The sequence below is a fragment of the Nitrospirillum goiasense genome (genome assembly GCF_034427435.1).
Classification (GTDB): domain Bacteria; phylum Pseudomonadota; class Alphaproteobacteria; order Azospirillales; family Azospirillaceae; genus Nitrospirillum.
The window spans coordinates 115343-170271 of sequence record NZ_JAXQNP010000004.1 but is presented as its reverse complement, the minus strand read 5'-3'; the positions used below and the strand labels follow the sequence as shown (position 1 = coordinate 170271).

Below are 54929 nucleotides of genomic sequence, written 5' to 3'. Positions count from 1 at the left end.
GGGGTGGCGCACATCGAGGTAGGGCACGGTGTGGGCGCCGCAGCGCTTGCCGATCAGCAGGCTGTCGCATTGGGTGTAGTTGCGGGCGCCATCGGCGCCGGACAGCACCTTGACCTGGCCCCGGTAGGTGTTCTGACCCCGCCCGGCGGAGATGCCCTTGGAAATGACGGTCGAGCTGGTGTTGCGACCGATATGGATCATCTTGGTGCCGGTGTCGGCCTGCTGGCGGTTGTTGGTGATGGCCACGGAGTAGAAGGCGCCGGTCGCCCCCTCGCCCTCCAGCAGGCAGCTGGGGTACTTCCAGGTGATGGCGGAGCCTGTCTCCACCTGGGCCCAACTGATCTTGGATCGGGCACCCCGGCAGGCGCCGCGCTTGGTGACGAAGTTGTAGATGCCGCCCTTGCCGTTCTCATCCCCGGGATACCAGTTCTGGACGGTGGCGTATTTGATCTCCGCATTCTCCATGGCGACCAGTTCCACCACGGCGGCGTGCAGTTGATTCTCATCGCGCTGCGGCGCGGTGCAGCCCTCCAGATAGCTGACATAGGCGCCCTTGTCGGCGATCAGCAAAGTGCGCTCGAACTGCCCGGTCTTGGCGGCGTTGATGCGGAAGTAGGTGGACAGCTCCATGGGGCAGCGCACGCCCGGGGGCACGTAGACGAAGGACCCGTCGCTGAACACGGCGGAGTTCAGGGCGGCGAAGAAATTGTCGCCCTGCGGCACGACGGACCCCAGGTAGCGCCGCACCAGGTCCGGGTGCTCCCGCACCGCCTCGCCGAAGGAACAGAAGATGATGCCGAGGTCGGCCAGCTTGTCCTTGAAAGTGGTGGCGACGGAGACGCTGTCGAACACGGCATCCACCGCCACCCCGGCCAGGGCCGCGCGCTCCCCCAGGGGGATGCCCAGCTTCTCGTACGTCTTCAACAGCTCGGGATCGACCTCGTCCAGGCTTTTCGGGCCGGCTGCGGCCTTGGGCGCGGAATAGTAGCTGGCGGCCTGGTAGTCGATGGGGGCGATGTCCAGCTTGGCCCAATCCGGCGGCGCCATGGTTTGCCAACGGCGGAAGGCTTTCAAGCGCCACTCCAGCAGCCACGCGGGCTCCCCCTTCTTGGCGGAGATGAAGCGGACGGTGTCCTCATTCAGGCCGGGCGGCGCGTCGTCGGTCTCGACCTCGGTCACGAAGCCGTACTTGTATCCGTCCCCTTGGACGATGCCGTCCAGGACGTCGGGCGCCGGGGCGCTGCTGGCGGGGCGGTTGGCGGTCGTGATGTCCGACATGGTGGCCGATCCGGTCGTGGCTGGGCTTGCCCGATATGTTCAGCAACCGGCGTGCCAGCGGCGATGTCCCGCTTTTCCGCGCCTTTCCAAGGGATTGGCGCGTCCGTAACCCGACGTTTGTCATAATCCCGACAGGGGGATTCACCACCAAGGGCCGCCGTCGGCGCCGATACGGCCGACAAGCGCCGGGTTCGGCCGTCCCCGCGCGGCGGCACGATTTCTGCAGCCTCCCAAGCGGGAACTGGCACAGGAGTGAGAAGACCCATGGCAACCGAGGCGACCGTCCAGACGACGATCTATGAGGCCATCGGCGGCCAAGCCGCCATCAGCCGCCTGGTGGCGGCGTTCTATCATGAAATGGACACGGCGCCGGAAGCCCGGGAGCTACGCGCCTTGCACGCGGCCGACCTGGCGGAGACGAAGCGCGTCCTGATCCTGTATCTGGCGCAATGGATGGGCGGCCCGAACGCCTATTCGGCGGAACGGGGGCACCCGCGCCTGCGGGCGCGGCATATGGGCTTCAGGATCGGCACGGCGGAGCGCGACGCCTGGATGCTGTGCATGGTCCGGGCACTGACGGCCACCGTTCCGGATGAAGCGGTCCGCCAGGCCATCCTGGCGGCGCTGGCCCCCCTGGCCGACTGGATGCGCAACCAGCCGGAAATGGAAGCGGGCGCCGCGCCCGGCTGACCCGGCCACGGCGCCCCTCAGAAAGGCGGCGGCCTATTGGGCGGCGGCCGCCCCCTTCAAGCCCTCGATCTCTGGGCGACCCAGGCGGAAAACACCCCGCCCGCCGGCAAAGGTCTGGTACTGGTCGGCCGCCTTCAGGCTCAGCAGGTTGAACCAGGCTTGCGGGGCGAGCGCCGGCGGCCTCTCCCCGATCTCTGTCACCGTGCCGTCCGGCGCGAAGCGGACGTGGATCATCACCGTTTCGACGTGCATTCGCTCCTCCTCCACTTATAGGCCGGACCCGAAGCCCAGCAGTTCCACCTTGATGGGTTCGGTTCCCAGCACCTTGGCCTGGCAGGCCAGGCGCGACTTCGACCCCACACCCACCATGGCGTCCAGCCGCTCGTTCTCCTCCCGCGCGATGCGGGACAGGCCCTTGCGGCCCTCCTGGACGAACACATGGCAGGTGCCGCAGGAGGCGTTGCCGTTGCACTTGTGGGTCAAGGTTTCGTCCGCGGCCAGGATGGCGGCCAGCAGGGTCATGCCCTCGGCGGCGTCCACGGTCTTGCCGGACGGCAGGATGGTGAGCAGTGACATGGAAAACGCTCCGAAAAAGTGTGAGGCTAAAGTCGTGAGGCTGGAATCGTCAGGAATGGATCAGTAGATCGCGGCCCCGGCGCCGACGTTGACGGAGGCGTCCTTCATGGTTTCCACCACGTAGGCGACCTGGTCTTCGCTGAGGTGCGTATGGAACGGCAGGGCCACCGCGCGATCCGCCACCTTCTCGGTCACGAAGTAATCGCCACGGCGGTAGCCCAGGTCGAAATAGTGCCGCTGCAGATGCAGGGGCTGGCAGTAGGCGGCGGCCTCGATCTCGGCCAGGCGCAGGTCCTCGACGATGGCGTCGCGGCTGGACCGGGAAAAGCGGGTGCCCAGTTGCACCAGGTACAGGAACCAGTTCACCTCGGTCACATCGGGCCCGATGTAGGGGTCCTTGATGCCCTCGAAGGACTGGACGTACTTGAAATAGAGGTGCTGCACGCCCCGGCGCTTCTCCAGGATTTCATCCAGCCGCCGCAACTGGGCCAGCCCCAGGGCCGCCGCCAGATCGCTCAAGCCCGCCTGGTAGGGCGGCGTGCCCCCCACCACCACGGAGGTGCGCTCCGCCAGACTGTGGCGGCACTGCCGGCGCAGGGCCATGGCGATGTCGGTATCGTCCGTCACCACCATGCCGCCCTCGCCACAGCACAGCGCGCCGGGCTGGGAGAAGTCGAACACGGCCGTGTCCCCGAAGGTGCCGACCAGGGCGCCCCGGTAGCGGGACCCGATGGCCTCGGTCGAATCCTCGATCAGGACCAGGCCATGCGCCGTCGCCATGTCCCGCAAGGCCGACCAGGCCGCGGGATGGCCGTTGGTGTTGCCGGCCACGATGGCGCGCGTGGCGGGGGTGAGGCGGGCCGCCACCTTTTCCGGCGCCAGCGTCCCCGCCCAATAATCGATGTCGGCGAAGACCGGCCGGGCGCCACACAGGCTGACGGCGTGCTGCGTCTCACGGAAACCGTAGGGGGAGACGATGACCTCATCCCCCGGCCCGACGCCCTGCGCGCGCAAGGCCATCAGCAGGCCCAGCGTGCCGCTGGCCACCGCCACGGCATGGCGCCGCCCCAGGTAGGCGGCGAACGCCGTCTCGAACGCCGCCGTCACCGACCCAGTCCCCAGGGTCGGGGAGCGCATCACCCGCTCCACCGCCGCCAGGTCGGCGGGCGTGATGTCCGGATCGCTGAGGCGGATCAGGTCGCCCGCCTCCGGAACCTCGGCCAGGGCTGTCATGGCGCCCCCCGCCGGGCCAGCAGGACGCCGGTGGCCTGGGCGGGCTCATCCGTTAGGCGGACGCAATGCCCGCTGCCGTCCAGCAGATGCACGTCGAAGCCGCCGTAGCGGCGGAAGGGATCCTCGGCCACATCCGCCGCGTCACACCGCGTCCAGGCCAGATGGGGCAACCGGTGGCGCAGCGTGGCGAAGACATCCTCCGCCGCTGCGCCCAGGACGGCGTCCATCGTCCTCAAATCATCCCCGCTCACCGCCATGTCGTCCCCCGTCATTGCCAGAACTGCCGGTCGGCATCGACGTTCAGCAGGTCCAGCAGCTCACCCAGCCGGCCGAAAGCGCCGTGCAATTCCCAGACGCCCTGGACGTGGTCCTTGCGATACAGCCGCCAGGTCCCCTGGCTGAACTGGATCAGCGCCACGTCGACCACTCCGCCCTCGCGGTCCACATTGCGGGAGCAGCAGGGGCTTTCGATGCGGTAGCCGCCCGCCGCCGGCACGACGGTGGGACGGACGTAGAGATAGCGCTGGCGCGACTGCAGGGCGCGCTCGATGCGCTTGCGGTCCACATCGTTGGGATGCCCCGCGATGGGGAGACTTCGCGATGCCGCCATCATGCACACTGCCCCTCCCCTGGCTCTCCAACCCAGTTGCGCCACTCGGGAACCGGCCGACACCAAACCGCGGCACGGTTCGGTTTCAGGCCGGAACGATCTCTTCCTCCAGGCAGCCGATCACCCGCCGGTCGGCGAATTCGACCAGGTAGATGGGCGTGCCGCTGTCCACATGGGTGCCGACCTGGACGATCTCCCCCACCGTGCCCGCCGGTTCCAGCAGGGCATCGGCCGGCACGTCCGGGTAACCGCCATCGTTGACCAGGTCAGCGACCACGCGCATGCGCTGTCCCCATTGGTACAGGGGTTGCCGGGGCTCGATCATGGCCGGCCCCCCAGGACTTGGCCCGGCACCGGCAGGGCGGTGGGCAGGGGCGTATCGTCGTCCTCGGCCGGCGCGAAGACGGCCTCCAGCTCCTTGCGCTTCATGCCCACGCGGTTGCCGCTGCCCAGGAATTCGACGCCGTAGATATAGAATTGCTGCAGGAAGGTGCCGATGCTGACGACGTAGCCTTCCTCCCCCTTCTTGGCCAGGATGTCGCCGATCTCCTTCCCGGCATAGCTGCCGTCGTTGCGGACGGTGCGGCGGGACCGCACCTTCTCCCCATAAGTGAAGGCGGGCGGGTCGACGATCTCGACCACGTCGCTGTCGCGGACGATATTGCTCATGGCACAACCTCCAGCATGGGGGGCTCCAGCATCGAGGGCTCCAGCATCGGGGACGGCGACAGGCGCGCGGCCACCATTTCCCGCACCAGGATGTCCTCATCCCGGGCCAGGTCGGCGAGCTGGGCCACAGGCAGGCGGGTGGCGACCTCGAACCGCACCCGCCAGTCGGGGTCGCGCTTCAGGCGGGCCAGCAGGTCGCCCGGCAAGCGTTTGGACACCTCATGCCGCACGCTGGCGTCGGCATCCGCCACCATGCGGATCAGCCACTCCACCGGCGCGCGGGCGGCGACCAGGCGGCGCACCTCCGGCTCCTTGTCATCGATCATGCGGGCCAGCAGGCCGGGCCCGACGCGGCGCGCCACCATCAGGCGCACGTAGTAATCGGGGTCGCGCACCATGGGGATCAGGTCCGCCTCGTCCAGCAGGGCGGCGACGCGGATGCGCACCTCGCGGTGCGGATCGTCGCGCAGGCGCAGGGCATAGCGCCGGGGCAGGCGCCGGGCGGCGTTCCAGCGCACCGCCTCCTCCGGATCCTCCAGCATGGGGGGTAACAGGAAGATGTCGGCGTGCTTGGCGGCGATGGCCCGCACCTCGAAATGCGGATGCCGCACGTGGGCGTTGGCCAGTTCGGGGTTCCAGGTGAAGAACCGGTCGATGCGGCGGGCGTAGCGGTCGTTGACGCAGGCGTGTTTCAGCCGGCAGCGGCCGGCGGCCTGAAGCGCCGCGTGGGCGCACGTCCCGCAGGAAATCACCTGGCCCCGCCAGTCAACGGCCTCATCGATGTCAGTCATGATCATCCTGCCCCATGCGATGGATGACATTCAGCAGCACCTGGGCCCCGACCTTGTCGGTGGGGTCCAGTTCCAGCAGCTTCAGGACGGCGGCCAAGCCCTCATCCAGGCCGCCGGTACGCATGTGCAGGTAGGCGTAGCCCTTGAGGGTGAACAGGAAGAAGCGGGGCAGCGGCGCGTCGAAGCGGCTGAACTCCGCATCCGTGGCCACGACCTGGCGCCAGTCGGCGGACAGGTGGTTGTCCTGCGCCGCCTTGGCCAGGCAAAGACGGGCGATGTCCAGCGCCTCCTTCAGCCGGCCCTTGTAGAAGTAAAAGCGGTACAGGGCGATCAGCACGGCGGGATGCCCGGGGGCCACCCGTCGCGCCAGGCGCAGATGCCGCTCCGCCACCTCATCCAGGTGATAGGCCTCGGCGGCGGCGGACAGGTGGTGCTGCACCTCCGGCGGCAGGCCACCCCCCAGGACAGCAAGGGATAGGGCGTCATCATCCGGGATGGGGGACTGCCCATTCCCGTCCGGGGACATCATCACGCTCCTGTCCGCCGCCCGCATGGCCCCATCCCCCGGTTATTGCAGCCGCACGATGGGCGTGGCCGCCGTGGCGCAGGTCGTGGCCTTGGGGTCGCGGAACACCAGGCCGCTCTGCGCCGCGCCATCCGCGAAATCGATGGTGACGCCGGTCAGGAGCAGCCGGCTTTCCGCCGGCAGGAACAGGCGCACGCCATCGCGCTCCACCACCGCGTCGCCCGGTTCGGGCGCGGCGCGGACGCTCATGTCAGCCGACAGGCCGGAACAGCCGCCGGGGCTCAGGACCAGGCGAAAGCCGGCCTGGGGGCCGCCATCGGCCCGCAGCATGAAGCGGATGAAGCGTTCGGCCGCCGGGGTGATCGTGAAGGTCATCGCCATCCCCCTCAACCGGCCGCCTGATAGCGGGGATAGGCGGTGTCGATGACGCAGGTGTTGTCCACCGGGCAGACGGCGACGCACTGCGGCACGTCGAAATACCCGATGCATTCCGTGCATTTTTTCGGATTGATGACGAAGGTGCCGCCCTTTTCCGAAATCGCCACGTTCGGGCACTCCGCCTCGCAAGCGGAGCAGCTGGTGCATTGTGAGGCGACGATCTTGTAGGCCATGGCTTTGTGTTCTCCCTTGGTAAATGGCGCCGGGGCCGGATGCGGCCGGCCCGGTCCAAACGGAACGGCATCAGGCGGCGACGATCAGGGCGCCCTGGCGGATGGCGGCGTCACCGCGCGGGGTATGGACCAGCTCTCCGGCGGCCACCTTTTCCAGGTAGCCCTTGAACCAGGCGATGGCCGACTTCTCGATGAATTCATGGGCGTACTGGTCCACCGGCTCGATACCGGCCTGCACCAGGTCCGCCTTGGGGCAGCCGCCGATCTTGGCGACGAAGACGGCGTGGCAATCGTTGATGGCGCGGATGACCGTCTGCAGGCTGTCCTCATCGCCAAACCCGCCTTGGCAATAAAGGTCGACGCGCCGGTGGCCCACGAACTTGGCGCCGGCGGTGGACAGCTCGTACACCTGGAATTCCTTGGCGTGGCCGAAATGCTCGTTGATGAGGCCGGAGCCCTTGGTCGCCACCGCCACCAGCAGCCGAACGTCGCTCTCGGCACCGGCCAGGCCGGCCAGTTCCTCTTGCTTGGCGGCGACCTTGGCCACGCGCTCCTCCTCCACCCGCGCCTGATAGGCCTTGCGGCCCTCCAGGTCGTAATCCACCTCCATCTCCATGATCTTCTCGGTGGTGAATTCGGCGCTGCGGTCCTCGCCCAGCAGGCCGACGGCATCGGCCCGGCACTGGCGGCAGTGCCGCATCATGTTCATCTCCCCCTCGCAGGCGTCCTGCAGGGCCTTCAGCTCCTGGGCCGTGGGGCCGCGCTGCCCCGTCAGGCCGAAGACGGTGCCGTGTTCGGGCGCGGAGATCAGGGGCATGATGTTGTGCAGGAAGGCGCCGCGGGACTTCACCGCCCGGTTCACCTCCACCAGGTGATGGTCGTTGACGCCCGGGATCATGACGGAGTTGACCTTGCACAGGATCCCGCGCTCGGTCAGCATCTCCAGGCCGCGCAGTTGGCGCTCGGTCAGCAGACGCGCCGCCTCCACCCCGGTGTAGCGCTGGTGGTTCCAAAAGACCCAGGGATAAATCTTCGCCCCCACCTCCGGGTCCACCATGTTGATGGTGATGGTGACGTGGTCGATGTTGTAGCGGGCGATGGTGTCGACATGGTCCGGCAGCGCCAGGCCGTTGGTCGACAGGCACAGCTTGATGTCCGGCGCCGTCTGGGAGATCAGCTCGAAGGTCTTGAAGGTCTTGGCCGGGTTGGCCAGGGGGTCGCCCGGCCCGGCGATGCCCAGCACGGTCATCTGCGGGATGGTGGACGCGACCGCCAGCACCTTCCGGGCCGCCTGCTCCGGCGTCAGCCGCTCGCTGACCACGCCGGGGCGGGATTCATTGGCGCAGTCGTACTTGCGATTGCAGTAGTTGCACTGGATGTTGCAGGCGGGCGCCACGGCCACATGCATGCGGGCATAGTGGTGGTGGGCCTCCTCGCTGTAACAGGGGTGGTTCTTCACCTTCTCCCAAATCTCCGGCGGCAGGTCGCCCTGCCCGGCGGCGGAACCGCAGCTGGCCTTGCCGCTGCCGCCCTGGGTGCCGCATCCCTTATGCTCGGCCACCTGCTGCATCACGGCGTCGATGGTGACCAGAGAGCCGGAACCGCCCTGCGATGTGGATGCGTGCATGTCCGTTCCTCTTGTTGGGGCCGGCGGACGCGCCGGCGCTCTCGATTGGAAAGTCTGCTTTACGTCTCAGGCGACACGGGCAGGCGGTCCCCGACTTATTCAGCAAAGGCCATGCCACTCACCGGATGGGCCAAAGCGGCCCGAACCCTAGCGCTCTCGGCCCTGAGCCCTGTGCGGTTGCCGACAAACCCAGCGCAAGCCGGACAACGCGTCGGCAAGCCGACAGGATCAGCCGCACAAAATCGAAACCGCGCGCGCCAGGGGCACGGCGACCGGCATCAGGCCATAGGCCGCGAAGAACTTCACCTCGTTGCGGGTCAGGTCCCCGGGGTTCACCACGACGTAATGGCGGTCGCCCGAACGCTTGGACACCTGGCGGGCGTAGGTCCGCAACAACTGGTCATGGAAGCGGCACCCGATGAAGAGAAAGCCGCGCCCCCGCCGCCGTTCCTTGACGATGTCGGGAATGGGCGTCTGGATGTCGATCTCGGTCAGGACCTCGACATAGTCGGCATCCGAAATAAGGAAATTGCGGACCGGGTCCACGCCACCGTGCGGCTTGTAGAGAACCGTATCCCAGGCCTCCGCCGCCTCCCGCCCGGTTTCTTGTCCTTGGGCGTCATAGAAGCGATACCAGCGATCCTCACCGATGCCGGCACGGGTGATCCCCTGCACCTCCCCCCAGGCCGTGGAGGTCGCCGCCAGGGCCGCGCGCATGGCGCCGTCGTACCAGGTGTCGACGATCAGGGGCAGGCCCCAGGCCGCCAAGTGATGATGCAGGGCCGTGGGCGCCATCGGCACCCGGAACGCCTCCGCCATGAGGGCCGAGACCGTGGAGCGGTGGCGGGTGCTTTCGATGTGCTGGGCGGCCGCCCAGGCGTTGCCCTTGGCCCGGCGCGGCAACGCCACCTTGGCCGCGAAGAACTCGGCCAGCGCCTCGTGCGTCACCGGCGCCTCCGGCACGGCCGGCGACACTTGCGCCAGGGCCGGCCCCAGGTAGGGGACCAGCGCGCCGGCCCGCAGTTGGGCCCCCAAGTCGGCCAACAGATGCTCCGCCTCAAGCCCATCCGCCAGGCTTAGGGCCACCGCCGGGGGGCCTTCCGGGGCTGCGGTCGCTGAAACCGTCATCTCAGTCCTCCTCCCCCCGCTTGCGGGCGTTCACGGTCACGGGCAGGCGCGTATCGGCCGCCATTTGCGGCAGGTCCAGGACCCAGCCGTTGGCGATGCGGATCCAGCCGCCCCACAGGCCCTCGTGTTCGGCCTCGACCACCGGCTCCTCCAAATCCTTCTTCGGCACATAGATGGAAAGGCCGCTTTCAGGCGAACGGCGGATCATCACTTTCATCGGGACCGGTCCTTGCGCTGATGCGGCCTTGGGGGTGCGGCCTTGGGCTGGCTTGCACGCCCGTCTCTTTCAGCAAGGGCCGTGCCATCCAGGAAAGCGGCGGAATGCCGCCCTTTTTATCCCCGACATCCGCGCATCGCCGCGTCAGGAACCCGACAACGCCTGTCGCATCCCTTACCGCCGCGGATCGTTCCGCCGCTGAAATCGGCACATCCCCCGTGCCTTCCATGGAATGGCATGCGGGGTGCACAGCCTTATGAGGTGCAATAGCCCGAGGGGGGACCAAGTGTCCCCTTGACCCCCGGCACCCACGCCGGGGACACTTCCGCCGACAGGAGGTCCCAATGCCCGACAGCGTCGCCTTCACCGAAAACCTGCTGAACCTGGCCGCCGTCGTCTATCAGCCGGAAGAGGATGTGGACAGCCTGCTGGCGGATTTCGCCCTGGGCTTGCGGGACCAGGGACGCCGGGTGGGCGGCATCGTCCAGCGCAACCGCCGGAACGCGTGCGGGCCCGTCAAGCTGATGGAGGTGGTGGATCTGCGCAGCGGCCGCGTCATCCCCATCTGCCAGAACCTGGGCCCCGGTTCGGTGGCCTGTCGCCTGGATACGGGCGGACTGGCCGACGCCGCCCTGGCCGTGGCCGACGCGGTCGCGCACCGGGTGGAACTGGTGATGGTCAACAAGTTCGGAAAGACGGAGGCGGAGGGGCGCGGCCTGCGCGGTGAGATCGCGTCCGCCATCGACGCGGGCCTGCCGGTCCTGACGGCCGTGCCCTGGCGCTTCTACGACGCCTGGGCGGCCTTCACCGGCGGGTACGGCACCACCCTGGCCTGTGACGCGGCGGTGGTGGCCGACTGGTGGACGGAGTGGGCCCGCCGGGCGGAACGGCGGCAGGCTGGGCCGGCCGCCGTCTTGCATTAAACTGGAGAATGGGGCGGGACAGCCCTTATTCTTTGCCGATCAGCACGTCGGACGACTTGATGATGGCGGAGACGTCGTCGCCGACCTTCAGGTCCAGGTCGTCCACCGCCTCGTTGGTGATGGACGAGGTGATGAGGCGACCGCTGGCGATCTCGATCTTCACATGGGCCGTGGTCACCCCCTTGGTGACCGCAACGACCTTACCGGCGATGACGTTGCGCGCGCTCAGCTTCATTTGCTGTTCAGTCCTCAAGTCAACGGCCCCCTAGGGGCCCAGGCACCCGCTCTCGATCCCGGCGGGAATTCAGAATTTCTTGACCTCGATGTTATGCTTGATCAAGGCATAGCCCACCTGCCGCGGCGTCAGGTTCAACAGCCGCGCGGCCTTGGCCTGTACCCATCCCGCCGTCTCCATCGCCTGAAGCAGGCGTTCCCGTTCCGACAGGCCGTCACCCTGCGCCACCGTGCAGGTGCCGGCTTGCGGGCAGCGGCCCTCCCCCTCCTCCGGCGCCGGCGCGGAAGCCGGCGATGCCGGCTGGCGGGGCAGTGGCACTGGTGCTGCCGGGCGCGACATGATCTTGAACGCGCTGCCCGGGCCGATGGCGCCTTTCCACAGGGTGGCCGACAGGCATTCGTCATGCCGGCAGGCAAAGTCGTCCGCGATGATGCCCGCGTCCTTCGACAGGGTGGCCGTCCGGCGCACGCAATTCTCCAGCTCACGGACATTGCCGGGGAAGTAGCAGCTTTCCAGGACGGCGTAGGCTGAGGGGGTCAGGCTCTTGCGCGTGCCATGTTCCTCGTTGAAGCGCTTCAGGAACTCGCACGCCAGCAGGTTGATGTCCTCGCGGCGGTCGCGCACCGCCGGCAGGAAGATGGAAACGACGTTGATGCGGTAATAGAGGTCGGCCCGGAACTCACCGCGCGCCACCGCGTCCTCCAGGTTCTTGTTGGTGGCGGCCACCAGCCGGACGTCGACCTTCAGGGTTCGGGAGCCGCCCACGCGCTCAAACTCGCCCTCCTGCAACACACGCAACAGCTTGGCCTGGAAAGAGGCGGAGATCTCCCCGATCTCATCCAGGAACAGGGTGCCGCCGTGCGCCAGTTCGAAGCGGCCCTTGCGTTGCGTCAAGGCGCCGGTGAAGGCCCCTTTCTCATGCCCGAACAACTCCGATTCCAGCATGCTTTCGGGAAGGGCGGCGCAATTCAGCTTCACGAACGGGCCGGCGCGGCGCGGTGACAGGTCGTGCGTCGCGCGGGCGAACAGCTCCTTGCCGGTGCCGGATTCCCCGCGCAGCAGCACGGTGGAATGGCTGCGCGCCACGATCTTGATCTTGTCGATGACCGAGCGGATGGCCGGGCTGTTGCCGACGATGCCCTGGGGCCGGATGTCACGCTCCGTCCGCGCGGTTTCGGATAGTTCCTTTTCCAGGCGCCGCTGCGTGCTCATCAACCGTTCGCGGTCCCGGCCGATCAGGTCGTGCAACCGCACGGTCTGGCCCACCAGGTTGGCGATCATGACCAGGAAGCGCACGTCCTCATCCAGGCGGAAGGTGGTCCTGCCCTCCCAGGTGCGGTCCAGCGTCAGGGTGCCGATGACCCGGTCCCTTTCCTTGATGGGGACGCCGATGAAGGAGATGCGCGGGCCGGCACCCCATTCCGTGGCGGACCAATCGTCGAACAGGGGATTGTCGGCCACATTCTCGACCACGACCGGCATTTGGGTCGTGACGATCTGGCCGATGGCCCGTTCGGGCAGCCGGTCGAAATGGCTCTTGGCGTTCTTTTCCGTCCATCCCATCCCCACCACCACCTGGGGCGAGCCGTCATCACCCAGCAGGGCGATAATGCCATGGTGCATTTCCAGGAAGCTGGACAGCAGCGCCAGGACGTTGGAAAGGGTGGTTTCCAGGCGGGCGGGCACCGCCAGGATCTTGGAAATCTCATACACGCCGTGCAGCGCGATTTCCGCACGGGAGGAGAAGCCACCGGCACGCGCCCGATCAGCCACCGAAAGGGGTGGAGTGGATGTCGCGGACGCATGAGAGGCGGAACCAGTCATAGGCATCGCACGAATCCTTTCGTGTCTCGAGGCCCGCCAATGCGGCGGCGCGGCCTCTGCCAACTGCCAGTCCAGTCAAGTACCTAGACATGAGCTTCGCAGGCGCAGCACGAGATCGCAAGTAAAATTCACAACCCAGAACACGCAAATTATAATGTTCAGCAACCAAACCGTTATCCGCAATCTCATTGATTTATAAGGCAACCATGGTCACCTGAACATCGCGCGGCCGGGCGAAGAAGGGGGCGGAGGTGACCAGGCTGTCGGCCCCCGCCTTCGCATACGCACCTGCGTTCCGGGCGGTGACGCCGCCGGCCGCGGCGATGACCGGCCGCCCATCGGCCCGCCGGGGCAGCCGGTCCACCAGCCGGCGCACCGCCTCGGGCGAAAACTTCTCCAGTTGGATGACATCGGCATGGGCGGCGGCGGCCAGGGCATCCTCCTCCCTGGTCACCTCCACCATGATCGCGCGCTCCGGCGCCGCCTGTTTCAGCCGGGCGACGGCCGCGCCCAGATCGTTGGGCGGATCCAGAAAGACCCGGTGTTCCGGGAACAGCAGGATGGTGTCGGATAGGCCCAACCGGTGGATATCCCCGCCGCCGGCCACCACCGCCTTGCACGCGAGCTGCCGGGTGTAGGGCACGGATTTCCGGGTGCACAGCACGGCGATGGCGGGATTGGCCGCCCGTGCCGCGTCGACGATGGCGCGCGTTTCACTGGCCACGCCAGACGCCCATTCCATGAGCGTCTGCGCCACCTTCCAGCCGGCATGCAGGGCGGCGGCCGGCCCGGACACCTGCAACAGCCGGTCGCCGGGGCCATGGCGCCCGCCCGCCGGCGCCCGATGTTCAATCGTCGCCCCCGTGCGGACCAGCAGGCGCGCGGCCTCGTCAACGCCGGACAGCACCATGTCCGCCCGGGCCATGAAGCACATGCGCCCCGGCCGGCCACCAATGCCCAGGGCACGGGTGGTCAGGTCGCCGTAGCGCATATCCTCTTCCAGCAAGCGCTCGATGGCCGACTCTGGCAGGGGCCAGGCATCGCCCCAGGAGGAATTGCCCTCCAGGTCCGCAGACAAATCCGCCGCCATCAGCCGAACTTGAACAGAACGCCGAACCCGCCGCGGGGATAGTTCCACTCCACCTCCCCGGTCTTGGCCGTCAGCACCCGGCAGGTGCCGCATTCCACGCAGCCATCCACCACCGCCTCCACCTGCCCCTTGTCGTTCAGGCTGTAGCAGCCGGCGGGGCACAGATGGGTCAGCGCCATCAGCGCCTTGGACGGTTCCGCATGGGGCTTGATCTTGATATGCGGCCGCCCCGCATCCACCAGGTAGCGGTTTTGGAACAGCCGTTCCTCCACCTTCACCGGGGGCGCCTTCGGGGCCGCCCCAACCTCCGTCGTGTTCATCATCGCCAGGACCTCGCCAGTTTGAGGGCGTCCCCGATCAGGCCGGGCAGCGTCCGGCCCTCGCGGAACGATTGGAAAATCTGTTTTTCCTTGGCGCGCTTGTCGACGCCATCCACCCGGAACCAGGTCTGGGCGGCGGCGCTGAGCAGCTTGGGATAGACGCCGAAGAACTGCTTGTTGCGGTGCAGGAAATCCGGGATGCGCCGGTACTTCTTCAAATCCTTCATGACGAAGGTGGCTTCCAGGCGGCGCTGGTATTCGGCCAGGTTGGCCTTGCTCGCCACCTCGCGCCGCCGCTTCAGCCACACCACCGTCTCTCCGGCGACGCGGCCCGTGGTCATGGCCAGGTTGGAGCCCTCACGGTGGACGGCGTTCACGAACTGCCCGGCGTCGCCCACCACGATCCACCCGTCGCCGAACAACTCAGGCATGGCGTTGTAGCCGCCCTCGGGGATCAGATGGGCCGCGTACTCCTTGCACTCCGATCCTTCCAGCAGGGGGCGGACGCTGGGGTGGCGCTTGAACGCCTCCAGCAAGCCATAGGGCGTGCGACCGCTTTCCGCGAAATCCGAGACGATGCAGCCGATGCCGATCGAGATCAATTCCTGGTTGGTGTAGATGAAGCCGGTGCCCGTCATGCCATCGGTGATGGTGCCCATGGCCTCGATCACCGCACCCTCGTTGCCTTTCAGGTTGAAGCGGCTTTCGATGACCTCGCGCGGCAGGAAATGCATCTCCTTGACCGCCAGCGCCACCGTTTCCGGCTTCAGCTCCGGCCGCAGGCCGGAACGCTGCCCCACCAGGCCATTCACCCCTTCGCCCAGGATGACCACATCGGCAAAGGCGGTGCCGCCGTCCCGGTCGGTGCGGACGCCGATGACCCGGCCCTGGGTGTCGCGCAGCAGCTCCGTCACCGTCGTTTCGCACAACAGGACGACGCCGGCCTCCCGCACCTTGCCGCTGAACCACTTGTCGAACTGGGCGCGGATGATGGTGTAGCGGTTGGGCCGCTCCTCGTTGAAGTCGTCAGAGCGGTAGTGCATGCCGACATAGGAGGTGTCGTCCATGGTCCACAGCCGCTGCTCGATGACATGGCGTTCCAGGGGCGCATCCTCGCGGAAATCCGGGATGATCTTTTCCAGCGCGTCGGCGTAAAGGATGGCGCCCTGCACGTTCTTGGACCCGGGATATTCCCCCCGCTCCAACTGCAGGACCTTCAGGCCTTCCTTGGCCATGGTGTAGGCGGCGGCGTTGCCGGAGGGACCGGCCCCCACCACGATGGCGTCGAATTTTTCCTCAATCATCGCGGGCCTCCTTCAGCCGGCCAAGCGGTTGACGGACAGATGCGCCTGGAACGCCCGGGTCAGGGCCGGCAGCAGTTCGATGGCGTCCGCGACCACGCCCAGGTGGGCGAAGTCGAAGATGGGGGCGTTGGGGTCGCTGTTGATCGCGACGATGGTGTCCGCCCCCTCCACCCCCACGCGATGCTGGATGGCGCCGGAGATACCGGCGGCGATGTACAGCTTGGGACGGATGGTCTTGCCCGTCTGGCCGATCTGGCGGTCGGCGGTGATCCACCCCTTCTGCACCAGCGGGCGCGAGCCGCCGTAATCGCCGCCCAGCACCTCCGCCAGCGCCCGGACCAGCTGGAAATTTTCCGCCGAGCGCAGGCCCAGCCCGCCGGCCACCACGATGTCGGCGTAGGCCAGTTGCGCCTTGTCGCTCTCACGGTCCGCGATGAAGCGCAGCACCTTGGTGACCACATCCTCTTCCGCGAGGTCCAGCGGGTGTTCGACGATGCGACCCCAGCGCCCTGGTTCCCGCGCCGGCATGGCCATGACGCGCGGGCGCACGGTCGCCATCTGCGGCCGGTAGTTCAGGGTCAGGATGGTACAGAGCAAAGACCCGCCAAAGGTCGGCCGGGTCGCGGCCAGCGACCCCTCGTCATCGATGGCCAGTTCGGTGCAGTCGGCCGTCAGGCCGGTTCGCAGCGTGGTCGCCACCGAACCCGCCAGGTCGCGCCCCAGGTTGGTGGCGCCCAGCAGCAGGATCTCCGGCTGGTGGGTGTTGACCAGATCGGTCATGGCCCGGGTGTAGGTCTCATTGCGGTAATGCGCCAGGACGGGGGCGGTGACGGTGTAGACCAGATCGGCGCCATGCTCGAACGCGGCGGCGGCCGTCTGGGCGGCGGTGATGCTGTCGCCCGACAGCACCACACCCGCCAGTTCGACGCCGCGCTTGTCCGCCAGCTTGCGTCCCTCCCCCAGCAGCTCCAGCGACACCGGGTGGACGGCACCATGCTCGCATTCCACCACCACCCAGACATGCTTGTAGGCCTTGAACCGCTCCGGCAGCTCGCGCTTGGTGCCCGCCCGTCCGCCGGCGGCGGGCTTGGGGGGCTGGGCGTTGGGTGCGTCGCTCATCGTCTTCTACTCCCTTGGGGACGGGCCGAGGCTCATCGGGGGCTCACTGCCCGGCGGCGAACCGCAACAGGTCTTCCTCCAGCGCCGGCTGGGTCTGGAAAATCGCGGCCATGACATCGGCCGCCAGCTCATCGGCCGACCGGTCGATGGTAGGCACCTGGCGCACCGGCTCCGCCCGCCCCTGGGGGGCGAACACCTTCTTGACGATGGTGGGGGAGCCCTTGAGGCCGCAGGAGGCCAGGTCGGTGATGCCGGCGTCGGCCGCGCTCCACCGCACCACCTGGGCGCGGGCGGCGCGATAGGCGTCGTCCAGGCTGCCCCGGCGGATCTCGTTCACGCCTTCCAGCATGGTGATCAGCACCGGCAGGCGGGTTTGCAGGACCTGCAGCCCCCCTTCCGCCCGCCGTTCCACCGTGATGGTGCCCGCGGCGGGATCCAGATCCGCGATGCGGGCGACGTAGGTCAGCTGGTTCAGGCCCAAGCGCTTGGCGATACCGGGGCCCACCTGGGCCGTGTCACCATCGATGGTCTGCTTGCCGGTGAACACGATGGGCGGCACCCCGAACTCCCGCCCCACCTTGTCCAGCGCGGCGGCCAGGGCGAAGCTGGTGGCCAGAGTGTCCGACCCCGCGAACGCCCGGTCGGTCAGCAGGACGGCACGGTCGGCGCCGTAGGTCAGCGCCTTGCGCAACGAGTCTTCCGCCATGGGCGGCCCCATGGTCAGCACCGTCACCTCCCCCCCAGGCGGTCGCGCAGGCGCAAGGCCTCTTCCAGCGCGAACAGGTCGTAGGGATTGATGATGGTGGGCACGCCCTGGCGCATGATGGTGTTGGTCACGGGATGGACCCGGATCTGCGCGCTGTCGGGAACTTGCTTCATGCAGACGACGATGTGCATTTCCTGGTCCTTCCTTCGATCCCTTGGCCTTACCGATCCCTTGGATCACGGGGGGTATCAGGCAAGGGGCGTGCCAACCGGCGGCGGTGCCTAAAGCCTTGATTCTTCATCACCCAAGTTAGCCCCGCGATCTTGTGATCTTCACTTTGTCGGATAGCCGACAGGCCCTGTCGTGTCCCGTGCGCGCACCGTCAGGGGGCCTTGGCCCCCTCCAGCGCCGTCAGCGGCACGAAGGGCCGGGCCGCCGGCGGCTTGGGCGCCACCGCGTCGCGGTGCACCTTGAACAGCCGCTCGGCGATGGGGGTGGAGGCGACGAAATCCTGGTAGGCCTGTTCCAGGTGCCCCCGGCACAGGGCGCGGATTTCCGCGTCGTCCAGGCCGGTGAACGCGTCCTCGACCTCGCTGCCCCGCAGGTACTGGCCCATGCGGCGCAGGATGTGCAGGCGCGCGACCCGCACCACCGCCGCGTCGAACGGCACCTCCAGGAACGTGAAGAAATCCTCGGCCGACGATAGCCGCGACAACTCATCCAAGACGCCCATGGTCCCTGCCCTCCGCTTCGGGTTCGTACAACAGCGCCGCCAGCCGGCCCTGGGTATGGGCCAGGCGCGCTTCAAGAAAGGCGATACGGTCCAGCATCAGGGTCAGCGCCTCGCCCACCGGATCGGGGATCAAATGGTGGTCCAGGTCGATCCGCCCCGCGGTGCCGCGCCGGACACGCGGGTCGCGCACCACCCGGCCGGGAATGCCCACGACGGTCATTTCCGGCGGCACATCCTCGACCACCACGGAATTGGCGCCGATGCGGGCCCCGGTCCCCACCTCAATAGGCCCCAGCACCTTGGCACCGGCCCCGATCAGCACCCCCGACCCGATGGTGGGATGGCGCTTGCCGGGGGACCAGCTGGTTCCGCCCAGGGTGACCCCGTGATAGAGGGTCACGTCGTCCCCCACCTCGGCCGTTTCCCCAATCACCACGCCGGCGCCATGGTCGATGAAAAAGCGCCGGCCGATGCGCGCGCCCGGATGGATGTCCACGTTGGTCACCAGCCGCGCGAACCAGGACAACACGCGGGCGGGAAAACGCAGGCCCCGGCGCCATAGCCGATGGGCCACCCGGTGATGGATGACGGCATGAAGCCCGGGATAGGTCAGCAGGATTTCCACCACATGGCGGGCGGCCGGGTCGCGCGCCTTCACGCAGGCGATGTCCTCACCCACCACGCCCCATAATCCCGGTTCTCCCGCCATCGCGGCCTCCCGTCATCGGTCAATCGCCAGCCGCCTCGTAGAACTTCAGCAATTCACCCTCATTGATGGGGCGCTTCCAGGCCACGGCGCAGTTGCGCACCTCATCCAGGACGCGGCGGGCGCGGCCTTCATCGGGGGAAAGGCCCAGCGACTTCAGGGCGTTGTTGATGGCCGCCATGCCGGAATGCTTGCCCAGCACGATGGACCGCACCCGGCCGAACCAGGCGGGGTCCAGCGCCTCATAGGTTTCCGGGTCGCGCAGCAGGCCGGAGACATGGATACCGAACTCATGGGCGAAGACGGCGGAGCCGACGATGGACTTGGCCACCGGGATGGGCCGGCCGGCGGCGGCGGCCACCAGTTCGGCCAAGCCCGTCAGTTGGGTCAGGTCCACGCCCGTCTGGCGGCCGGCGATGGGCCCCAAGGCCGCAACCACCTCCTCCAAGGCCGCGTTGCCCGCCCGCTCCCCCAGGCCCAGGACACAGACGCTGGCGTGGGTGGCGCCGCCGCGCACGGCGGCCAAGGTGTTGGCGGTGGCCAAGCCCAGGTCGTCATGGCCGTGGAATTCCAGCTCCAGATCCGTCTCCGCGCACAGCTGGCGGAAAATCTCGTGGGTGCGGAAGGGATCCAGGATGCCGACCGTGTCGGCGAAGCGGAAGCGATGGGCGCCCGCCTCCTCCGCCGCGGCGACGACGCGCAACAGGAAGTCCATGTCGGCACGGCTGGAATCCTCGCCCCCCAAGGCCACGGCCAAACCCCGGTCGCGGGCATAGGACACCACCCGGCGGATGCGGGGAATGATGTCCTGGCGGCTGATCTGCAGCTTCACCCGGATCTGGCGGTCGGACACCGGGATGGACAGGTTCACCCGCGACAGCCCGGTGCGCAGGGCGGCGTCGACGTCCGCCTCCGTCAGGCGGCACCAAGCGATGGCCGCCGACCGTTCCAGGGACGTGCCCACGGCGGCCATGGCCTCGATCTCCGCTGGCCCCATGGCGGGGATGCCGGCCTCGATCTCATCCACGCCGGCCGCCTCCAGCTTGCGGGCGATGGCCACCTTTTCCGCCACGGTGAAGGCGACGCCGGGCGCCTGTTCGCCGTCGCGCAACGTGCTGTCGTTGATGACGATGGGCGGTGCTTTCAGCATGCTGCGTCTCCTTGAAGGACGATCCCATTGGGGACCAGTCAGGGTCAGGGCTGGTCAGGCGAAGGTGGGCACCCGATCCCGCCACAGGGGCGATTGGGTGCGCAGGCGGCCGACGATGTCGGGCAGGACATCCAGCACCCGGTCGATGTCGGCACCGCCCGTGTCACGGGACAGCGAGAAGCGGATGGCGCCCCGGATGGCGCCGACGGGCACGCGCATGGCGCGCAGCACATGCGAGGGCTCCATGGTGCCCGACGCGCAAGCGGAGCCGGAGGACGCGGCGATCCCGGCCCGGTCCAGCATCAGCAGCAGGGCGTCGGCATCGACGTAATCGAAGGCGATGCAGGCGGTGTTGGCCAGGCGATGGTCCAGGTCGCCCAGGACATGGCAATGGCCGATGCGGGACAGCACGCCCTGTTCCAGCCGGTCGCGCAGATCCCCGATCCAGCCCCGCTCCGTCTCCAGATAGCGCGCCGCCAGTTCGGCGGCTGCCCCCAGGCCGACGATGCCGGGCACGTTCTCCGTGCCGCCGCGCCGTCCGCGCTCCTGCCGGCCGCCGCGCATCAGGGGGCGGAAAGGCACGCCCTTGCGCACATACAGCGCGCCGATGCCCTTGGGGCCATGCAGCTTGTGTCCCGAGAGCGACAGCATGTCGATCTCGGTGTCCCGCAGCCGCATGGGCACGCGGCCGACGGCCTGCACGGCATCGGTGTGGAACAGGGCGCCGGCGGCGTGGGCCTGGCGGGCCAGGGCCGCCACCGGGAACAGCGTGCCCGTCTCGTTATTCGCCCACATGATGGAAACCAGGGCCGTGCGCGGCCCCAGCGCCCGCTCGAAGTCGTCCAGGTCCAGGCGACCCTCGCCATCCACGCCCACGGTGTGCACCGTGACACCACGGGTCTTTTCCAGGTGGGCCGCCAGCGCCAGGACGGCCGGGTGTTCCACCGCCGTCGTCACGATCTCGGTTCGGCCCGGCTGGCTGTCCAGGGCGGAGAGGATGGCGGTGGTGTTGGACTCCGTCCCGCCAGAGGTGAAGACGACCTCATGGTCATGGGCCGCCCCCAGCAGGGATTGCACCTGCCGCCGCGCCAGCCGCACGCCCTCCGCCGCCGTCGCCCCGAAAGCGTGGGAGGAGGAGGCGTTGCCATACCGCTCCGTGAACCAGGGCAGCATGGCCGCCACCACCTCCGCGTCCGTGGCGGTCGTCGCGTTGTTGTCGAGGTAGACGGGGCTCATGGGATGGTTCCCCCTGTCCGGATCAGTGTGCGCCGGGGGCCCGGCCCAGGACGGGCACCAGGCGGACGAATGTCCCCAGGCGCTCCACCACCCGCGCCTGGATGCCCTCCAGCGTCGCGCTGCTGAGGCGGCACATGACACAGGCCCCGGTCAGCCGGACGCGCACGACGTCGCCATCGACCTCCAGCAGTTCACAATCCCCGCCATCCCGTTGCAGGCCGGGGCGGATTTCGGCGATGGCGGCGCGGATGACCTGGACACGGTGGTCTTCCACACCGTCCGGGATGGCGCGGTCGACCGTCGGTTGTTCCTCAAGCGTGGGGATCAGCATGGCCAGCCCCCCTCAACCGAACGACTTGCCGCAGCCGCAGGCGGACTTGGCATTGGGGTTGTCGAAGGTGAAGCCCGAGCCTTCCAGCGCCACCACGAAGTCGATGGTGGTGCCGTCCAACAGCTCATGACTCTTGGTGTCGACGAAGACTTTCACGCCGTCGTGATCGATGACGGTGTCTTCCGGTTCCGCGGCGCCGGTCAGGCCCATGCTGTATTTGTAGCCGGCGCATCCGCCGGCATCGACGCTGATGCGCAATCCGCCCGCCGGGTTCGCGGCGCCGGCGATGGCGCTGCGGACGGCGTTCAAGGCACTGGGGGTCAAGTTGATCATGGGGCACCTGCCAGGATGGGTGGATGGGTGACCCCCTTCCCTTGGCAAGGTCCGTGCCATGGACCAATTCGTTGGAAAAGCTGGCGCTTTCCCTCAAGCGCTGTTGCGTTCACATCCCGAATGTCGGGTTTGCTACAGGGGCGTTTGCTGCAAAGGGCGGGGCGGCCATCCCGGAAAGCCCCACAAAAACAGGCAACCGGCACCGGTAAGGCCGACCGGCAAAGCGTTTGCAAAGGGGATTGGCGAGGTCCCGACCGGGGCCGTCCCCTTCATGCATTCCCCGCAGGAGCCTGCCCGATGACGACGCTTGAGAATACCGCCCTGGCCCGCCTGGCCCAGGAAGACCGCCTGATGAACGCCGTGCTGAAGGCGCCGACGACCAAGCCCGGCCGCTTCGGCTTTCGCGGCGATATCGCGCTGAAGTTCCAGCCCCACATCGCCGATGAGAAGCGCCCGCCCGACTACAAGCTGGAACAGGTCCTGACCTATGCCCAGGAAGGGGAGGCCACCTTGCCGGTCCTGGCCGGCTATGTGCATTCCTTCGCCTATCTCAAGGACGTGTCGGAAGTCTTGGCCGGCCTGCTGCGGCCCAGCGGCAAGTACTTCATCTTCTGCAACAACATCGACCTGCTGGCCGGCTACTCGGTGACCTTGGACGGCATCACCTTCATCGTCCTGCCCTGTGATGAATCCACCGTGTGGAAGGAGATGATGGACCTGATGGGCATCGACAAGAACGACCTCAAGAAACTGGACACCGCCGGCAAGCTGGACGTCCTGCTGGACATCGCCCTGCGCTTCGATGGGCGATATCCGGCCTTGAGCTATGAGGACGGGGTGGCGCGCATGCTGCCGGTCAAGAACCGCAACGAGAACCGGCCGGTTTGACGACACCCTTTGGCCCTGCACCCACGGGCCGGCCACCGGGGCCGCGTCGCCCAAAGCGAGTTGCCCCGAAAGCCCCATCGGCAAGGTATTTCAATTATAGATTGCCATCTTGGCCCTTTCATTTCTTCGCCGCCATGCTAATGATTTACAACTTATAAGCTGTATAGCCCACACGGAGGCAGCCGGTGGCGACCAGGCGGTATATTGGGGGCCTTGGTACTCAGCGGCTGGCATCAAATTCTGGGGAATATTGCCATGGCCGCATTCAAAATTACGCTTTTGCTCGCCGCTGTAATGACCATCTCCGTCGGGCACCCGGCTGCGGGGCAGGCCGCAGATGAACCTGTCAAACCCGCCCACTGCACCGTCGATACCGAGCAGATGATGCAACTGGAACCCAAGGCGTTCGATCAGGACATGAATGGGGGCTGGCGACCGCTGGCATCCCAAGACGGCTGCGAGAAAGCGGCCGCCGACCTGATCAAGACCTATATCGACCGTAATTGGCGCAAGTTGGAGCCAAGCAGCCTGCATCCCCTGTATTGGCATGAAGGTCAAATGGAAGCCGCGGTGGGTGATTACCGCGCCGCCAAGGCTTTGATGATGGCTGGCGTCAATCCCGACAAGAGGGGAATGGAACTGGGTTTCTATGAATACGCCTTGGGAACCATCGCCTTCCTGAACAGGGATTTGGCGGGGCTGAAGGCCTCACGGCGACGTCTGGCCGCCTTGCCGGAACCAAGCTGGTTCAAGGTGGAGTTCGAGGGCACGGGCTTGCAATGGCCCGCCAACCTGTCGGTGCTGGACAGCCTGATCCGGTGTTTCAACGCCCCCTACGCTATCGCCTATATGGATAAGTGCCCCGCTGAGACGAAAGCCCCGCAACGCTGAGGCGCGGCTGAGAGGCCGGTTTCACCGCTGATCCTAAACCCCTTCATGCTCACAGGGCGGCAGGTCGCCGTCCAATTCCTCATCCTCCACCAGCGTGACGCCGGTGACGCAGATGTCCCCATCCTCGACGGACAGCGTCACCGGCTGAAGTGCCGCACCCCGGCAGGGGCCATCGACACACAGTCCGGAGCCCAGGTCGAACAGGGCGCCATGCTTGCCGCACATCAGCCGCGTGCCGTCCGGGTCCAGGAACTGGTTGCGTTCCCAATCCAGGTGCACGCCGTTGTGCGGACAGCGGTTGACGTAGCCCACCACCTGCCGGCCCCAGCGGATGACGATGATGCCCCAGGGCCGGTGCCCCCCCTCGTCATCGACGCGCAACAGCTGAAAGCCCCGGGCCTTGCGGCTGGGGATGTCGTCCAGGCGGCAGAGGACGTAGGTGGCGGACATGGGCATGCGCCTCGCGCGACGGTCAGGGGATGGGCGGCGGCCGGCTGGAGCGGAGGTGGGCCATCATGGCCTCGCCATCCTCCGCCCCAAAGCAATGGTCGAAGTCATCACACTCGGTACAGACAGGGGCCGTGCACAGGGTGAAGCCCTCTGACCGGCAGATCATGCGGAACAGGAACTTCTTCCATTTCATGTCCTGGCTGTTGCGGCGGGCAAGGCCGCCGAAGTGGCGGCGCATCAGCGACGACAGCTCCCCCCGGTCACGCAGGCCCAGGTCCTGCCACAGGTGGTTGGGGCGGCTGCACCGGCGGGCGATCATGGCCGCCAGGTCGCGCTGCAGCGGGGTGCCGCCGTCGGCATACATCCACAGCAGGTCACGCACCGCCTGCTCGTCGTCCTCCAGCGCGGCGGGACCGTCGGCCAGCGCGGCCATGCCCGCCCAGGCGCCCGGGAACAGACGCAGGGCCAAGCCTTCAAGGGCGGCGCCATCCAGGCCGGCGCAGAGCGGCAAGGTCCCCCGCCCGGCCGCCGCCTCGGCCCAGGCCAGCGACAGGATGGCGGCGGCGACGTGCCGGTCGAAGGGATCGGCCTCCCCGGCCCGGTCCATCAGCCAGCGATAACAAGCGTCGGCGGTGCGCATCGGCTTCCCCCTCCTCAGGCGGCATCCGCGGCCAGGGGCGCGTGGGTCTGGCAGTTCGCGGGACAGACCCGGGCGCAGGCGCGACAGCCGACACAGGCCCCGGCATCGTCCATGACCATAACCTTCTTTTCGATCTCGTCATCCTCATCGTCATTGTCGAGATCGACCAGCTCCCCCTCCTCGGTCAGGCCCTTCAGGGCCATCACCCCACGGCCACAAACCTTGAAGCAACGGCCGCATCCGATACAGCGCTTGGCATCGATGGCGATCAGGAAGTCCGGCTGCCAGGGCCGGCCATCGCGGGTGAGCGAGGACATGGGGGCGCTCTCCTTCTAGGGGCCCTCTAGGGGGCGACGGAAAACTGGGCGCCGGCGGCGGCGCCGGCTTCCAGCGTCTTCAGGTCGGCGCGCTTGCGCTCCAGCTCGGCGAAGGCGTCGTGGGCGCGCTGCGCCACCGCCAGGATGGATGTCCAGTTGACGGGCAGCTCCTCCGACAGGTCATGCAGGTCCATCTTGGCCTGCATGGCGCGGGCCGACTGCTTCTTGATCTCGCCCTTCAGGGCCTCGACATCGCTCATGGCCTCACTCTCCCGCGCTCAATACCGGGCGACATCGGGAAAGCGCCCGATCATGTCCACGCCCGCCTGGACGTACTTCGCCCCCTCCTCCGCCAGCTTTGCCAGGCTGTCGAAGCCGAAGCGGTGGACGTCGCGCAATTGCTTGTTCACCACCACCAGCCGGCCGCCGATCAGCACCAGGCGGCCGAAGCCCTCATGGCTCATCTTCAGCATGGGGGACACCATGACGCCGGTCGCCTGCTCAATGCTGAGCGCCACGGCGTTGAAGAACAGCTCCAGCCGCCAGATGGTCTCAGGGTCCGGATCGCCCAGAATGGGCAGTTGCCGGCGCTTCTCCCGGTCCACGACATAGGGCTCCAGCAGGGCCAGGTCGGTCTTGCCTTCCCAAGTGCCGTGGGTGTCCTGGGCGCGCCAGATCATGACCAATTGGCGGATGAAGGGGCTTTGCGCCGCGGCCGCGTCAGGCGGCAGGTCCAACACGTCAGACATGATGCTCAATCCTCAAAGTCCAGGATGCGGGGCGCCCCCTTGGCCATGGCCTTGCGCAGCCAGGGCGGCGGCGTGCCGTTCAGCACGGCGCGCAACCGTTCCAGCAGATCCTCGATCGGTTCCGGCTGGGTCACCTTCATGGGGTGGATGTTGTTGGCGACGACGCGGGCGGCACCGGACCCGCCGATGGCGGCGACATAGAGGATGGCGCAGTCCTTGATCGCCTCGATCTTGGGCGCCAGCTTGTCCTCGTTGCCGTCCTCGCGCAGGTCGCCGTCGAATTCCACCGCCTCCAGCAGGCGATGACCGTCAGGGTCCAGCTCATAGATGGCGATGTGGCGGGCCCAGCCGAAATGGGCGTCGACCCGCTTCATGTCCTGCGTGGCGAAAGCGACCTTCATGCGGCTTCCCCTTCTGATTTAAGGCTGTCCCCGTCCACCACCCGCCATGTGTCGGGGGTGGCCTCGTGATGCAATTCGGCGTCGGCCATCACCAGGTTGCTGAGCGCGAAGATCAAATCCCGCGTCCCGCGATAGCCCACCGAAACCAGGTGCCCGGCCCCCAGCCGGTCGAACAGGGGCAGGCCGATGCGGAAGAAGGGGATGCCCAGGCGGGTGGCCGCCTGGCGCCCATGCGAATGGGTGATCAGCAGGTCGCACCCGCGCTCCCGCGCCCGGCGCTCCAGATCCTCCAGGTCGCCGATCAGCACCTCATCCGTCTCGACCCCGGCCAGCACAGGGGAATGGGTGGTGGTGACGGCGGCCGTGATATGGGCGCCCATGCCGTGCAGCATGCCGCCCACATCGGCCAGCAAATCCGGTTCGGCCCCGATGGCGACCTTGCGGCCACCGATGTGGAAATGGCCGTCCAGCATGGCATCGACCAGTTGACCGCGCTGCCGCCGGTACTTCACCGGCACCGGCCGTCCGCTGATCTCCGCCAGGAACATCATGAGGGCGTCGCCGGCCTCCAGCCCGCACAGGCGGGGGAACAGCCGGAAGGGCACGCCCGTGCGCTCCCGCAACGCCTCCGCCGCCGGGCGCATCTGTTCGCCGATGGCGAGGGCCCAGGACGACGCGCCCAGGCCCGCCACTTCATCCACGCCGATGCCGCCGATGGTGGTGGGCGTGAAGTCCTCCGGAATATGGCCATCCAGCGATCCCGCCAGGTCAGGCAGGAAGCTGGGCCGGAGGCCGAAATCCTCCAGGATGGTGCGCAGTTCATCCAGGTCACCGGGCGTCATGTGGCAGCCGGGCAAGACGGTGACCCGGCCAGGGTCCCGCGCCATGCCGGCCGGCAGTGGGGACACCAGGTCCCGCACCATGCGCGTCACGGCCTTGGCCCAGCCGTCCTGGAACGCATCCTTGAAATCGGGGGTGGAGACATAGACCAGCGGCAGGTCCGCCACCTCCGGATGCCGCTCCCGCACCAGCCGGATATAGCCCTCGACATCGTCGCCCTTGGTCTCGGTGACCCCGGTGGAACAGATGCCGATGATCTCCGGCTTGGTGCGCTTGTGGATGTTCAGGATGGCCTGCTCGACGTTGTCGTAGCCGCCCAGCACGGTGGCGACCTCGCTCATGGCCGTCGTCTGCAGGGGGATGGCCTCCTTGAAGTGCCGGACGAACAGCACCAGCCCGAAGGACGTGCAGCCCTGCGACCCGTGCAGCAGGGGCATGGCGCCGCGCAGTCCCATGAAAGCCAGGGCGGCGCCGATGGGCTGGCTCATCTTCAGCGGGTTGACCGTGCAGGCCTTCTTGACGTGGGTGACCGTCGCCATGGCGCCTACTCCGCCGCCAGGGCCGGCAGGGACGCCAGCACGTCCGCCACCCGGCTGGCGCAGGCGCCGCAGCCGGTGGCGGCGGTGGTGTGCCGCCGCACCTCATCCAGGCTGGACAGGCCATGCGCGCGGACCGCGTCCTCGATGGTGCCCAGGTCCACGCCCTTGCAGGCACAGACGCCCGCCGCCCGCCGCGCCTGTTCCGCCCTTTCCGGGTCGGCGACCTCGGCCGCCAAGGCGGCGTCGGCGCGGGCCTGCCAGGTGTCGGCCGGATCATCCCAGGGGGCCGGGCGGCGCACCTGCGCCCACACCGGGTTGAACAGGGTGCGGGCGATCTCCTCCACTAGCTTCACCATGCCGACATAGCCCATGTAGGCGTGGTGGCGTTCCTGGTTGATGTCAAGCCAGGGCATGGCCGCCTTCAGCGCCACGAACTGCGAGCGGCCGCCCGACAGCATGATGTCCGCCTTGGCGTCCTTCAGCAGGCGATACATCTCGCGCGGGGTCATGTCCTCGATCATGTGGGCGTCCTGGCCCAGCAATTCCTTGATGCGCTCCTTGTCCTCCTTGGTGGACTTCTTGACGCTGGTGCCGACCAGCTCCAGGCCGGCCTCCTGCAAGGCGGCCACCACGGACCAGGACTTCACGCCGCCGGTGATCAGCAGCACCTTCTTGCCCTGGAAGCGCGGCTTGAACGGCGCGATGGCGGCCCAGGCCCGCGCCTCCTCCCGCGCGATCAGCGCCTCCGTCCGGTCCAGCAGGTCGGAGGGGGCGCCCCTGTCGACCAGCAGCCGGGCGATCTGGCGCAGGCTGTCGCTGGTATCGCCGATGCCGTAGAAGGACCCCTCGAAGAAGGGGATGCCGTAGCGTTCCTCCATCTTGCGGGCCACGTTGATCATGGCCTTGGAACACACCATCATCGCCGCCCGCGCCCGGTGGGAATAGGCCACCTCGCGGTAGCGACCATCGCCGGAAATGCAGGACAGGATGCGGATGCCCAGCTCGTCCAGCAGCGGCTTCACCTGCCACAGCTCGCCCGACAGGTTGTATTCGCCGATGATGTTGATGTCGTAGGGCGTCGTCTCATCCGGCTCCTCCGTCCCGATGACGTGGTCCAGAAGCGCCTCGCCCGCCAGCTTGTTGCCCAGGTTCTTGGGCCCGACGAAGCCGGGCGAATTGATGGGGATGACCGGCTTGCCGAATTTCTCCCGCGCCGCCTTGCACACGGCGTTGATGTCGTCGCCGGTCATGGCCGGGATACAGGTCTGATAGACGAAAACCGCCGGCGGGTCATACTTCTCGATGATTTCGCGGATGGCCTTGTACAGCCGCTTCTCCCCGCCGAAGACGATATCCGTCTCGTTCATGTCGGTGGTGAAGCCGGTGCGCCACAGCGTGGGGCCGGACGATTTGGCGCCGCGGTTGTCCCAGGAATTGCCCTCGCAGGCGATGGGCCCGTGGACCAGGTGGGCCACGTCGGTCAGGGGCTGCAACGCGATCTTGGCGCCGTCGAAGGCGCAGCCCCCCGCCGCCCCGCCCGGCTGCAACTGCTTGGTGCAGCCCTTCTTGCGGTCGGCCGCCGACTTGGTGGCGTTCTTGGCGCAACCGGGCTCGTTGAACACGTCCTGGATGGTGGCCGACAGCGAACTCATTTCCGGGTTCCTCGCCTGAACGGGTCAAGAAGCGCCGCGCCGCCGGGCCCCTTCGGTTTCCCATCGGGGCTGGCGGCGCGGCCAGGACGCGAGCGCCTTGGGGAGACGCCACGGAGAGGCCAAGTCCGCCGTTAGCGGATGATGTCAAAGCTGTAGTCTGTCTTCGACGGGACGTTGGTGTTGCGGTCGATCTCGTCGAAAATCTTGTCCAGGATGGTCACCAGCACGTTCAGCCCGCCCTGATAGCCCCACACCGGGAAACGATGGTGGTGGTGCCGGTCGAAGATGGGGAAGCCGAGGCGGATCAGCGGCGTGCCCGTGTCGCGCTCCAGGTACTTGCCGTAGGTGTTGCCGATCAGGAAGTCCACCGGCTCCGTGAACAGCAGGGAGCGCAGGTGCCACAGGTCGCGGCCGGGATAGACATGGCAATTCTTCCCGAAGGGGGAACTGTTGAACAGCGCCTGCACCTTCTCCGCCCAGGCCTTGTTGCCGTTGGTGGCCAGCACGTGGGTCGGCTCCGCCCCCAGTTCCAGCAGGAAGGCGGCCAGGCCCAGGCACAGGTCAGGGTCGCCGTAGATGGCGAACTTCTTGCCATGGATGTGGGCGCTGGAGTCCGCGATGGCGTCCACCAGGCGTCCGCGTTCCCGCTCCAGCTCCGCCGGGATCTCGGCGCCGGTCAGGCGCGCCAGCGCCATCAGGAACTGGTCGGTGCCGGCCACGCCCACCGGGTGGTTGAACGACACCACCTCCTGCCCATGCCCCGCGATGAAGGGCAGCGTCTTTTCGGTGCAGTACTCCTGCATGGAGACGGTGGCCTTGGCATGGACGGCGTCCGCCGCCTCGGCCAGGGTGGTGCCGCCGTCATACATGCGGAACTCGCCATCGGTGGGCGTGTCCCAGACGTCGCTGGTGTCGCCCAGGATGGTGTAGCCGATACCCATCAGGCCGAAGATGCGCTTGATCTCCCGCAGGTTGCCGACGGTGTAGCCGTCGAAGCCGCCGATGAAGTTGATCTTGCCGTTGGGCTCGCGTTCCAGCTTGGGCTCGGTGCCGGCCTTGCCGTCCCAGAAATGCTCCAGGATGCCCTTCAGGGCGTTGTCATAGCCGGTGACATGGCTGCCGACGAAGGCCGGGGTATGGGCGAAGGGCACGTCGAACTCGGCCGGAACCGAGCCCTTTTCCTTGGCGGTCTTGATGAAGGCGTTCAGGTCGTCGCCGATCACCTCCGCCATGCAGGTGGTGGAGACGGCGATCATCTTGGGCTTGTACATGGAATAGGTGTTGGCCAGCCCGTCGATCATGTTGTTCAGGCCGCCGAACACCGCCGCGTCCTCCGTCATGGAGGAGGAGACGCAGGACGTCGGCTCCTTGAAATGACGGGAGAAATGGCTGCGATAATAGGCGACGCAGCCTTGCGAGCCGTGAACGAAGGGCAAGGTGCCCTCGAACCCCACCGCCGCGAAGACGGCGCCCAGCGGCTGGCAGGCCTTGGCCGGGTTGATGGTCAGCGCCTCGCGGGCGAAGTTCTTTTCCTGGTACTCGGGCGTCTTGGCCCATTCCCGCACCCGTTCCACCTCCGCCGGGTCGCGGCGGTTCTCGAACTGCTGGCGCTTGTTGACCAGCATCTCCTGGTATTCGGGGCCACGGAACAGCTCGAAATGGTCGAGCACGTGTTCGGCACTCTGCGTCATGATGGGAACCTCTCCGAAAACATCGCCCGGGGATGGATGCCGCCCCGGCAGGGAATCCCGGGGGCGCCACCCATGGGGGCGCCCCGGGGCGTCATCCGCCTTACTCGGCGGCCAGCAGCTTCGGCTGCGCGGCGCCCTTCCAGGGCGCCTTGGCCATCTTCCAGACGGGGGCGTTGATGGCCATGTCCATGTCGCGCGCGAAAATGGCGAAACCGTCATAGCCGTGATAGGGGCCGGAATAGTCCCAGGAATGCATCTGGCGGAAGGGCACGCCCATCTTCTGGAAGACGTACTTTTCCTTGATGCCGGACCCGACCAGGTCAGGCTGGATGCGTTCCACGAACTTCTCGAACTCGTAGCCCGTCACGTCGTCATAGATCAGCGTGCCGTCCTTGACGTAGTGCTGGGCCGTGCGCTGATAGTCGTCGTTGTGGCCGAACTCATAGCCCGTGCCCACGACCTCCATGCCCAAATCCTCATAGGCGCCGATGACGTGGCGGGGGCGCAGGCCGCCCACGAACAGCATCACCGTCTTGCCTTCCAGGCGGGGGCGGTACTTGGCGATGACCGCGTCCATCAGCGCCTGGTACTTGGCGATGACCCGCTCCGCCCCTTCCTTTATCTTGTCGTCGAAATAGCTGGCGATGCGGCGCAGGGATTCCGCGATCTTGCTGGGGCCGAAGAAATTGTATTCGCACCAGGGAATACCGTACTTCTCTTCCATGTGGCGCGAGATGTAGTTCATCGAGCGGTAGCAATGCAGGACGTTCAGCTTGGCCTTGGGCGTCGCCTCCAGCTCCGCCAGGGTGCCGTCGCCCGACCATTGGGCGATGACCCTCAGCCCCATCTCCTCCAGCAGGATGCGGGAGGACCAGGCGTCGCCGCCGATGTTGTAATCGCCGATGATGGCGACGTCGTAGGGGCCGGGCACGAAGCCCGCCGGCGCGTCCTTGCCCTCCGCCTTGTCGAACACCCAGTCGCGGATGGCGTCATTGGCGATGTGGTGGCCCAGGGATTGGGACACGCCGCGGAACCCTTCGCAGCGCACGGGGACGATGGTCTTGCCCTCGTATTCCTTGGACTTGTTCTTCGACACCGCCTCGATATCGTCGCCGATCAGGCCGATGGGGCATTCCGACTGGATGCTGATGCCGTTGTTCAGCGGGAACAGCTCCTGGATTTCATCGATGATCTTAGACAGCTTCTTGTCGCCGCCGAACACGATGTCCTTTTCCTGGAAATCGGACGTGAACTGCATGGTCACGAAGGTGTCGATCCCCGTCGTGCCGATGTAGTAGTTACGGCGCGCGGCCCAGGAATATTGGCCGCAGCCCACCGGGCCGTGGCTGATGTGGATCATGTCCTTGATCGGGCCCCAGACCACGCCCTTGGATCCGGCGTAGGCGCAGCCACGGATGGTCATGACGCCTGGAATGGACTTCAGGTTGGACTTCACGCCGCAATCGGACTTGCCGGCCTCATGCACGTTCAAGTGCTTGGCGCGGCGCTTGGCGGTCTTCTCCGGGTAAACCTGCAAGACCTCGGCGATCAGTTCCTTGTTGCGTTCCTTGATCTCGGCAACGCTTTCCGTCTCCGACATACTCATTTCGCTGTCCTCATGTTTCCCGGGGATGATGGCCTGTCCGGGATCCCGCCCGGCCCCCATGCGGGGGGGGGCCGGGCGGTACCGGCGGCCGTTGCCGATCAGGCCAGTTCCAGCTGGGCGGCGCTCTTGCCGACCATGCTCTCGTCCACGGCCTTCATGATCCCGTGCTCCATCAGCATGTCCTCAAGCTCGTCCATGGTGATGGGGGTGGGGATGACGCCCTTGCCGGCGTTGTTGTGGATGCGGGTGGCCAGGTTGCGGTAGTGGGCGGCCTGGGCGCTTTCCGGGGCGTATTCCAGCACCGTCATGCGGCGCAGTTCCGCGTGCTGCACGATGTTGTCGCGGGGCACGAAGTAGATGAGCTGGGTGCCCAGCTTCTTGGCCAGGTTCTCCGCCAGCTCCAGCTCCTTGTCGGTCTGGCGCTCGTTGCAGATCAGGCCGCCCAGGCGCACGCCGCCGGACATGGCGTATTTCAGAATGCCCTTGGAGATGTTGTTGGCCGCGTACATGGCCATCATCTCGCCGGACATGACGATGTAGATTTCCTGGGCCTTGTTCTCGCGGATGGGCATGGCGAAACCGCCGCACACCACGTCGCCCAGCACGTCATAGGAAACGTAGTCGATATCCTCATAGGCGCCGTTCTCCTCCAGGAAGTTGATGGAGGTGATGACGCCCCGGCCGGCGCAGCCGACGCCCGGCTCCGGCCCGCCGGATTCCACGCAACGGATGTCATGGAAGCCGACCTTCATGACATCCTCGATCTCCAGGTCCTCCACGCTGCCGGCCGCGGCCGCCAGGCTGAGGATGGTGTCCTGCGCCTTGGCGTGCAGGATCAGGCGGGTTGAGTCCGCCTTGGGATCGCAACCGACGATCAGGATGCGGTGGCCCATTTCAGCCAGGGCCGCCAGGGTATTCTGGGAGGTGGTGGACTTGCCGATACCACCCTTGCCGTAAAACGCGATTTGTCGCAGAGCCGACATTCAAGGTCTCCTTGAACCGATTGTTGAGCCGATTGCCAATGCCCCAATGACGCCGGGGCGATCCTCGTTCGCAGAAGTTGGCTCGCGGATTTCGGGAAGGAGCACATCGCTCGACAGCGCGTAGGCGTGCACTCAGCCCTCACTAGCCGACCGGTATTTCAGCAACCGGCGTGCCAAACGGGCGTTTCACGCTAATATACTGATATTAAACGCCTTATCACCACCACCCCGCATCCGACAATGATGTGCCGAACCCGACAGCCATTGTCAGGCTGTCGCAAACGAAACAAGCCACCGCCCCTGTCCCCGTCCTCTTCCGCCGCCGTTTCCCGGCGGAAAGGCAGGCTGGCCCCCGATTTCCCGGATATGGCCCCACCGGAACGGAAATTGCTTTGGGTGCCGTGATGCCCGCCGACGGGCAGCCCAGCATCGGAAGGGACGCGCCATGCAGATCGGTGTCGAAACCGCCAAAGCCGTGGACCAACGGCGGGTCTTCGTCGTGGACCAGGATGAGATCACGCGCGCGGCGTTGCAGTTCATGCTGCACGATGAGATCGAGACACATGAACTGGCGACGCCGGAGGAGGCCTACGCCAAGGGGGTGGATTGGCTACGGCCGGACGTCGTGCTGCTCGGCGCCTCTTTCCTGGCGGAGCGGGGCGCGGGGCTGGTGGGCGAGATGCTGGGCGCCTTTCCCGGGGTGCGGCTGTTGATCGTCTGCGCCAAGGCGGAAGAGGCGCTGGCGCTTGAGGGGCTGAAGGCAGGCGCCCACGCCGCACTGGTCAAGCCGCTGACGCTGGCCGACGTGCGCCGCAAGGTGGACACGCTGCTGGGCCGCGACGGCGCCGCCCCGCTGGTGCGACTGGCATGAGCACGGTCGTCTTCTATGAGAAACCGGGCTGCAAAACCAACGCCCGCCAGCGCCAGGCGCTGGAGGCGGCGGGGCATACCGTTGTGGTGCGCGACCTGCTGACCGAACCGTGGACGGCGGAGCGCCTGCGCGCGTTCTTCGGCCCATCGCCGGTCCAGTCCTGGTTCAACCCGGCCGCCCCGGCCATCAAGGCCGGCGCCATCGTCCCGGCCGACCTGGACGGCGACGCGGCCCTGCGCCGCATGCTGGCCGACCCGCTGCTGATCCGCCGGCCATTGGCGGAGGTGGAGGGCCAGCGCCTCGCCGGGTTCGAGGCGCTGCGGGACCGGCTGGGCCTGCCGGCGGACCGGGACAGCGCGCCCACCGGCTGTTCCCACCCTCACAGTCCCTGCCCCACCCCCGGCAGCGCCAACCCCGGCAGTACCAACCCTTAAAGCGCCACCCCTGGAAGCACTGGAACGCCGTCATGACCGATCGCCCGCCCTACGCCATCATCCTGGGCACCAACGAGATCGCCTCCGCCGTGGCGATCCGGCTGCATCACCAGGGCTACGGCGTCGTTATGTCGCACGACCCCCTTCCCCCGTCATCCGCCGCAAGATGGCGTTCCACGACGCGCTGTTCGATGACCCGGTGACCCTGGCCGGCATCGCCGCCGAACGGGCGGATAGCGGCATGGCGGCGGCGGCGGCGCTGGCGCGCCGCCAAGGGTTGGTCATCACCGACCTGGGCCTGCTGGACCTGATCGTCATCCGCGCGCTGGACCTGCTGATCGACGCCCGGCTGCAAAAATACAGCGTCACGCCCGACCTGCGCCGCCTGGCCCGAACCACCATCGGCCTGGGCCCCGGCTTCACCGCCGGGGAGAATTGCGACTTCGCCATTGAAACCAAGCCCGGCCTGCAAGGCGCCCTGGTTCGCGAGGGCACGACGGAAGCCGCCGACGGCATCGCCCGGCCCCTGGGCAACCGGGGGGCGGAACGCTTCGTCTATTCCGCCTTCGCCGGACGCTGGCACACGGCGATGGAGATTGGTTCACGCGTCTTCAAGGACTATGTCATCGGCCATCTGGGCGACCACGCGGTCCAGGCGCCTTTCGACGGCGTGCTGCGCGGGGTGGTGAGGGACGGGACGGAGGTGCCCGCTGGCGTCAAATTGCTGGAGGTGGACCCCCGTGTCCGGGGGGCCGTGTGGGCCGGCATTGACGACCGGGCCCAAACCATCGCCCGGGCGGTGGGCGCGGCATTGGCCCCACGGCATGCCCGCCAGCCCGTCCACCTGACACCCGTCCGCTGAAAAAGCCCCGCTGTCCGCGACCCTGGCGTGAGTCCTGGGGAGGCCCCCTGGAGGCGGAAGATTGCCAGGGTATACCCCCTCTGTACATGCCGGTGGTGGCCTTATTCTTCTTTTGATAGTCATTACATTAATAATAACGCAATCATCAGGGACGGTACTGGATCCGCTGTTGGCAGGAGCCCGGCAAACTCCGGGGAAATCTGAGGGAATGCCTACAGTCCTTTGATAATCATTGATATTTCCGAAATCTGCCTAATGGGGCCGGCGATAGGGCCTCCTGGTACATCTGCATTATATAATTAAATTACATCAATCGGACTGATTAACGCCGTCAACACTTCTCACTTGTTGCGGCTATGAAATTTTCTGAATAATCCGGGTAATCCGAACCGCCCCCACCAAGCCGGTCGGTCACATAAAACAATCACACATCACCAATAATAAGAACGGTAAGGCCGCTATCGATTTCGCGGATACCGTCTGGTGCGCAATCAAAGGGAATAAATCAGCGCTGTCTTTCAGCGCTCGCCTCATCTTTTCCTTTTTTCGGGGTTGGACATGAATACAAACATCTCTTCCAACGCTCAAAGCACGTCACCGGACGGCATCATCCATAGCAGAGACAATAATTCGAAAATTTTAAAAGAAATCTATGACAGTTTAAAAATAGATCAGCCGACCTATATTCCCATTGACGTCACCCCCGTTGGCGTCACCGTCGAGCCCATGGCGTTCGCCATGGCCCCAGACGGGGTTGTGGCCCCCGGCGATATCAGCAAGGCTGAAGCAACGGCCCCCGGCGAAGGGGTCAAGATACCGCTGACCACCGCCCAGCGCGGCCTGTGGTTCGGTGAGAAAATGGGCCGCGCCGGCACGGTGTTCAACTTGGGCGAGGCCATTGAAATCCATGGCCCGATCGATCCCACGCTGTTCCTGAAGGCCCTGCGCCAACTGACCACCGAGGCTGAAACGATCCGCGTCAAGATCGTGGAGGACCAGGACGGCCCGGCCCAGGTCATCCGTCCCACCTTTGACGACGTCTTCCCCTACATCGACGTCAGCGACCAGCCCGACCCGCGCCAGGCGGCGGAACGCTGGATGATGGAGGAGCTGAACCGCCCCGTCGATTTCGACCGCGACCCGCTCTGGGTCTGCGCGCTTTTCAAGGCCGCCGACGACCGCTTCTTCTGGTACCATCGTGCCCACCATATCATGCTGGACGGGTTCACCGGCGGCATGGTCGCGCGCCGTGTGGCCGAACTCTACAGCGCCTACGTGGAAGGTCGCGAGCCGGAACCCCACGGCTTCCTGCCCCTGGCCGGGCTGGTGGACCATGAGGCGGCCTATCGCGCCTCTGACCGCCTGGAAAAGGATCGCGCCTTCTGGACGGAACGGCTGGCCAACCTGCCCGACGCCGTTTCATTGGCCAAGCGCCGGGTGCAGGGCCCCAACGGGCTGTTCCGCCAGACGGCGCACCTGTCCCCGTTGACCAGCACGCGCCTGCACGAGATCGCCAAGGGCGCGTCGGCCAGCCTTCCCCAAATCCTGATCTCCCTGGCCGCCGCGTTCTATTACCGCTCCACCGGGGCGGCGGACCTTGTGTTCGGGCTGCCGGTGACCGCCCGGCCCAACGGGCAGTTGCGGCGCACGCCGGGCATGGTCGCCAATGCCGTGACCATCCGCCTGGCCATGTCCCCGGACCTGACGCTGGAAGAATTGGTGCAGCAGGTATCCGGCGTGATGCGCCAGACCCTGCGGCATCAGCAGTACCGATATGAGGATCTGCGGCGGGACATGGGGCTGGTGGGCCATAACCAGCAGATCGCGTGGATGAGCGTGAACATCGAGCCGTTCGACTACGATCTGCGCTTCGGCGGCCATCCCGCGACCACGCACAACCTGTCCAATGGGTCGGTCGAGGACCTGACCATCTTCATCTATGACCGCGACGATGGCCGCGGCCTGCGCGTGGATTTCGACGCCAACCCCGCCTTGTACACCCGGGATGACTTGGTACGGCATCAGGCCCGCTTCCTGCGCCTGGTGGATGCCATCATGGAGGATCCCACCCTGCGCATCGGCCGCATCGACCTGCTGTCGGCGGACGAGCGGCGGCAGGTTCTGGTCGATTGGAACGCGACGGCCCAGCCCGCCCCGGCCCCCCTGCTGGCGCAATGGTTCGAGGCCCAGGCCGCCGCGACGCCTGAGGCGCCGGCCATCGGCTTCGCGAACGAGGTCGTTTCCTACCGCGTTCTGAACGCCGCCGCCAACGCCTGGGCGCGGGCCTTGCTGCAGCTTGGCATCGGCCCCGGCCAACTGGTGGCGGTGGCGACCCAGCGCAGCCCCCTGTTGCCGGTGGCCCTGCTGGCCGTGCTGAAAACGGGCGCCGCGTATGTGCCGATCGATCCGGACATGCCGGCCGCCCGCCTGGCCCTGGTGTTCGAAGATGCCCGGCCCGCCGCCCTGCTGACCACGCCGGACGTCGCCGCCGGCCTGCCGGACAGCGCCATTCCCCGCCTTATGGTGGACCTGCCGCCCGATGGCGTGGATCTGGACTGGCTCACGTCCCTGAACCCGACGGACCAGGAACGGCGGCGGCCGTCGCGGGCCTATGACCCCGCCTACGTCATCTTCACGTCCGGCTCCACCGGCCGTCCCAAGGGCGTCGCGGTGTCCCAGCGGAATATCGTGAACTTCCTGGGCGCCATGAAGGCGATGTTCCCCTTGACTCCGCGGGATCGCCTGATGGCGGTCACCACGGTGTCCTTCGACATCGCCGCCCTTGAACTGTTCCTGCCGCTGCTGGTCGGCGGGCGCATCGACATCGCCCCCCGCGCGGTGGTGCGGGACGCCCCCGCCCTGGCCCAGGCCATGCGCGTGGCCGGCACCACCATCATGCAGGCCACGCCGTCCCTGTGGCAGAGCCTGGTGGAACAGGCGTCGGACATCTTCCCCGGGCTGCGCGTGCTGGTGGGCGGGGAGGCCCTGCCCCCTTCCCTGGCGCAGGCCATGATGGATCGCGGGGCCGTCGTCACCAACCTGTACGGCCCCACCGAAACCACGGTGTGGTCCACCGCGCGAACGCTAAACCGGGCGGACCTGGATGCGCCCCCCATCGGCGGCCCGATCTGGAACACCCAGATGTATGTCCTGGATCCGGCCCTGCAACCGGTGCCCGTCGGGGTGGCGGGTGACCTTTACATCGCCGGCGACGGTGTCGCCATCGGCTATCTGAACCGGCCCGGCCTGACGGCCGACCGCTTCGTCGCCAACCCATTCGGCCCGCCGGGAAGCTGCTTCTACCGCACGGGCGACCTGGCCCGTTGGCGTGATGACGGCATGCTGGAGTACCTGGGCCGGACCGACCACCAGATCAAGATACGCGGCTTCCGCATCGAACTGGGGGAGGTCGAGGCCGCCCTGACCGCCTGCCCCGGCGTGGCGCGGGCCGTGGTCACGGCCTGGGACGACCCCGCGTCGGGCGCGAAGCGGCTGGTGGGGTACGTCGTCCCGGCGGCGGAGGTTGCCCTGGATACCGCCGTCCTGCGGCGCGATCTGGCCGGCCGCCTGCCCGATTACATGATCCCGGCGGTCTTCGTGACGCTGGACGACCTGCCCCTGACGGCGAACGGCAAGGTGGACCGCCGCGCGCTGCCGGCCCCCGAGCGCACGGCCGTTTCCAGCTATGCCGAGCCCCGAACGCCCACCGAACAGGCCCTGACCATTCTTTGGGCCAAGGAACTGGGCGTGCAGCGGGTGGGCATCCACGACAATTTCTTCGACCTGGGCGGGGACTCCCTGATGGCCACCCGCCTGCTGACCCGCATACAGAACATCTTCCCCGGCAAGATATCGCTGGGCACCCTGTTCGAGGGGGCGACCATCGCCGAACTGGCGGCCCAGCTGGAACACAGCTCCAGCAGCGATCCGCTGGGCGTCCTGCTGCCCTTGCGCACACAGGGCCAGGGCGCGCCGCTGTTCTGCATCCACCCCGTGGTCGGCCTGGGCTGGGCCTACGGCGGATTGCTGCGCCACATAGGCCCCGAGCATCCCGTCTACGCCCTGCAAGCCCGGGGATTGGCGGACGATACCGCCTTGCCCCGGTCGGTGGAGGAGATGGCGGACGAATACCTGACGCATATTAGGCGGGTGCAGCCGCAGGGCCCCTATCATCTGCTGGGCTGGTCCTTCGGCGGCCTGGTGGCGGTAGCGATCGCCCACAAGCTGCAACGGGAAGGGGAGAAGGTCGACCTGCTGTCGCTGCTCGACGCCTATCCCTTCGTGCAGAACCAGGCCGGCCAGGAGCCGTCCGAAGCGGAACTGGCCGCCGCGGCGCTGGGCTTCCTGGGATACAACCCCACGGACGTGGCCGGTGCGGGCGGTGAGCGCCCCCTGGACATGGCCGCCGTCGCTGATTTCCTTTGTCGTGAATACGACGTGCTGTCCATGCCGCTGGTCCAGCAGATGCAGCAGGAAAACAGGGACATCGTCTCGTCCGTCCTGAGGGTCATCCAGAACAACCTGACGATCGCGCGGAAGTTCAAGCCCCAGCCGTTGAACACCGGCCTGCTGTTCTTCCGCGCCACTCACCTGACCGGCCCGTCGCTGAAGGGCCTGCTGATGCATGAGACCGAGGCGTGGGCCCCCCACGTGCGCGGCCCCATCCACGAGCACCGCCTGGCCTGCCACCACCAGGCCATGATGGACCCGGTGCCGCTGGAGGAAATCGGCCGCATCGTGGCCCGTGAGTTGGCCGGCGGCCGGAAAGGCCCCTCAACCCCCGGCCCGTCCGCTTCCCGCACGGCGCAGCAGGAATTAGAGGCCGTCCCGTGCGAGTGACCATCTTCACCGTCGGCACCCAGGGCGACATCCGTCCCTTCATCGCCCTGGGTCGCGGCCTGGCGGCGGCGGGCCATGCCGTCCGCATCGCCACCGGCCAGTCGTTCCAGCCCATGATCACCGGGGCGGGGCTGGACTTCGCCCCCCTGGCCGCTGATTTCCGCCACCTGATGAGCAGCGAACCGGACACGATGAACCGGGCGCTGAACCCCCTGGTGGTGGCGCGGACCGCCCGCCGCCGGTTCAGGGAGGCGGCGGAGCCCTGGGTGGAGGCTGGGTTGGCCGCCGCCCAGGACAGCGACCTGATCATCGCCAGCGGCATCGTCACACGCCTGGCCACCGCTGTGGCGGAGGCGACGGGCATCGCGTGCGTGCAGGCGCAGTTGTTGCCCATGACACCGGCGCCCGACCTGCCGCCCATGATGCTGACGCCCCCCGCCGGCCCCTGCCCGGCATCATCAACCTGGCGCTTTATCATGTGCTGCGCTTCGCGACATGGCAGGTGATGGCGCCGGCCATCAACGACGTCATCCGCAAGCGCCTCGGGCTGCGCGCCCTTCCCTGGTATGGGCCTTACTTCGACGACGCCGCCAACAACCGCATCCTGTACGGCTTCAGCGCCCATGTGGTGCCCAAGCCCAAGTCCTGGAGCGAGGGCGAGGTGGTGACCGGCTATTGGCACCATGACGAGGCCGACACCTGGACCCCGCCCCAGGACCTGGAGCGCTTCCTGGCGGACGGCCCCCGGCCGATCTATATCGGCTTCGGCAGCATGTTGAGCCATGACGCGGAAACCTTCACGCGCACCGTCATGCGCGCCCTGGCGCTCAGCGGTCAGCGGGCCGTCGTGGCCCGGGGCTGGGGTGGCCTGGCGCCGCCGCCCGAGCTTGACGACCGCGTCATGGTCATCGACCACGCGCCGCACGATTGGCTTTTCCCGCGCGTGGCCCTGGCCGTGCACCACGGCGGCGCCGGCACCACGGCAGCGGCCCTGCGCGCCGGCATTCCCTCGGTCGTCGTTCCCTTTTTTGGTGACCAACCCTTCTGGGGATGGCGCCTGAACCAGCTGGGGGTGGCGCCACCGGCCCTGCCCCGCGGCCGCCTGACCGCTGAAGCCTTGAGCGCCGCCATCGCCGCCGCCGGGGGCGACACCATGCGGCAGCGGGCCGAGGCCCTGGGCCGGCAATTGCGCGCCGAGGACGGCGTGGGACGGGCGATCGAAACCCTGAACCGCTGGGGATTGTTGTCGGACCGCTGGCCGGGCAGCCAGAAGGGCGACATACAGAAAGGGGGCAGGCCGCTGCCGCCGCGCCGGCTCGTCGACGCCGCGGGGACCGCGGCCCTGGTGTTGACGCTGTCGCTGCCCGGGATCGCCCTGCCGCCCTCATCCGCCGCAGCGCAGGCGGCGGAGGCCCCCGCTGAGCCCGCCGTCCCCGTCGTCGTCGCCCCCGTCCGCGCCGAGGACGTGCCCCTGTATCTGGGCGGCATCGGGTCGGTGCAGGCCTACAACACCGTCGCCATCCGCAGCCGTATCGACGGACAGCTTATGGAACTGCGCTTCCGGGAGGGCCAGGAGGTGGCGAAGGGCGCGGTGCTGGCGATCCTGGATCGCCGCCCATTGGAAGCCAACCTGAAGCAGGCCGTGGCCACCCTGGCCAAGGACCAGTCGCAACTGCAGAACGCGCAGGCGGATTTGGTGCGGTACCAGGGCATGAAGGAATACGCCAGCCGCAAGACCCTCGACACCCAGCAGGCGGAGGTGGCGCAGTACCAGGCGCAGGTGACCGCCGACGAGGCGCAGGTCGACTATGCCCGGGCGCAGCTGGACTACGCCACCATCACATCGCCCATCGCCGGGCGCACCGGCATACGCCAGATCGACGCCGGGAACATCGTCCATGCCGGAGATGCGGCCCCCATCGTCACGATCACGCAGCTTCACCCCATCTCGGTCATCTTCACCGTGAACGCCGATGATCTGCCGGCGTTCAATCTTGGCGCCGCTGGGCCGGCAACCGCCCTGCCGGTCCAGGCCTATGCCAAGGACAACAAGACCTTGTTGGCGGACGGCAAGCTGGAGCTGGTGGACAACCAGATCGACCAAAGCACCGGCACCGTGAAGCTGAAGGCCAGCTTCCCCAATGAAGACAACAGGTTGTGGCCTGGGCAGTTCGTCAACGCCCACGTCCGCGTTTCGGTCCGGCGCGGCGGCCTGACGGTGCCGGTCACCGCCATCCAGCAGGGGCCCGCCGGCGCCTATGTCTGGGTGGTGTCGGCCGAGGGCCGGGCCGCCATGGCGCCGGTCACCGTGGCGCGAACGGACGAGGGGCGCGTCCTGATCGACAAGGGCTTGAGCGCCGGCCAGATGGTTGTCACCGACGGGCAGTACAACCTGAAACCCGGAACCCGGGTGGCACCGCAGCCGCCCCGGTCGGCCGACGGCCGGGCTGGAGCGGGGGCCGGGCCTGCATGAACGTCTCGGGCCCCTTCATCCGGCGACCGGTCGCGACCACCCTGCTGGTGGTGGGGGTTCTGCTGCTGGGGTGCCTGGGCTATCGCCTGCTGCCGGTGGCGGCGCTGCCGTCGGTGGACCTGCCCACCATCCAGGTTTCGGCCCAGTTGCCCGGGGCGGGTCCGGACGTCATGGCCTCATCGGTGACGACACCGCTGGAGCGCCCGCTGGGTGCCATTTCCGGCCTCACGGGCATGAATTCGATCAGCGCCTATGGCACCAGCCTGATCACCCTGCAGTTCAATCCCGGCCGCGACATCGACGCCGCCGCCCAGGACGTGCAGGCCGCGCTCAACGGCGCCGCGGGCCTGCTGCCCCTCTCGTTGATGCCCAGCCGCCCCAGCTACAGCAAGGTCAACCCGGCCGACACGCCAATTCTGATCCTGGCGCTGACCTCCGACACCCTGCCCCTGAACACGGTGGGCGACTATGCCGACACGGTGCTGTCGCAGAAGCTGTCGCAGATCAAGGGCGTGGGCCTGGTGACCCTGGAAGGGGGCCAGAAACGGGCGGTGCGGCTGCAGGTGAACCCGACGGCGCTGAGCGGCCTGGGCCTGTCGCTGGCGGATGTCCGAACCGCCATCGCGGCGACGACCGCCGACCTGCCTAAGGGCAGTTTGGACGGCGCCCGCCAATCGTACCAGATCGACGCCGACGACCAGTTGTTCGACGCCGCCGCCTATCAGGACACCATCATCGCCTACAGCGACGGGGCGCCCGTTCGCCTGCGCGATGTGGCACGGGCCGTCGACGGGGTGGAAAACGACACGCTGGCCGGCTGGTACAACGGCAAGCCGGCCATCATCCTGGACATCCGCCGCCAGCCGGGCGCCAACATCATCGAGACGGTGGCGGCCATCCGCAAACAGATGCCCCAGTTGCAAGCCGCCCTGCCGCCATCCATCGGCATCGCCGTCGTGGCCGACCGCACGGAAACGATCCGCGCCTCGATCGCGGAGGTGCAGACGACCCTGGTGATCACCATCGCCCTGGTGGTGATGGTGATCTTCATCTTCCTGCGCAAATTCTGGGCGACGGTCATCCCCAGCGTCACCCTGCCCGTCTCGCTGATCGCCACCTTCGGCGTCATGGCCATCGCGGGTTTCAGCATCGACAACCTGTCCCTGATGGCCCTGACCATCGCGTCCGGCTTCGTCGTGGACGACGCCATCGTCATGATCGAGAACATCGTGCGGCATATGGAGGCGGGGCATCCGCCACTGCACGCGGCGCTCAAGGGTGCCCGCCAGATCGGCTTCACCATCGTTTCCCTGACCGTGTCGCTGGTGGCCGTGTTCATTCCCCTGCTGTTGATGGGTGGCATCATCGGCCGGCTGTTCCGCGAGTTCGCGGTGACGCTGAGCGCCGCCATCATCATCTCGGCCCTGGTGTCGCTGACCCTGACACCCATGATGTGCGCCCGGCTGCTGAAACAGGCGCCGTCCGACGGCCGCCCTGCCGAACCCTCTGCTGCCGAGACCCCTGCGACAGAGACCCGTCCCAACGCCCTGTTCCGATGGAGCGAAAGCGTCTTCACCCGCGCGGTCGGGGGCTATGAACGGGGGCTGCTGTGGGTGTTCCGGCACCGGCGGCTGACCCTGGCGGCGACCTTGGCGATGCTGGCCGGGGCCGGCCTGCTTTACGGCGTGGTGCCCAAGGGTTTCCTGCCGCAACAGGACACGGGCCTGATCATCGGCGTGCTGGACGCGGCACCCGGCATGTCCTTTTCCGCCCTGTCCGACCGGCAGCGGCAGATCGCGGACATCCTGGGGCGCGACCCGGCGGTGGCGACCGTGGCCGCCGTGACGGGCGGTGGCTCGCTGAACACCAGCGGCAATGCCGGCCGCCTGTTCATCGGCCTGAAGCCACGGGGCGAGCGGCCGGCGGCGGATGCGGTGGCCCGGCGCCTGGCGGCGGCGACGGCTGGCGTCAGCAATGTGCGGCTGCATCTGCAACCGGCCCAGGATATCCAGGTGGACACCCGTGCGGCGCGGGCGGGCCACGTCCTGACCCTGCACGCCGCCGACCGGTCGGATCTGGCGACCTGGGCGCCCCGGCTATTCCAGGCCATGGAACGCCGGCCGGAACTGGCGGACGTGGCCGGCGAACCCCTGGGCGGCGCCCCGCAGGCCCGGCTGCGCATCAACCGCGACGCCGCCGCCCGCGCCGGCGTCAGCCTGCAGGCCATTGACGACGCGCTGTACGACGCCTTCGGCCAGCGGCAGGTCGCCACCGTCTATGGTCAGCAAAACCAATATCATGTGATCCTGGAGGTTGATCCCCGCTTCCGCGACGGGCCCGCCACCTTCCAGCTTCTGCGCCTCCGGTCGGCGTCGGGGGACATGGTGCCGCTGTCGGCCCTGGCCACGGTGGAGATGGGGGACGCCCCGCCGGCCTTGATCCACGAGGGCCTGTTTCCGGCGACCACCATCGCCTTCAACATCGGTGACGGATACGCCCTGGATCAGGCGCTGAAAGCGTTGGACCAGGCGATCGGCGCCGTTGGGCTGCCCCCCGGCATCACCACCAGCCTGTCCGGCGTGGCTGGGGAGTTCCGCGGCTCGCTGGGCAGCCAGGCCGGCCTGGTCCTGGCGGCGCTGGTCACCGTCTACATCGTGCTGGGCGTCCTGTACGAAAGCTACATCCACCCGGTGACCATCCTGTCCACCCTGCCCTCGGCCGGCGTGGGCGCCCTGCTGGCGCTGATGCTGACCGGCCATGACCTGAATCTGATCTCGCTCATCGGCATCGTGCTCTTGATCGGCATCGTCAAGAAGAACGCGATCATGATGATCGACTTCGCGCTGGAGGCGCAGCGCGGCGGGCTGTCCGCCCAGGCGGCCATCCATCAGGCCTGCCTTCAACGCTTCCGCCCCATCATGATGACGACCCTGGCGGCCCTGCTGAGCGCCCTGCCCCTGGCATTGGCCAGCGGGACGGGGGCGGAGCTGCGCCAGCCGCTGGGCATCGCCATCGTCGGCGGATTGGTGGTTTCCCAGGTTCTCACCCTCTACTCCACCCCGGTGGTGTACCTGGCCTTTGAACGGGTCAGGGTGTCCTTCGGGCGACGGCGGGGCGACAGGGACGGGACGGATGCGGTGACCACCGCATCCCTACCCGCGCCTCCCTTGCCCGCGCGCGCCATACCCACGCGTCAAGTGGCGGAGTAGCGGGCATGGGCTTCTCCTCCCTCTTCATCCACCGTCCCGTGGCCACCGGCCTTTTGGCCGCCGGCCTGCTGATGCTGGGGGCCGTGGCCTACCGGTCCCTGCCGGTGGCCTCCGTACCCAGCGTCGACCTGCCCACCCTGTATGTCCGCGCTGACCTGCCGGGGGCCAGCCCGGAGACGATGGCGGCCACGGTGGCGACACCCCTGGAACGCCAGATCGGGGTCATCGCCGGCCTGTCCGAACTGACCTCGGTGAACACGGTGGGTGGCACCACCATCGTGGCGCAGTTCGACCTGACGCGCGACGTGGACAGCGCCGCCCGGGACGTGCAGGCCGCCATCACCACCGCCGGGGGCCTTCTGCCTTCCAGCCTGCCGGCGCCCCCTTTCTATGTGAAGGCCAACCCCAGCGCCTTCCCCATCCTGACCCTGGCGCTGACCAGCGACACCCTGCCGGCCAGCCGGGTCTATGACTACGCCGGCACCGTGCTGGCCCAGGCGTTGATGGAAATCGACGGCGTCGCCCAGGTGGAAATCGGCGGTGCGGAGAAGACGGCGATCCGCGTCCAAGTGAATCCCGGCGCCCTGGCCAGCCGTGGCCTGGGGTTGGAGGACGTGCGCCAGGCGCTGGCCAAGGCCACGGTCAACCTGCCCAAGGGCCGCCTGGACGCGGGCGACAGAAGCTTTCTGGTGGCGGCGGACGACCAGGTCCTGGACCCGGCGGACTTTCGCGACCAGGCCATCGCCTACCGCGACGGCGCCCCGGTGCGTCTGGGCGAGGTCGCGACCGTCCAGTCGGGCACGGTGAACAACAAGCTCGCGTCCTGGTGGAACGGCCGCCCGGCCATCATCGTGCAGGTGCGCAAGCAGCCCGGGGCGGACATGGTGGCGACCGTGGACAGGATACGCGCGGCGCTGCCCCGCCTGGCGGCCTGGCTGCCGTCGTCCATCGCGCTTCACGTCACCGGGGACCGCACGCGCGTGGTCCGCGCCGGCATCGGCGACCTGTACGTCACCCTGGGCCTGACCATGACCCTGGTCATCCTGGTCATCGCGCTGTTCCTGCGCCGGCTGTGGGCGGTGGTCATTCCCGGCGCCACCATCGCCGTTTCCGTCGCCGGCACCGTCGCGATCATGGCGGCGACGGGCTGCGGCCTGAACAACCTGACCCTGATGGCCGTCACCGTGTCCATCGGCTTCCTGGTGGATGACGCCATCGTCGTCATCGAAAACGTCACGCGCCTGGTGGATCAGGGCGTGGCGCCGCTGACGGCCGCCATCCGTGGCACGCGGCAGATGACCTTCACCGTGGTGTCCATCACGGCAGCGCTGCTGGCCGCCCTGATCCCGGTGGTGTTCATGGACGGGGAACTGGGCCTGTTCTTCCGGGAATTCGGCATCACGCTGTGCGCCGCCATCCTGGTTTCGGCGGTCGTGTCCCTGAGCCTGACGCCGGCGATGTGCGCCCGCCTGCTGACGCCGTCCCCTGGGCGTCGCACGGGAACGTGGTCGGACGCCGCCGGCCGCCGCTACGGGGCGGGGCTGGAGCGGGCGTTGCGCCATCCCTGGCTGATGCTGCTGGGCGTGGCGTTGAGCGTGGCCGCCACCCTGGCCCTGTTTGGCGCGCTGCCCAAGGGCCTGCTGCCCAGCCAGGACACCGGCGTCATCCGCGGCGTTACCGAGGCGCCGCCCGACATCTCCTTCACCGCGATGCGCGACCGCCAGCGGGCGGTCGATGCCCTGGTGCGCGCCGACCCGGCGGTGGAGAGCGTGACCTCATCCATCGGCGTCGGGCTGTGGAACGCGCTGAACACCGGCACCCTGTCCATCACCCTGAAACCGCCGGGGAAACGCCCAGGGGAACGTCAGATCGCCACCGACGCGGTGGCGGCCCGCCTGCGCCAGGCCCTGGCCCAGGTGCCGGACCTGGCGGTCTACCTGTCCGCCGTCGATGACTTCGGCGTCGGGGGCCGGATGGGTCGGGCGCGATACCAGTACACCCTGCGCGGCCCCCGGCTGGATGAGCTGATGGCCGCCGCCAGCCAGGTGCGCGACCGCATGCGCGCCCTGCCGGAGTTGACCGACGTTTCCACCGACCAGGAGGCCAACGGCCTGCAGGCCAATCTGGCCATCGACCGGACCAGCGCCGCCCGCCTGGGCGTTTCCACCCAGGCCATCGACCAGACGCTGTACGACGCCTTCGGCCAGCGGCAGGTCGCGACCCTGTTCACCGAATTCGACCAGTTCAAGGTGGTGCTGGAGGCGGACCCCACCTATCAGAAGGACCGCCAGTCCCTGATGCAGCTGTACGTGCCGTCCAGCGCCGGCCCGCAGGTGCCGCTGTCGGCGGTGACGCGGCTGGACAGTGGGTACGCACCCCTGCTGTTGAACCATGAGGGGCAGCTGCCGGCCATCACCCTGGGCTTCAACACCCGCGATGGCGTCGCCATCGGTCCGGCGATCGCCGCCATTGACGACGCCGTGCGATCCTTGCACCTGCCCCCCGGGGTCACAGCGGGGTACGCGGGAACGGCCAAGGCCGCCAACCGCTCCAACGCCAACCAGGGATGGCTGCTGCTGGGCGCCGTCGTCGCGGTCTATCTGGTCCTGGGCATCCTGTATGAGAGCATCGCCCATCCCCTGACCATCCTGTCCACCCTGCCGTCCGCCGGACTGGGCGCCTTGCTGGCCCTGTGGATCACCCGGACGGAGGTGTCGGTGATCGCCATGATCGGCCTGATCCTGCTGATCGGCATCGTCATGAAAAACGCCATCATGATGGTGGATGCGGCGCTGACCGCGGAACGGGTCCTGGGCCTGGCGCCGCGCGCCGCCATCGTCCGCGCGGCCACCCTGCGCTTCCGGCCCATCGTGATGACCACCCTGACAGCGGCGCTGGGTGCCCTGCCCCTGGCCTTGGGCCTGGGCACCGGCGCGGAACTACGCCAGCCCCTGGGGATCGCGGTGGTGGGGGGCCTGCTGCTGTCCCAGGTGGTGACCTTGTACACCACCCCCGTCGTCTATCTGGCCGTGACCCGCCTGCGGGGCCGCAGGGCGGCGCTGCCCATCCTGCAACCGGCGGCATGAGGAGGGGGGAAGCCATGCGCATCGCCATCGTGATCCCGGGCACGCAAGGGGACGTGCGCCCCCTGGTGGCGTTGGGGCGGGGCCTGGCCGGTCAGGGGCATGCAGTGCGCATCGTCACCGTCGATGAATTCAGATCACTGGTCCACGGGGCGGGGCTGGGGTTCGGCCTGCTGTCGGGCGACCTGAAGGCCACGGCCGCCCAGCACCAGGCGGCCTTCGAGCGCGGCCAGGGCATCGCCACCATGCTGCGCACCGCCCAGCGGGTCATGCGCGCCATGGTCGCCCCCTGGGTGGCCGAAGGGCTGGCCGCCTGCCAGGACGCCGACCTGGTGATGGCCGGCGGCGGCGCCGTTCCCCTGGGAGCGTCCCTGGCGGAGGCGCTGGGCCGCCCCTTCGTCCAGGTCTATCTTCAGCCCAACGTGCTGTTCGGCCATCTGCCGTCGTTGCGGCTGCCCGTACCGGCGCGCACCCTGCCGTCCCCGGTCAACCGGTCGGTCAACCGCGTGTTGGATTTTCTGGCCTGGCAGGCGCAACGGCCGGCCGTGAATGACGTCGTGCGGAAGGGGCTGGGGCTGAAGCCTTACCCTTGGCCGGGACCAGGTGCGCAGATGCGCACGGCCTGGCCGATCCTGTTCGGCTTCAGCCCCACCATCGTCCCGCCCCCACCGCACTGGCGGGCGCGGGCCCGCGTGACGGGCCATTGGTCCCTGACAACGGATGCGGCATGGACGCCGCCGGCCCGGCTGATGGCGTTTCTGGAGGCAGGGCCGCCGCCGCTGTACATCGGCTTTGGCAGCATGGCGGATCAGCAGGCGCCGGCACGGGCGGAGCTGGTGGTCCGCGCCCTGGCGCTGACCGGGCAGCGGGCGGTGTTGGCGACGGGGTGGGGCGGTTTGCCCCCGGGCATCGACGCACCGGAAGACAAGCTGATGGTCATCGACGGCGCGCCGCACGACTGGCTGTTCCCCCGCGTCCGCGCCGCGGTGCATCACGGGGGTGCCGGAACCGTCGCCGCCGCCATCACCGCCGGCATTCCGTCCATCATCGTTCCCTTCCTGGGGGACCAGTTCTTCTGGGGCTGGCGGGCGCGGCAGCTCGGCGTCGCGCCGGCGCCCCTATCGCGCAAGACCATGACGGCTGAGGATCTCGCGGCCGCCATTCGATGCACGGAGGACTCCGGCATGCGGGATCGGGCGCGGACGCTGGGTATGCGCGTCGCGGCGGAACGGGGCGTGGACGCGGCCGTGTCGGCGCTGGGCGATTGGGGCCTGCTGCCCGATACCCCGCCGCACCATGCCCTGCCGCACGATGCGCCGTTGGCCCTGGACGTCGCGTAGGGGGATGGGAATGCCACGCAACGTCCGCGAAGCCCTTATCCTGCTGGTTCTGCTGTTGGACGCCCTGGGCTGTGGAGTGGTCACGCCCGTGCTGCCCACCCTGGTGCTCAGCTTGTCGGGGGACGAGGCGGCGGCCGGACGTGACATCGGCCTGCTCAACGCCACCTATGCGGCGGCCTTGTTCCTGTTCTCCCCCTTGCAAGGCCGCCTGTCGGACCGCTTCGGCCGCCGGCCCTTCATTCTGCTGGGGTTGATGGGCGGGCTGGCGCATTACGTCACGGCGGCCTTGACGCCGTCCCTGTGGCTGCTGTTCGCCGCCCGCCTGCTGGGCGGCCTCTGCGGGGCCAACGCCGCCGCCGCCAATGCCTACATGGCGGACATCGTGCCGCCGGACCGGCGCACGGCGATGTTCAGCGGCATGGGGGCGGCCTTCGGCCTGGGACTGGGCCTGGGGCCGGGGCTGGGCGGGCTGCTGGGTGGACTGGACCCACGCCTTCCCTTCTGGACGGCGGCGGCGCTGACCGGGGCGACGGCCTTCCTGGGCTGGGCCCTGCTGCCGGAAAGCCTTCCGCCCGGCGCCCGGCGCGCCCTCGACTGGAGCGCCGCCAACCCCTTGTCCGTCTTCCTCTCCCGGGGACAGACCGCCACGGCCCATGACCTTTTGGCGGGGATCTTCCTCTATGTCGCCGGTCAGACCGCCTTGCAGACCACCTGGGTCCTGTTCCTGCGCCAGACCCTGGGATGGGGTGCGGCGGAGGTGGGCTTGTCCCTCACCGTGCTGGGCCTGGTCTGGGGGTTCGCCCAACTGGGGCTGACGCCCCTGGTCACACGGTTTCTGGGGGACGGGCGCGCCCTGCTGCTGGGCCTGTCCATGACCATCGTGGCCTACACCTTGTATGGCTTCGTCCAGGAGGGGTGGCAGCTTTACGCCGTCATGGCGGGCACCGCGGTGGCCTTCGTCACCGGGCCCACGGCGCAAGGCGTGCTGTCGCGCCAGGCCTCCCCCGGCCGGCAAGGCGAACTGCAAGGCCTGGCGACCAGCATGACCAGCCTGGGCGCCATCGCCGGCCCCATTCTGGGCGGCGCCAGCTTCAGCTACCTGACGGGTCCCGAAAAGCCGATGGCCATGCCGGGCGGCGCCTTCCTGGTCAGCGCCCTGCTATCCCTCATGACCCTTGGCTTCGCAATCCGCGCGCTATCCCGTGAGCGGCACCCAGATGGCGTCATGCAAGACGGCGGCAGGGCGGGCGACGATAGCGGGCTGATGGAGGTCCGGCTGGCCTCCGCCCTCGATCACAACAGCAATGGGAGATAGATCATGGCGTTTGAAGACGATGCCCAATGCCAGGTCCTGGCCAACCTGGGCGGGCGATATTCACTGTGGCCCCTGAACCACGCGATACCGGATGGATGGCGTGCCGTGGGCTTCTCCGGCCCCAAGGCCGATTGCATGGACTATGTGGACAAAGTCTGGACCAACATCCTGATCCAGGACAGGCCAGCCCCCAGCGCCTGACGGAAACCGTCATCGCGGAAGGCGAACCGGCCCTCCCGCCGCCAGGCTGGCGCGTGGCGGCGGGCCCCTGTTCATTGGTTGGCCGCGATGTAGGACGCCGCGTCACGGACGGTGATCATTTTCCGGATCGCCTCGTCCGTGATGGGGCAGCCGAACTCCCCTTCGAAGGCCAGCACCATTTCCATGGCGTCCAGGCTGTCCGCCCCCAAGTCCTCCACGAAACTCATGTCATTGTTGAGCGCATCCTCGGGAACACCCAGTAGGCGCATGACAATTCTTCTGATCCGCGCAGGAATATCGTCCATTTTCAGCCCCTTTCGTCATTTAAGGTCAAAGTGAAGGCCAAGCTCAAAGTGAAGGCCAAAGTCAAAGTGAGGCGTTGAACCTCATTCGATCATGAAAAGCGGCTGGTCGAATTCGACGGGCTGCCCATCCTGCACCAGGAATTGCGTCACCCGACCGGCCCGCGGCGCGGGAATGGCGCGCCGGATGGTCATCATTTCCACCGCCATGACGGTCTGTCCCCGCCGGACCTGGGCACCGATGAGCGGAACGCCGGGAAGAGTGTGACCGCCGGCCGCATCAGCGACGCCCACCAGTCGCGCCACCCCGACAAAGGGGCAGGTCACCGTTATTGGGGGAGCGGGTGGCGCATCGGCCCGCTCAACGGGCGCGCCCTGCGACGCCGGCGTGGCAAGGGCGATCCCCAAGTCGGTTCTTATCCCGTCGCGACTGATCCGCAGCCGGCGATTATGCCAACTGCACTCCATCTCCCCCAATTCCGTCTGATGCATCAGATCCACCATTTGACGCACCATGGTTGAGATGACGGTCAGTTCCTGAGACGCCGTAATCCGATAGCTTTCAACCATATCTCCCCCTTCCCCGGCCTAATCCTTCTGGGATCGCTGATTTCATGGATGAAGAAAGCCAATTGACCTTTCGGCACATCCCCATGCCGCTCAGACAAGGCTGTCACTATACTAAAGGATATAGAATTATAAAAATCTATGCATTCCCCTATAAGTAAAATTTTTGATGTCGTTGCGATATGTGGTCAAATTCCACAGAAATATATAATCAATGTGAGTGTCAATTTCCGGAAACACCATCGATGAAATCGCATAAAATTTTATTTTTCTGCGGTTCATGTTATGAGTATTTATTTTTTTCTATTTCGCACAAGCGAAAAGGGTTGAGATGAAAGATAAGCTATGTTGATATGTTAATTATGCGCCAATCTCTCGAACTCGATCTGTTGCAAACCCTGGTCGCTATCGCGGATAGCGGCAGCTTCGCCGCTGCCGCTGGCCGGGTGCATCGGACCCAGTCCGCGGTGTCCATGCAAATGCGGCGGCTGGAATTGATCGCTGGCAAGCCGCTGTTTGACCGGGACGGACGTCGGGCACGCCTGACACCAACCGGTGAAACCCTGCTGGCCTATGCGCGCCGCATCCTGAATTTGCAGGATGAGGCGTTCTCGCTGCTGGATGAGGGGGAGATCGCGGGGACGGCGCGGTTGGGCATCGATGAGGTCTATGCCGACCCTTTGCTGCCCCTGATCCTGACGCACTTCGCGCGCAACCACCCCCGGGTGGAGGTGATGCTGCGCTGTGAGCCCAGCGCCGTTTTGCGCGACCTGATCATGTCTAATGACCTTGACATGGCCTTGGTGTCCAAGAAAAGCGCCGCGTGGCTGGATGTCGAGACTCTGCGACACGAACCGCTGGTGTGGGTGGCGGCGCCCACCTTCGACCATACGGCGTCGCCCCTGCCCCTGGCCTTGCCCGAACCCGGCTGCCCCACCCGGGACCATGCCCTGAAAGCGCTGGCGCGCAGTGGGCTGGCCCATCGCGTGGCCTACAGCAGCCCAAACTTTTCCGGCGTGCTGACGCCGGTGCGGGCGGGCCTGGCGGTGACGGTCATCGCGCAATTCAGTGCCCCGCAGGACCTGCGCGTCCTGGAGGAGCGGCACGGCTTCCCCCGGCTGCCGAACATAGAGATCGGCCTGTTGCGCGCGCAAAACCGGGGCAAGCCGGCCGACGCGCTGGCCGAGTGCATCACCGGCAACATAGAGCCCCCGGTGTGGTGGCCCGAACCCCGGCACCGCGCCGCCCCCCTCCCCGTTTTCATGGACGCGACATGCAACCCGGAAGACTGAAAATGGTGGCCGACCTGCTGTGGGGCGGCGGGGTCGCCGCCGCCCTGCTGGCCAAAGGGCTGTTCCAGCGGCTGCCCGCCGTGTCGACGGAGGAACGCTTGGCAAGCCTGCCCACCCGCGGCTTGCCGATCTCACACCCGGTCACCATCCATTGGAATCAATACCAGGTTCCCTTCATCGAGGCGGAGACGGACGAGGATTTGGCGGTGGCGCTGGGCCTGGTCCATGCCCACCTGCGCCTGGGACAGATCGAGGTCATGCGCCGTGCCGCGTTCGGGCGCGTGGCGGAAATGATCGGCCCGCTGGGCGTTGAAATCGACCGGTCCCTGCGGCTGCTGGACGTCGGCCGCGCCGTGCCCGAGATCGCCGCCGCCCTGGCCCCCGACAACCGGCGCTGGATCCAGGGTTTCGTGGCGGGGCTGAACCATTACCTCTCTCACGCCCCCGGTCTGCCCCCGGAATTCGCCGTACTGGGCCTGAAGCCCGAGCCGTGGACACTGGAAGACCTGCTGACGCTGATGCGCTTCA

Annotated in this window: 60 protein-coding genes (2 of these 60 running past the window's edge); 18 read left to right on the top strand and 42 right to left on the bottom strand. The window is 67.5% G+C overall.

Going from position 1 to position 54929, the window contains the following annotated elements; genetic code table 11:
• Positions 1 to 1278 carry the 5' portion of a Fe-S cluster assembly protein SufB gene (sufB, locus tag ULB03_RS22750; protein WP_322485380.1) on the bottom strand. 207 nt of this gene lie to the left of the window's left edge, so the window shows 1278 of its 1485 coding nt (coding positions 1–1278); it begins with the start codon at positions 1276 to 1278; its stop codon lies off the left edge, out of view.
• 264 nt (positions 1279 to 1542) lie between these two features.
• Here sufB and ULB03_RS22745 point away from each other — a divergent pair, with 264 nt between their 5' ends.
• On the top strand, positions 1543 to 1968 hold the full coding sequence (locus tag ULB03_RS22745) for a group II truncated hemoglobin (protein ID WP_322485379.1): 426 nt from the start codon (positions 1543 to 1545) through the stop codon (positions 1966 to 1968).
• A 33-nt stretch (positions 1969 to 2001) separates the two neighbouring features.
• On the opposite strand, the gene ULB03_RS22740 is transcribed toward ULB03_RS22745, so the two are convergent.
• The 14 genes from ULB03_RS22740 to nifT all read right to left on the bottom strand — a co-directional run bounded on the left by ULB03_RS22740 (position 2002) and on the right by nifT (position 9956).
• Positions 2002 to 2220 (bottom strand): hypothetical protein, encoded by a 219-nt coding sequence (locus tag ULB03_RS22740; protein WP_322485378.1) that lies wholly within the window; start codon positions 2218 to 2220, stop codon positions 2002 to 2004.
• Between the two features lie 15 nt (positions 2221 to 2235).
• Complete coding sequence (locus tag ULB03_RS22735) at positions 2236 to 2544, bottom strand: 2Fe-2S iron-sulfur cluster-binding protein (RefSeq protein ID WP_145734561.1); 309 nt, start codon at positions 2542 to 2544, stop codon at positions 2236 to 2238.
• A 60-nt stretch (positions 2545 to 2604) separates the two neighbouring features.
• Entirely contained in the window at positions 2605 to 3777 is a 1173-nt protein-coding gene (locus tag ULB03_RS22730; protein ID WP_322485377.1) for a DegT/DnrJ/EryC1/StrS family aminotransferase, read from the bottom strand.
• Positions 3774 to 4004: a hypothetical protein gene (locus ULB03_RS22725; protein WP_322485376.1), complete on the bottom strand. Its 231-nt coding sequence runs from the start codon at positions 4002 to 4004 to the stop codon at positions 3774 to 3776. Before ULB03_RS22725 ends, ULB03_RS22730 begins: the two co-directional genes overlap by 4 nt.
• 41 nt (positions 4005 to 4045) lie before the next feature.
• A complete protein-coding gene (locus ULB03_RS22720) occupies positions 4046 to 4390 on the bottom strand; it encodes a DUF3024 domain-containing protein (protein ID WP_322485375.1) in 345 nt (114 codons plus the stop codon).
• A gap of 82 nt (positions 4391 to 4472) precedes the next feature.
• Positions 4473 to 4712, bottom strand: coding sequence for a nitrogen fixation protein NifZ (locus ULB03_RS22715; protein WP_322485374.1), 240 nt, complete (start codon positions 4710 to 4712; stop codon positions 4473 to 4475).
• Entirely contained in the window at positions 4709 to 5056 is a 348-nt protein-coding gene (locus ULB03_RS22710) for a nitrogen fixation protein NifZ (protein WP_322485373.1), read from the bottom strand. Before ULB03_RS22710 ends, ULB03_RS22715 begins: the two co-directional genes overlap by 4 nt.
• Positions 5053 to 5847 carry a 4Fe4S-binding leucine-rich repeat protein gene (locus ULB03_RS22705; RefSeq protein ID WP_322485372.1) on the bottom strand — a complete coding sequence of 265 codons (795 nt, stop codon included), beginning with the start codon at positions 5845 to 5847 and terminating at the stop codon, positions 5053 to 5055. The genes ULB03_RS22710 and ULB03_RS22705 overlap by 4 nt, the downstream gene beginning before the upstream one ends.
• Positions 5840 to 6376, bottom strand: coding sequence for a tetratricopeptide repeat protein (locus ULB03_RS22700; protein WP_322485371.1), 537 nt, complete (start codon positions 6374 to 6376; stop codon positions 5840 to 5842). Before ULB03_RS22700 ends, ULB03_RS22705 begins: the two co-directional genes overlap by 8 nt.
• Before the next feature lie 39 nt (positions 6377 to 6415).
• Positions 6416 to 6748 (bottom strand): HesB/IscA family protein, encoded by a 333-nt coding sequence (locus ULB03_RS22695; protein WP_322485370.1) that lies wholly within the window; start codon positions 6746 to 6748, stop codon positions 6416 to 6418.
• Positions 6749 to 6759: 11 nt separating this feature from the next.
• Positions 6760 to 6984, bottom strand: a complete 225-nt coding sequence (locus ULB03_RS22690) for a 4Fe-4S dicluster domain-containing protein (RefSeq protein WP_145734553.1) — start codon at positions 6982 to 6984, stop codon at positions 6760 to 6762.
• A gap of 70 nt (positions 6985 to 7054) precedes the next feature.
• Positions 7055 to 8611, bottom strand: coding sequence for a nitrogenase cofactor biosynthesis protein NifB (gene nifB, locus ULB03_RS22685; RefSeq protein WP_416211180.1), 1557 nt, complete (start codon positions 8609 to 8611; stop codon positions 7055 to 7057).
• Positions 8612 to 8839: 228 nt separating this feature from the next.
• Positions 8840 to 9739 carry an SIR2 family NAD-dependent protein deacylase gene (locus tag ULB03_RS22680; protein WP_322485369.1) on the bottom strand — a complete coding sequence of 300 codons (900 nt, stop codon included), beginning with the start codon at positions 9737 to 9739 and terminating at the stop codon, positions 8840 to 8842.
• Position 9740: 1 nt separating this feature from the next.
• The gene (gene nifT, locus ULB03_RS22675; RefSeq protein ID WP_322485368.1) at positions 9741 to 9956 is read right to left on the bottom strand and encodes a putative nitrogen fixation protein NifT; all 216 of its coding nucleotides are present in this window, start codon (positions 9954 to 9956) and stop codon (positions 9741 to 9743) included.
• 344 nt (positions 9957 to 10300) lie between these two features.
• On the opposite strand from nifT, the gene ULB03_RS22670 reads away from it, so the two are divergent.
• A complete protein-coding gene (locus ULB03_RS22670) occupies positions 10301 to 10879 on the top strand; it encodes a DUF2478 domain-containing protein (protein ID WP_322485367.1) in 579 nt (192 codons plus the stop codon).
• 25 nt (positions 10880 to 10904) lie between these two features.
• Here ULB03_RS22670 and ULB03_RS22665 read toward each other — a convergent pair whose 3' ends face one another.
• From ULB03_RS22665 to ULB03_RS22600, 14 genes are all read right to left on the bottom strand, one after another.
• Positions 10905 to 11114, bottom strand: coding sequence for a TOBE domain-containing protein (locus ULB03_RS22665; protein WP_145734548.1), 210 nt, complete (start codon positions 11112 to 11114; stop codon positions 10905 to 10907).
• A 69-nt stretch (positions 11115 to 11183) separates the two neighbouring features.
• Positions 11184 to 12944 carry a nif-specific transcriptional activator NifA gene (nifA, locus tag ULB03_RS22660; RefSeq protein ID WP_322485366.1) on the bottom strand — a complete coding sequence of 587 codons (1761 nt, stop codon included), beginning with the start codon at positions 12942 to 12944 and terminating at the stop codon, positions 11184 to 11186.
• Between the two features lie 187 nt (positions 12945 to 13131).
• Positions 13132 to 14016, bottom strand: a complete 885-nt coding sequence (gene modD, locus ULB03_RS22655; protein ID WP_322485365.1) for a ModD protein — start codon at positions 14014 to 14016, stop codon at positions 13132 to 13134.
• A gap of 11 nt (positions 14017 to 14027) precedes the next feature.
• On the bottom strand, positions 14028 to 14351 hold the full coding sequence (locus ULB03_RS22650; protein ID WP_416211179.1) for a ferredoxin family protein: 324 nt from the start codon (positions 14349 to 14351) through the stop codon (positions 14028 to 14030).
• Complete coding sequence (locus ULB03_RS22645) at positions 14348 to 15652, bottom strand: FAD-dependent oxidoreductase (RefSeq protein ID WP_322485364.1); 1305 nt, start codon at positions 15650 to 15652, stop codon at positions 14348 to 14350. Before ULB03_RS22645 ends, ULB03_RS22650 begins: the two co-directional genes overlap by 4 nt.
• Before the next feature lie 12 nt (positions 15653 to 15664).
• Positions 15665 to 16771 (bottom strand): electron transfer flavoprotein subunit alpha/FixB family protein, encoded by a 1107-nt coding sequence (locus ULB03_RS22640; RefSeq protein WP_322485363.1) that lies wholly within the window; start codon positions 16769 to 16771, stop codon positions 15665 to 15667.
• Positions 16772 to 16814: 43 nt separating this feature from the next.
• Positions 16815 to 17504: an electron transfer flavoprotein subunit beta/FixA family protein gene (locus ULB03_RS22635; protein WP_322485362.1), complete on the bottom strand. Its 690-nt coding sequence runs from the start codon at positions 17502 to 17504 to the stop codon at positions 16815 to 16817.
• Positions 17501 to 17668, bottom strand: coding sequence for an electron transfer flavoprotein subunit beta/FixA family protein (locus tag ULB03_RS22630; RefSeq protein WP_322485361.1), 168 nt, complete (start codon positions 17666 to 17668; stop codon positions 17501 to 17503). Before ULB03_RS22630 ends, ULB03_RS22635 begins: the two co-directional genes overlap by 4 nt.
• A gap of 191 nt (positions 17669 to 17859) precedes the next feature.
• The gene (nifW, locus tag ULB03_RS22625; RefSeq protein ID WP_322485360.1) at positions 17860 to 18210 is read right to left on the bottom strand and encodes a nitrogenase stabilizing/protective protein NifW; all 351 of its coding nucleotides are present in this window, start codon (positions 18208 to 18210) and stop codon (positions 17860 to 17862) included.
• Positions 18194 to 18919, bottom strand: coding sequence for a serine O-acetyltransferase (cysE, locus tag ULB03_RS22620; protein ID WP_322485359.1), 726 nt, complete (start codon positions 18917 to 18919; stop codon positions 18194 to 18196). Before cysE ends, nifW begins: the two co-directional genes overlap by 17 nt.
• A 19-nt stretch (positions 18920 to 18938) precedes the next feature.
• Positions 18939 to 20066 (bottom strand): homocitrate synthase, encoded by a 1128-nt coding sequence (gene nifV, locus ULB03_RS22615; RefSeq protein WP_322485358.1) that lies wholly within the window; start codon positions 20064 to 20066, stop codon positions 18939 to 18941.
• Positions 20067 to 20120: 54 nt separating this feature from the next.
• Positions 20121 to 21302, bottom strand: coding sequence for a cysteine desulfurase NifS (nifS, locus tag ULB03_RS22610; protein WP_322485357.1), 1182 nt, complete (start codon positions 21300 to 21302; stop codon positions 20121 to 20123).
• A gap of 22 nt (positions 21303 to 21324) precedes the next feature.
• On the bottom strand, positions 21325 to 21633 hold the full coding sequence (locus ULB03_RS22605; RefSeq protein ID WP_322485356.1) for a NifU family protein: 309 nt from the start codon (positions 21631 to 21633) through the stop codon (positions 21325 to 21327).
• 12 nt (positions 21634 to 21645) lie between these two features.
• Positions 21646 to 21966 carry a HesB/IscA family protein gene (locus ULB03_RS22600; RefSeq protein WP_145734540.1) on the bottom strand — a complete coding sequence of 107 codons (321 nt, stop codon included), beginning with the start codon at positions 21964 to 21966 and terminating at the stop codon, positions 21646 to 21648.
• 297 nt (positions 21967 to 22263) lie between these two features.
• Between ULB03_RS22600 and ULB03_RS22595 the strand changes: the two genes are divergently transcribed.
• The gene (locus tag ULB03_RS22595) at positions 22264 to 22854 is read left to right on the top strand and encodes a hypothetical protein (RefSeq protein ID WP_322485355.1); all 591 of its coding nucleotides are present in this window, start codon (positions 22264 to 22266) and stop codon (positions 22852 to 22854) included.
• Between the two features lie 255 nt (positions 22855 to 23109).
• Positions 23110 to 23745 carry a hypothetical protein gene (locus ULB03_RS22590; RefSeq protein ID WP_322485354.1) on the top strand — a complete coding sequence of 212 codons (636 nt, stop codon included), beginning with the start codon at positions 23110 to 23112 and terminating at the stop codon, positions 23743 to 23745.
• A 33-nt stretch (positions 23746 to 23778) separates the two neighbouring features.
• Here ULB03_RS22590 and ULB03_RS22585 read toward each other — a convergent pair whose 3' ends face one another.
• The 11 genes from ULB03_RS22585 to nifH all read right to left on the bottom strand — a co-directional run bounded on the left by ULB03_RS22585 (position 23779) and on the right by nifH (position 33613).
• On the bottom strand, positions 23779 to 24195 hold the full coding sequence (locus ULB03_RS22585; RefSeq protein ID WP_322485353.1) for a Rieske (2Fe-2S) protein: 417 nt from the start codon (positions 24193 to 24195) through the stop codon (positions 23779 to 23781).
• Positions 24196 to 24217: 22 nt separating this feature from the next.
• Positions 24218 to 24835 (bottom strand): nitrogen fixation protein NifQ, encoded by a 618-nt coding sequence (locus tag ULB03_RS22580; RefSeq protein WP_322485352.1) that lies wholly within the window; start codon positions 24833 to 24835, stop codon positions 24218 to 24220.
• Between the two features lie 14 nt (positions 24836 to 24849).
• The gene (gene fdxB, locus ULB03_RS22575) at positions 24850 to 25152 is read right to left on the bottom strand and encodes a ferredoxin III, nif-specific (RefSeq protein ID WP_322485351.1); all 303 of its coding nucleotides are present in this window, start codon (positions 25150 to 25152) and stop codon (positions 24850 to 24852) included.
• 26 nt (positions 25153 to 25178) lie between these two features.
• Positions 25179 to 25412, bottom strand: a complete 234-nt coding sequence (locus tag ULB03_RS22570) for a CCE_0567 family metalloprotein (protein WP_322485350.1) — start codon at positions 25410 to 25412, stop codon at positions 25179 to 25181.
• 18 nt (positions 25413 to 25430) lie between these two features.
• Positions 25431 to 25901 (bottom strand): NifX-associated nitrogen fixation protein, encoded by a 471-nt coding sequence (locus ULB03_RS22565; protein WP_322485349.1) that lies wholly within the window; start codon positions 25899 to 25901, stop codon positions 25431 to 25433.
• Between the two features lie 5 nt (positions 25902 to 25906).
• A complete protein-coding gene (nifX, locus tag ULB03_RS22560) occupies positions 25907 to 26302 on the bottom strand; it encodes a nitrogen fixation protein NifX (protein ID WP_322485348.1) in 396 nt (131 codons plus the stop codon).
• On the bottom strand, positions 26299 to 27681 hold the full coding sequence (gene nifN, locus ULB03_RS22555; RefSeq protein ID WP_322485347.1) for a nitrogenase iron-molybdenum cofactor biosynthesis protein NifN: 1383 nt from the start codon (positions 27679 to 27681) through the stop codon (positions 26299 to 26301). The genes nifX and nifN overlap by 4 nt, the downstream gene beginning before the upstream one ends.
• Before the next feature lie 5 nt (positions 27682 to 27686).
• Positions 27687 to 29333 carry a nitrogenase iron-molybdenum cofactor biosynthesis protein NifE gene (gene nifE, locus ULB03_RS22550; RefSeq protein ID WP_322485346.1) on the bottom strand — a complete coding sequence of 549 codons (1647 nt, stop codon included), beginning with the start codon at positions 29331 to 29333 and terminating at the stop codon, positions 27687 to 27689.
• Positions 29334 to 29464: 131 nt separating this feature from the next.
• Positions 29465 to 31024: a nitrogenase molybdenum-iron protein subunit beta gene (gene nifK, locus ULB03_RS22545; protein ID WP_322485345.1), complete on the bottom strand. Its 1560-nt coding sequence runs from the start codon at positions 31022 to 31024 to the stop codon at positions 29465 to 29467.
• Between the two features lie 100 nt (positions 31025 to 31124).
• Positions 31125 to 32630 carry a nitrogenase molybdenum-iron protein alpha chain gene (gene nifD / locus ULB03_RS22540; protein ID WP_145734530.1) on the bottom strand — a complete coding sequence of 502 codons (1506 nt, stop codon included), beginning with the start codon at positions 32628 to 32630 and terminating at the stop codon, positions 31125 to 31127.
• Between the two features lie 98 nt (positions 32631 to 32728).
• Positions 32729 to 33613, bottom strand: a complete 885-nt coding sequence (gene nifH, locus ULB03_RS22535; protein WP_322485344.1) for a nitrogenase iron protein — start codon at positions 33611 to 33613, stop codon at positions 32729 to 32731.
• A 445-nt stretch (positions 33614 to 34058) separates the two neighbouring features.
• Between nifH and ULB03_RS22530 the strand changes: the two genes are divergently transcribed.
• From ULB03_RS22530 to ULB03_RS22475, 12 genes are all read left to right on the top strand, one after another.
• Positions 34059 to 34484 carry a response regulator gene (locus ULB03_RS22530; RefSeq protein WP_322485343.1) on the top strand — a complete coding sequence of 142 codons (426 nt, stop codon included), beginning with the start codon at positions 34059 to 34061 and terminating at the stop codon, positions 34482 to 34484.
• A complete protein-coding gene (locus ULB03_RS22525; protein ID WP_322485342.1) occupies positions 34481 to 34918 on the top strand; it encodes a thioredoxin domain-containing protein in 438 nt (145 codons plus the stop codon). Before ULB03_RS22530 ends, ULB03_RS22525 begins: the two co-directional genes overlap by 4 nt.
• Positions 34919 to 34950: 32 nt before the next feature.
• On the top strand, positions 34951 to 35121 hold the full coding sequence (locus ULB03_RS22520; RefSeq protein WP_322485341.1) for a hypothetical protein: 171 nt from the start codon (positions 34951 to 34953) through the stop codon (positions 35119 to 35121).
• Entirely contained in the window at positions 35085 to 35780 is a 696-nt protein-coding gene (locus ULB03_RS22515) for a hypothetical protein (protein WP_322485340.1), read from the top strand. The genes ULB03_RS22520 and ULB03_RS22515 overlap by 37 nt, the downstream gene beginning before the upstream one ends.
• A gap of 738 nt (positions 35781 to 36518) precedes the next feature.
• On the top strand, positions 36519 to 40619 hold the full coding sequence (locus ULB03_RS22510) for an amino acid adenylation domain-containing protein (RefSeq protein ID WP_322485339.1): 4101 nt from the start codon (positions 36519 to 36521) through the stop codon (positions 40617 to 40619).
• Entirely contained in the window at positions 40610 to 41125 is a 516-nt protein-coding gene (locus tag ULB03_RS22505) for a glycosyltransferase (RefSeq protein WP_322485338.1), read from the top strand. The genes ULB03_RS22510 and ULB03_RS22505 overlap by 10 nt, the downstream gene beginning before the upstream one ends.
• Positions 41098 to 43092 carry an efflux RND transporter periplasmic adaptor subunit gene (locus tag ULB03_RS22500; protein ID WP_322485337.1) on the top strand — a complete coding sequence of 665 codons (1995 nt, stop codon included), beginning with the start codon at positions 41098 to 41100 and terminating at the stop codon, positions 43090 to 43092. Before ULB03_RS22505 ends, ULB03_RS22500 begins: the two co-directional genes overlap by 28 nt.
• Positions 43089 to 46301 (top strand): efflux RND transporter permease subunit, encoded by a 3213-nt coding sequence (locus ULB03_RS22495; RefSeq protein WP_322485336.1) that lies wholly within the window; start codon positions 43089 to 43091, stop codon positions 46299 to 46301. Before ULB03_RS22500 ends, ULB03_RS22495 begins: the two co-directional genes overlap by 4 nt.
• 5 nt (positions 46302 to 46306) lie before the next feature.
• On the top strand, positions 46307 to 49387 hold the full coding sequence (locus ULB03_RS22490) for an efflux RND transporter permease subunit (protein ID WP_322485335.1): 3081 nt from the start codon (positions 46307 to 46309) through the stop codon (positions 49385 to 49387).
• A gap of 14 nt (positions 49388 to 49401) precedes the next feature.
• Positions 49402 to 50724 carry a glycosyltransferase gene (locus ULB03_RS22485; RefSeq protein ID WP_322485334.1) on the top strand — a complete coding sequence of 441 codons (1323 nt, stop codon included), beginning with the start codon at positions 49402 to 49404 and terminating at the stop codon, positions 50722 to 50724.
• Between the two features lie 10 nt (positions 50725 to 50734).
• The gene (locus tag ULB03_RS22480; RefSeq protein ID WP_322485333.1) at positions 50735 to 52039 is read left to right on the top strand and encodes an MFS transporter; all 1305 of its coding nucleotides are present in this window, start codon (positions 50735 to 50737) and stop codon (positions 52037 to 52039) included.
• Positions 52040 to 52042: 3 nt separating this feature from the next.
• Positions 52043 to 52240, top strand: coding sequence for an MbtH family NRPS accessory protein (locus ULB03_RS22475; RefSeq protein WP_322485332.1), 198 nt, complete (start codon positions 52043 to 52045; stop codon positions 52238 to 52240).
• A 71-nt stretch (positions 52241 to 52311) separates the two neighbouring features.
• Here the strand turns inward: ULB03_RS22475 and acpP are convergent, their stop codons facing one another.
• Complete coding sequence (gene acpP, locus ULB03_RS22470; RefSeq protein ID WP_322485331.1) at positions 52312 to 52545, bottom strand: acyl carrier protein; 234 nt, start codon at positions 52543 to 52545, stop codon at positions 52312 to 52314.
• A gap of 81 nt (positions 52546 to 52626) precedes the next feature.
• Positions 52627 to 53112, bottom strand: coding sequence for an acetyl-CoA carboxylase biotin carboxyl carrier protein (locus ULB03_RS22465; protein WP_322485330.1), 486 nt, complete (start codon positions 53110 to 53112; stop codon positions 52627 to 52629).
• Positions 53113 to 53471: 359 nt separating this feature from the next.
• Between ULB03_RS22465 and ULB03_RS22460 the strand changes: the two genes are divergently transcribed.
• On the top strand, positions 53472 to 54401 hold the full coding sequence (locus tag ULB03_RS22460) for a LysR substrate-binding domain-containing protein (RefSeq protein WP_322485329.1): 930 nt from the start codon (positions 53472 to 53474) through the stop codon (positions 54399 to 54401).
• A gap of 2 nt (positions 54402 to 54403) precedes the next feature.
• Positions 54404 to 54929, top strand: partial view of a penicillin acylase family protein gene (locus tag ULB03_RS22455; protein ID WP_322485328.1) — the 5' end (the start) only. Its footprint extends 1790 nt past the window's final position; the window shows 526 of its 2316 coding nt (coding positions 1–526); it begins with the start codon at positions 54404 to 54406; the stop codon falls past the right edge of the window.

Bases quoted from the DNA above. Each gene is read 5' to 3' on its own strand.
- ULB03_RS22745 (WP_322485379.1), top strand. From the start codon at position 1,543: ATGGCAACCGAGGCGACCGTCCAGACGACGATCTATGAGGCCATCGGC.
- ULB03_RS22740 (WP_322485378.1), bottom strand. From the start codon at position 2,220: ATGCACGTCGAAACGGTGATGATCCACGTCCGCTTCGCGCCGGACGGC.
- ULB03_RS22735 (WP_145734561.1), bottom strand. From the start codon at position 2,544: ATGTCACTGCTCACCATCCTGCCGTCCGGCAAGACCGTGGACGCCGCC.
- ULB03_RS22730 (WP_322485377.1), bottom strand. From the start codon at position 3,777: ATGACAGCCCTGGCCGAGGTTCCGGAGGCGGGCGACCTGATCCGCCTC.
- ULB03_RS22725 (WP_322485376.1), bottom strand. From the start codon at position 4,004: ATGGACGCCGTCCTGGGCGCAGCGGCGGAGGATGTCTTCGCCACGCTG.
- ULB03_RS22720 (WP_322485375.1), bottom strand. From the start codon at position 4,390: ATGATGGCGGCATCGCGAAGTCTCCCCATCGCGGGGCATCCCAACGAT.
- ULB03_RS22715 (WP_322485374.1), bottom strand. From the start codon at position 4,712: ATGATCGAGCCCCGGCAACCCCTGTACCAATGGGGACAGCGCATGCGC.
- ULB03_RS22710 (WP_322485373.1), bottom strand. From the start codon at position 5,056: ATGAGCAATATCGTCCGCGACAGCGACGTGGTCGAGATCGTCGACCCG.
- ULB03_RS22705 (WP_322485372.1), bottom strand. From the start codon at position 5,847: ATGACTGACATCGATGAGGCCGTTGACTGGCGGGGCCAGGTGATTTCC.
- ULB03_RS22700 (WP_322485371.1), bottom strand. From the start codon at position 6,376: ATGATGTCCCCGGACGGGAATGGGCAGTCCCCCATCCCGGATGATGAC.
- ULB03_RS22695 (WP_322485370.1), bottom strand. From the start codon at position 6,748: ATGACCTTCACGATCACCCCGGCGGCCGAACGCTTCATCCGCTTCATG.
- ULB03_RS22690 (WP_145734553.1), bottom strand. From the start codon at position 6,984: ATGGCCTACAAGATCGTCGCCTCACAATGCACCAGCTGCTCCGCTTGC.
- nifB (WP_416211180.1), bottom strand. From the start codon at position 8,611: ATGCACGCATCCACATCGCAGGGCGGTTCCGGCTCTCTGGTCACCATC.
- ULB03_RS22680 (WP_322485369.1), bottom strand. From the start codon at position 9,739: ATGACGGTTTCAGCGACCGCAGCCCCGGAAGGCCCCCCGGCGGTGGCC.
- nifT (WP_322485368.1), bottom strand. From the start codon at position 9,956: ATGAAAGTGATGATCCGCCGTTCGCCTGAAAGCGGCCTTTCCATCTAT.
- ULB03_RS22670 (WP_322485367.1), top strand. From the start codon at position 10,301: ATGCCCGACAGCGTCGCCTTCACCGAAAACCTGCTGAACCTGGCCGCC.
- ULB03_RS22665 (WP_145734548.1), bottom strand. From the start codon at position 11,114: ATGAAGCTGAGCGCGCGCAACGTCATCGCCGGTAAGGTCGTTGCGGTC.
- nifA (WP_322485366.1), bottom strand. From the start codon at position 12,944: ATGCCTATGACTGGTTCCGCCTCTCATGCGTCCGCGACATCCACTCCA.
- ULB03_RS22650 (WP_416211179.1), bottom strand. From the start codon at position 14,351: ATGATGAACACGACGGAGGTTGGGGCGGCCCCGAAGGCGCCCCCGGTG.
- ULB03_RS22645 (WP_322485364.1), bottom strand. From the start codon at position 15,652: ATGATTGAGGAAAAATTCGACGCCATCGTGGTGGGGGCCGGTCCCTCC.
- ULB03_RS22640 (WP_322485363.1), bottom strand. From the start codon at position 16,771: ATGAGCGACGCACCCAACGCCCAGCCCCCCAAGCCCGCCGCCGGCGGA.
- ULB03_RS22630 (WP_322485361.1), bottom strand. From the start codon at position 17,668: ATGCACATCGTCGTCTGCATGAAGCAAGTTCCCGACAGCGCGCAGATC.
- nifW (WP_322485360.1), bottom strand. From the start codon at position 18,210: ATGGGCGTCTTGGATGAGTTGTCGCGGCTATCGTCGGCCGAGGATTTC.
- cysE (WP_322485359.1), bottom strand. From the start codon at position 18,919: ATGGCGGGAGAACCGGGATTATGGGGCGTGGTGGGTGAGGACATCGCC.
- nifV (WP_322485358.1), bottom strand. From the start codon at position 20,066: ATGCTGAAAGCACCGCCCATCGTCATCAACGACAGCACGTTGCGCGAC.
- nifS (WP_322485357.1), bottom strand. From the start codon at position 21,302: ATGAGCCCCGTCTACCTCGACAACAACGCGACGACCGCCACGGACGCG.
- ULB03_RS22605 (WP_322485356.1), bottom strand. From the start codon at position 21,633: ATGCTGATCCCCACGCTTGAGGAACAACCGACGGTCGACCGCGCCATC.
- ULB03_RS22600 (WP_145734540.1), bottom strand. From the start codon at position 21,966: ATGATCAACTTGACCCCCAGTGCCTTGAACGCCGTCCGCAGCGCCATC.
- ULB03_RS22595 (WP_322485355.1), top strand. From the start codon at position 22,264: ATGACGACGCTTGAGAATACCGCCCTGGCCCGCCTGGCCCAGGAAGAC.
- ULB03_RS22590 (WP_322485354.1), top strand. From the start codon at position 23,110: ATGGCCGCATTCAAAATTACGCTTTTGCTCGCCGCTGTAATGACCATC.
- ULB03_RS22585 (WP_322485353.1), bottom strand. From the start codon at position 24,195: ATGTCCGCCACCTACGTCCTCTGCCGCCTGGACGACATCCCCAGCCGC.
- ULB03_RS22580 (WP_322485352.1), bottom strand. From the start codon at position 24,835: ATGCGCACCGCCGACGCTTGTTATCGCTGGCTGATGGACCGGGCCGGG.
- fdxB (WP_322485351.1), bottom strand. From the start codon at position 25,152: ATGTCCTCGCTCACCCGCGATGGCCGGCCCTGGCAGCCGGACTTCCTG.
- ULB03_RS22570 (WP_322485350.1), bottom strand. From the start codon at position 25,412: ATGAGCGATGTCGAGGCCCTGAAGGGCGAGATCAAGAAGCAGTCGGCC.
- ULB03_RS22565 (WP_322485349.1), bottom strand. From the start codon at position 25,901: ATGTCTGACGTGTTGGACCTGCCGCCTGACGCGGCCGCGGCGCAAAGC.
- nifX (WP_322485348.1), bottom strand. From the start codon at position 26,302: ATGAAGGTCGCTTTCGCCACGCAGGACATGAAGCGGGTCGACGCCCAT.
- nifN (WP_322485347.1), bottom strand. From the start codon at position 27,681: ATGGCGACGGTCACCCACGTCAAGAAGGCCTGCACGGTCAACCCGCTG.
- nifE (WP_322485346.1), bottom strand. From the start codon at position 29,333: ATGAGTTCGCTGTCGGCCACCATCCAGGACGTGTTCAACGAGCCCGGT.
- nifK (WP_322485345.1), bottom strand. From the start codon at position 31,024: ATGACGCAGAGTGCCGAACACGTGCTCGACCATTTCGAGCTGTTCCGT.
- nifD (WP_145734530.1), bottom strand. From the start codon at position 32,630: ATGAGTATGTCGGAGACGGAAAGCGTTGCCGAGATCAAGGAACGCAAC.
- nifH (WP_322485344.1), bottom strand. From the start codon at position 33,613: ATGTCGGCTCTGCGACAAATCGCGTTTTACGGCAAGGGTGGTATCGGC.
- ULB03_RS22530 (WP_322485343.1), top strand. From the start codon at position 34,059: ATGCAGATCGGTGTCGAAACCGCCAAAGCCGTGGACCAACGGCGGGTC.
- ULB03_RS22525 (WP_322485342.1), top strand. From the start codon at position 34,481: ATGAGCACGGTCGTCTTCTATGAGAAACCGGGCTGCAAAACCAACGCC.
- ULB03_RS22520 (WP_322485341.1), top strand. From the start codon at position 34,951: ATGACCGATCGCCCGCCCTACGCCATCATCCTGGGCACCAACGAGATC.
- ULB03_RS22515 (WP_322485340.1), top strand. From the start codon at position 35,085: ATGGCGTTCCACGACGCGCTGTTCGATGACCCGGTGACCCTGGCCGGC.
- ULB03_RS22510 (WP_322485339.1), top strand. From the start codon at position 36,519: ATGGCCCCAGACGGGGTTGTGGCCCCCGGCGATATCAGCAAGGCTGAA.
- ULB03_RS22495 (WP_322485336.1), top strand. From the start codon at position 43,089: ATGAACGTCTCGGGCCCCTTCATCCGGCGACCGGTCGCGACCACCCTG.
- ULB03_RS22490 (WP_322485335.1), top strand. From the start codon at position 46,307: ATGGGCTTCTCCTCCCTCTTCATCCACCGTCCCGTGGCCACCGGCCTT.
- ULB03_RS22485 (WP_322485334.1), top strand. From the start codon at position 49,402: ATGCGCATCGCCATCGTGATCCCGGGCACGCAAGGGGACGTGCGCCCC.
- ULB03_RS22480 (WP_322485333.1), top strand. From the start codon at position 50,735: ATGCCACGCAACGTCCGCGAAGCCCTTATCCTGCTGGTTCTGCTGTTG.
- ULB03_RS22475 (WP_322485332.1), top strand. From the start codon at position 52,043: ATGGCGTTTGAAGACGATGCCCAATGCCAGGTCCTGGCCAACCTGGGC.
- acpP (WP_322485331.1), bottom strand. From the start codon at position 52,545: ATGGACGATATTCCTGCGCGGATCAGAAGAATTGTCATGCGCCTACTG.
- ULB03_RS22465 (WP_322485330.1), bottom strand. From the start codon at position 53,112: ATGGTTGAAAGCTATCGGATTACGGCGTCTCAGGAACTGACCGTCATC.
- ULB03_RS22460 (WP_322485329.1), top strand. From the start codon at position 53,472: ATGCGCCAATCTCTCGAACTCGATCTGTTGCAAACCCTGGTCGCTATC.